This window comes from Campylobacter sp. RM12637 (genome assembly GCF_020137645.1).
GTDB lineage: Bacteria > Campylobacterota > Campylobacteria > Campylobacterales > Campylobacteraceae > Campylobacter_E.
Genome location: NZ_JACGAV010000005.1, coordinates 57,672 through 115,342, shown reverse-complemented (window position 1 = coordinate 115,342; position 57,671 = coordinate 57,672). Strand labels below are relative to the sequence as shown.

54 protein-coding genes, 1 other RNA gene and 1 pseudogene (2 of these 56 cut by a window edge) are annotated in these 57,671 nt (G+C 27.4%); 43 read left to right on the top strand and 13 right to left on the bottom strand.

Going from position 1 to position 57,671, the window contains the following annotated elements:
- The 21 genes and pseudogenes from AVBRAN12637_RS04245 to AVBRAN12637_RS09795 form a co-directional block, all read left to right on the top strand.
- Positions 1–7 carry the 3' end of a GGDEF domain-containing response regulator gene (locus AVBRAN12637_RS04245; protein WP_214117982.1) on the top strand. The gene continues 1,241 nt to the left of window position 1, outside the view, so the window shows 7 of its 1,248 coding nt (coding positions 1,242–1,248); its start codon lies off the left edge, out of view; the stop codon is at positions 5–7.
- A gap of 2 nt (positions 8–9) precedes the next feature.
- Positions 10–765: a TatD family hydrolase gene (locus AVBRAN12637_RS04240; protein ID WP_214119844.1), complete on the top strand. Its 756-nt coding sequence runs from the start codon at positions 10–12 to the stop codon at positions 763–765.
- A complete protein-coding gene (locus AVBRAN12637_RS04235) occupies positions 762–1,844 on the top strand; it encodes a lytic transglycosylase domain-containing protein (RefSeq protein ID WP_214117987.1) in 1,083 nt (360 codons plus the stop codon). Before AVBRAN12637_RS04240 ends, AVBRAN12637_RS04235 begins: the two co-directional genes overlap by 4 nt.
- Positions 1,841–2,596 carry a septal ring lytic transglycosylase RlpA family protein gene (locus AVBRAN12637_RS04230; protein WP_284444073.1) on the top strand — a complete coding sequence of 252 codons (756 nt, stop codon included), beginning with the start codon at positions 1,841–1,843 and terminating at the stop codon, positions 2,594–2,596. The genes AVBRAN12637_RS04235 and AVBRAN12637_RS04230 overlap by 4 nt, the downstream gene beginning before the upstream one ends.
- A gap of 2 nt (positions 2,597–2,598) precedes the next feature.
- On the top strand, positions 2,599–3,075 hold the full coding sequence (locus tag AVBRAN12637_RS04225) for a KdsC family phosphatase (RefSeq protein ID WP_214117989.1): 477 nt from the start codon (positions 2,599–2,601) through the stop codon (positions 3,073–3,075).
- Positions 3,069–3,566 (top strand): LPS export ABC transporter periplasmic protein LptC, encoded by a 498-nt coding sequence (gene lptC / locus AVBRAN12637_RS04220; protein WP_336615371.1) that lies wholly within the window; start codon positions 3,069–3,071, stop codon positions 3,564–3,566. The genes AVBRAN12637_RS04225 and lptC overlap by 7 nt, the downstream gene beginning before the upstream one ends.
- Positions 3,551–4,003: a lipopolysaccharide transport periplasmic protein LptA gene (gene lptA, locus AVBRAN12637_RS04215; protein WP_336615370.1), complete on the top strand. Its 453-nt coding sequence runs from the start codon at positions 3,551–3,553 to the stop codon at positions 4,001–4,003. The genes lptC and lptA overlap by 16 nt, the downstream gene beginning before the upstream one ends.
- Positions 4,000–4,578, top strand: coding sequence for a ribosome biogenesis GTP-binding protein YihA/YsxC (yihA, locus tag AVBRAN12637_RS04210; protein ID WP_336607461.1), 579 nt, complete (start codon positions 4,000–4,002; stop codon positions 4,576–4,578). The genes lptA and yihA overlap by 4 nt, the downstream gene beginning before the upstream one ends.
- Positions 4,579–5,029: 451 nt before the next feature.
- Positions 5,030–6,841 (top strand): penicillin-binding protein 2, encoded by a 1,812-nt coding sequence (mrdA, locus tag AVBRAN12637_RS04205; protein WP_214119847.1) that lies wholly within the window; start codon positions 5,030–5,032, stop codon positions 6,839–6,841.
- A gap of 67 nt (positions 6,842–6,908) precedes the next feature.
- Complete coding sequence (locus tag AVBRAN12637_RS04200) at positions 6,909–7,883, top strand: putative transporter (protein WP_214117998.1); 975 nt, start codon at positions 6,909–6,911, stop codon at positions 7,881–7,883.
- 71 nt (positions 7,884–7,954) lie between these two features.
- The gene (locus tag AVBRAN12637_RS04195; protein WP_239802643.1) at positions 7,955–9,205 is read left to right on the top strand and encodes a coproporphyrinogen III oxidase family protein; all 1,251 of its coding nucleotides are present in this window, start codon (positions 7,955–7,957) and stop codon (positions 9,203–9,205) included.
- Positions 9,205–9,963, top strand: a complete 759-nt coding sequence (locus tag AVBRAN12637_RS04190) for an AMIN domain-containing protein (RefSeq protein WP_336614078.1) — start codon at positions 9,205–9,207, stop codon at positions 9,961–9,963. The genes AVBRAN12637_RS04195 and AVBRAN12637_RS04190 overlap by 1 nt, the downstream gene beginning before the upstream one ends.
- 11 nt (positions 9,964–9,974) lie before the next feature.
- Positions 9,975–11,087 carry an NAD(P)/FAD-dependent oxidoreductase gene (locus AVBRAN12637_RS04185; RefSeq protein WP_214118000.1) on the top strand — a complete coding sequence of 371 codons (1,113 nt, stop codon included), beginning with the start codon at positions 9,975–9,977 and terminating at the stop codon, positions 11,085–11,087.
- 152 nt (positions 11,088–11,239) lie between these two features.
- On the top strand, positions 11,240–12,499 hold the full coding sequence (locus AVBRAN12637_RS04180; protein ID WP_336612513.1) for an aminoacyl-histidine dipeptidase: 1,260 nt from the start codon (positions 11,240–11,242) through the stop codon (positions 12,497–12,499).
- Positions 12,500–12,510: 11 nt separating this feature from the next.
- Positions 12,511–13,899 (top strand): class II fumarate hydratase, encoded by a 1,389-nt coding sequence (gene fumC / locus AVBRAN12637_RS04175; protein WP_267524896.1) that lies wholly within the window; start codon positions 12,511–12,513, stop codon positions 13,897–13,899.
- Positions 13,896–14,906, top strand: a complete 1,011-nt coding sequence (gene tsaD, locus AVBRAN12637_RS04170; protein ID WP_214119851.1) for a tRNA (adenosine(37)-N6)-threonylcarbamoyltransferase complex transferase subunit TsaD — start codon at positions 13,896–13,898, stop codon at positions 14,904–14,906. The genes fumC and tsaD overlap by 4 nt, the downstream gene beginning before the upstream one ends.
- A 4-nt stretch (positions 14,907–14,910) precedes the next feature.
- A complete protein-coding gene (locus tag AVBRAN12637_RS04165) occupies positions 14,911–15,345 on the top strand; it encodes a DUF2147 domain-containing protein (protein ID WP_214118015.1) in 435 nt (144 codons plus the stop codon).
- Entirely contained in the window at positions 15,345–16,076 is a 732-nt protein-coding gene (locus AVBRAN12637_RS04160; protein ID WP_336615369.1) for a 3'(2'),5'-bisphosphate nucleotidase CysQ, read from the top strand. The genes AVBRAN12637_RS04165 and AVBRAN12637_RS04160 overlap by 1 nt, the downstream gene beginning before the upstream one ends.
- 1 nt (position 16,077) lies before the next feature.
- A complete protein-coding gene (locus AVBRAN12637_RS04155) occupies positions 16,078–18,024 on the top strand; it encodes an HD domain-containing phosphohydrolase (protein ID WP_214118019.1) in 1,947 nt (648 codons plus the stop codon).
- Positions 18,025–18,167: 143 nt separating this feature from the next.
- Positions 18,168–18,926 (top strand): annotated as a pseudogene (locus AVBRAN12637_RS09800) (PAS domain-containing protein); the annotation flags it as partial.
- A 24-nt stretch (positions 18,927–18,950) separates the two neighbouring features.
- Positions 18,951–19,460, top strand: coding sequence for a methyl-accepting chemotaxis protein (locus AVBRAN12637_RS09795; protein WP_239803726.1), 510 nt, complete (start codon positions 18,951–18,953; stop codon positions 19,458–19,460).
- Positions 19,461–19,490: 30 nt separating this feature from the next.
- Here AVBRAN12637_RS09795 and AVBRAN12637_RS04145 read toward each other — a convergent pair whose 3' ends face one another.
- Complete coding sequence (locus tag AVBRAN12637_RS04145) at positions 19,491–20,354, bottom strand: LysR family transcriptional regulator (protein WP_336615367.1); 864 nt, start codon at positions 20,352–20,354, stop codon at positions 19,491–19,493.
- 111 nt (positions 20,355–20,465) lie between these two features.
- Between AVBRAN12637_RS04145 and AVBRAN12637_RS04140 the strand changes: the two genes are divergently transcribed.
- From AVBRAN12637_RS04140 to AVBRAN12637_RS04130, 3 genes are read left to right on the top strand one after another with little or no spacing between them, the layout of a single operon-like run.
- Positions 20,466–21,629, top strand: a complete 1,164-nt coding sequence (locus AVBRAN12637_RS04140) for an iron-containing alcohol dehydrogenase (protein WP_336615366.1) — start codon at positions 20,466–20,468, stop codon at positions 21,627–21,629.
- Entirely contained in the window at positions 21,595–22,041 is a 447-nt protein-coding gene (locus tag AVBRAN12637_RS04135) for a cyclophilin-like fold protein (RefSeq protein WP_214119855.1), read from the top strand. Before AVBRAN12637_RS04140 ends, AVBRAN12637_RS04135 begins: the two co-directional genes overlap by 35 nt.
- 2 nt (positions 22,042–22,043) lie before the next feature.
- Entirely contained in the window at positions 22,044–22,583 is a 540-nt protein-coding gene (locus tag AVBRAN12637_RS04130; RefSeq protein ID WP_214118035.1) for a DapH/DapD/GlmU-related protein, read from the top strand.
- Positions 22,584–22,591: 8 nt separating this feature from the next.
- Here the strand turns inward: AVBRAN12637_RS04130 and AVBRAN12637_RS04125 are convergent, their stop codons facing one another.
- Genes AVBRAN12637_RS04125 through tatB form a run of 4 tightly spaced genes read right to left on the bottom strand, consistent with a single transcriptional unit; the run spans position 22,592 to position 25,950 of the window.
- Complete coding sequence (locus AVBRAN12637_RS04125; protein WP_336607451.1) at positions 22,592–23,734, bottom strand: hypothetical protein; 1,143 nt, start codon at positions 23,732–23,734, stop codon at positions 22,592–22,594.
- Positions 23,735–23,743: 9 nt separating this feature from the next.
- Positions 23,744–24,757, bottom strand: coding sequence for a tRNA preQ1(34) S-adenosylmethionine ribosyltransferase-isomerase QueA (gene queA / locus AVBRAN12637_RS04120; protein WP_214118039.1), 1,014 nt, complete (start codon positions 24,755–24,757; stop codon positions 23,744–23,746).
- Positions 24,750–25,514 (bottom strand): twin-arginine translocase subunit TatC, encoded by a 765-nt coding sequence (tatC, locus tag AVBRAN12637_RS04115; RefSeq protein ID WP_214118042.1) that lies wholly within the window; start codon positions 25,512–25,514, stop codon positions 24,750–24,752. Before tatC ends, queA begins: the two co-directional genes overlap by 8 nt.
- Positions 25,507–25,950, bottom strand: a complete 444-nt coding sequence (tatB, locus tag AVBRAN12637_RS04110) for a Sec-independent protein translocase protein TatB (RefSeq protein WP_336614071.1) — start codon at positions 25,948–25,950, stop codon at positions 25,507–25,509. Before tatB ends, tatC begins: the two co-directional genes overlap by 8 nt.
- A gap of 157 nt (positions 25,951–26,107) precedes the next feature.
- Between tatB and AVBRAN12637_RS04105 the strand changes: the two genes are divergently transcribed.
- From AVBRAN12637_RS04105 to AVBRAN12637_RS04085, 5 genes are all read left to right on the top strand, one after another.
- Complete coding sequence (locus tag AVBRAN12637_RS04105; protein ID WP_336615365.1) at positions 26,108–26,863, top strand: hypothetical protein; 756 nt, start codon at positions 26,108–26,110, stop codon at positions 26,861–26,863.
- A gap of 160 nt (positions 26,864–27,023) precedes the next feature.
- On the top strand, positions 27,024–27,959 hold the full coding sequence (locus AVBRAN12637_RS04100) for a hypothetical protein (RefSeq protein ID WP_336615364.1): 936 nt from the start codon (positions 27,024–27,026) through the stop codon (positions 27,957–27,959).
- Between the two features lie 15 nt (positions 27,960–27,974).
- Positions 27,975–28,988, top strand: coding sequence for a Cj0814 family flagellar-dependent secreted protein (locus AVBRAN12637_RS04095; protein WP_336615363.1), 1,014 nt, complete (start codon positions 27,975–27,977; stop codon positions 28,986–28,988).
- 9 nt (positions 28,989–28,997) lie between these two features.
- Positions 28,998–29,615 carry a hypothetical protein gene (locus AVBRAN12637_RS04090; protein ID WP_336615362.1) on the top strand — a complete coding sequence of 206 codons (618 nt, stop codon included), beginning with the start codon at positions 28,998–29,000 and terminating at the stop codon, positions 29,613–29,615.
- Between the two features lie 45 nt (positions 29,616–29,660).
- Positions 29,661–30,311 (top strand): hypothetical protein, encoded by a 651-nt coding sequence (locus AVBRAN12637_RS04085; protein WP_336615361.1) that lies wholly within the window; start codon positions 29,661–29,663, stop codon positions 30,309–30,311.
- Positions 30,312–30,446: 135 nt separating this feature from the next.
- Here the strand turns inward: AVBRAN12637_RS04085 and purU are convergent, their stop codons facing one another.
- Both purU and AVBRAN12637_RS04075 read right to left on the bottom strand, forming a co-directional pair.
- The gene (gene purU, locus AVBRAN12637_RS04080; RefSeq protein WP_214118690.1) at positions 30,447–31,274 is read right to left on the bottom strand and encodes a formyltetrahydrofolate deformylase; all 828 of its coding nucleotides are present in this window, start codon (positions 31,272–31,274) and stop codon (positions 30,447–30,449) included.
- 3 nt (positions 31,275–31,277) lie between these two features.
- Positions 31,278–33,887 carry a valine--tRNA ligase gene (locus AVBRAN12637_RS04075; protein WP_336615360.1) on the bottom strand — a complete coding sequence of 870 codons (2,610 nt, stop codon included), beginning with the start codon at positions 33,885–33,887 and terminating at the stop codon, positions 31,278–31,280.
- 104 nt (positions 33,888–33,991) lie between these two features.
- Between AVBRAN12637_RS04075 and AVBRAN12637_RS04070 the strand changes: the two genes are divergently transcribed.
- Complete coding sequence (locus AVBRAN12637_RS04070) at positions 33,992–35,995, top strand: ATP-dependent helicase (protein WP_239802625.1); 2,004 nt, start codon at positions 33,992–33,994, stop codon at positions 35,993–35,995.
- Between the two features lie 13 nt (positions 35,996–36,008).
- On the opposite strand, the gene AVBRAN12637_RS04065 is transcribed toward AVBRAN12637_RS04070, so the two are convergent.
- Positions 36,009–38,348: a heavy metal translocating P-type ATPase gene (locus AVBRAN12637_RS04065; protein WP_336615359.1), complete on the bottom strand. Its 2,340-nt coding sequence runs from the start codon at positions 38,346–38,348 to the stop codon at positions 36,009–36,011.
- A gap of 87 nt (positions 38,349–38,435) precedes the next feature.
- On the opposite strand from AVBRAN12637_RS04065, the gene rho reads away from it, so the two are divergent.
- From rho to ssrA, 3 genes are all read left to right on the top strand, one after another.
- On the top strand, positions 38,436–39,755 hold the full coding sequence (gene rho / locus AVBRAN12637_RS04060) for a transcription termination factor Rho (protein ID WP_214118675.1): 1,320 nt from the start codon (positions 38,436–38,438) through the stop codon (positions 39,753–39,755).
- A gap of 1 nt (position 39,756) precedes the next feature.
- Positions 39,757–41,499: a DNA polymerase III subunit gamma/tau gene (dnaX, locus tag AVBRAN12637_RS04055; RefSeq protein WP_336615358.1), complete on the top strand. Its 1,743-nt coding sequence runs from the start codon at positions 39,757–39,759 to the stop codon at positions 41,497–41,499.
- A gap of 383 nt (positions 41,500–41,882) precedes the next feature.
- Positions 41,883–42,234: a transfer-messenger RNA gene (gene ssrA, locus AVBRAN12637_RS04050) on the top strand.
- Positions 42,235–42,423: 189 nt separating this feature from the next.
- On the opposite strand, the gene AVBRAN12637_RS04045 is transcribed toward ssrA, so the two are convergent.
- From AVBRAN12637_RS04045 to gap, 5 genes are read right to left on the bottom strand one after another with little or no spacing between them, the layout of a single operon-like run.
- Positions 42,424–42,792 (bottom strand): DUF1353 domain-containing protein, encoded by a 369-nt coding sequence (locus tag AVBRAN12637_RS04045; protein ID WP_336615357.1) that lies wholly within the window; start codon positions 42,790–42,792, stop codon positions 42,424–42,426.
- A 1-nt stretch (position 42,793) separates the two neighbouring features.
- Entirely contained in the window at positions 42,794–43,465 is a 672-nt protein-coding gene (locus AVBRAN12637_RS04040) for an aspartate/glutamate racemase family protein (protein ID WP_336615356.1), read from the bottom strand.
- A 1-nt stretch (position 43,466) separates the two neighbouring features.
- A complete protein-coding gene (locus AVBRAN12637_RS04035) occupies positions 43,467–44,153 on the bottom strand; it encodes a triose-phosphate isomerase (RefSeq protein WP_214117581.1) in 687 nt (228 codons plus the stop codon).
- Complete coding sequence (locus tag AVBRAN12637_RS04030; RefSeq protein ID WP_214117580.1) at positions 44,153–45,346, bottom strand: phosphoglycerate kinase; 1,194 nt, start codon at positions 45,344–45,346, stop codon at positions 44,153–44,155. The genes AVBRAN12637_RS04035 and AVBRAN12637_RS04030 overlap by 1 nt, the downstream gene beginning before the upstream one ends.
- Position 45,347: 1 nt before the next feature.
- On the bottom strand, positions 45,348–46,349 hold the full coding sequence (gene gap, locus AVBRAN12637_RS04025) for a type I glyceraldehyde-3-phosphate dehydrogenase (protein ID WP_214117579.1): 1,002 nt from the start codon (positions 46,347–46,349) through the stop codon (positions 45,348–45,350).
- Positions 46,350–46,407: 58 nt separating this feature from the next.
- Between gap and nadD the strand changes: the two genes are divergently transcribed.
- The 10 genes from nadD to AVBRAN12637_RS03975 form a co-directional block, all read left to right on the top strand.
- Positions 46,408–46,944, top strand: coding sequence for a nicotinate (nicotinamide) nucleotide adenylyltransferase (gene nadD / locus AVBRAN12637_RS04020; RefSeq protein ID WP_336612494.1), 537 nt, complete (start codon positions 46,408–46,410; stop codon positions 46,942–46,944).
- A complete protein-coding gene (gene rsfS, locus AVBRAN12637_RS04015; protein WP_214117577.1) occupies positions 46,944–47,258 on the top strand; it encodes a ribosome silencing factor in 315 nt (104 codons plus the stop codon). The genes nadD and rsfS overlap by 1 nt, the downstream gene beginning before the upstream one ends.
- A gap of 45 nt (positions 47,259–47,303) precedes the next feature.
- On the top strand, positions 47,304–48,014 hold the full coding sequence (gene pyrH, locus AVBRAN12637_RS04010; RefSeq protein WP_250325143.1) for a UMP kinase: 711 nt from the start codon (positions 47,304–47,306) through the stop codon (positions 48,012–48,014).
- Between the two features lie 14 nt (positions 48,015–48,028).
- The gene (locus tag AVBRAN12637_RS04005; protein WP_214117576.1) at positions 48,029–48,241 is read left to right on the top strand and encodes a DNA-directed RNA polymerase subunit omega; all 213 of its coding nucleotides are present in this window, start codon (positions 48,029–48,031) and stop codon (positions 48,239–48,241) included.
- Positions 48,242–48,245: 4 nt separating this feature from the next.
- A complete protein-coding gene (locus AVBRAN12637_RS04000; RefSeq protein ID WP_214117575.1) occupies positions 48,246–50,417 on the top strand; it encodes a RelA/SpoT family protein in 2,172 nt (723 codons plus the stop codon).
- Positions 50,418–50,426: 9 nt separating this feature from the next.
- On the top strand, positions 50,427–51,632 hold the full coding sequence (gene tyrS / locus AVBRAN12637_RS03995) for a tyrosine--tRNA ligase (protein WP_267523029.1): 1,206 nt from the start codon (positions 50,427–50,429) through the stop codon (positions 51,630–51,632).
- Positions 51,633–51,634: 2 nt separating this feature from the next.
- Complete coding sequence (locus AVBRAN12637_RS03990; RefSeq protein ID WP_214117573.1) at positions 51,635–52,735, top strand: nitronate monooxygenase; 1,101 nt, start codon at positions 51,635–51,637, stop codon at positions 52,733–52,735.
- Positions 52,728–54,692, top strand: a complete 1,965-nt coding sequence (locus AVBRAN12637_RS03985; protein ID WP_336615355.1) for an N-acetylmuramoyl-L-alanine amidase family protein — start codon at positions 52,728–52,730, stop codon at positions 54,690–54,692. Before AVBRAN12637_RS03990 ends, AVBRAN12637_RS03985 begins: the two co-directional genes overlap by 8 nt.
- Before the next feature lie 9 nt (positions 54,693–54,701).
- Positions 54,702–56,498 (top strand): bifunctional tRNA (5-methylaminomethyl-2-thiouridine)(34)-methyltransferase MnmD/FAD-dependent 5-carboxymethylaminomethyl-2-thiouridine(34) oxidoreductase MnmC, encoded by a 1,797-nt coding sequence (mnmC, locus tag AVBRAN12637_RS03980; RefSeq protein WP_336612491.1) that lies wholly within the window; start codon positions 54,702–54,704, stop codon positions 56,496–56,498.
- 211 nt (positions 56,499–56,709) lie between these two features.
- Positions 56,710–57,671, top strand: partial view of an ankyrin repeat domain-containing protein gene (locus AVBRAN12637_RS03975; RefSeq protein ID WP_336607148.1) — the 5' portion only. 91 nt of this gene lie beyond the right edge of the window; the window shows 962 of its 1,053 coding nt (coding positions 1–962); it begins with the start codon at positions 56,710–56,712; the stop codon falls past the right edge of the window.

Genomic DNA, 57,671 nt, shown 5'->3' with positions numbered 1-57,671 from the left:
CGAATAATAGTGATAATTGATACTCATACGCATTTAGATGATGAAAGATATGATGATATCTTAGATGAAGTTTTGCTTAATGCTAGCAATGAAGAAGTAAAACTTCATATTATTCCAGGTGCTGATATAAAAACATTACAAAAAGCTCGTGATATTTCACATAAATATGATAATGTATATTTTGCTGCTGGAGTTCATCCTTATGATATACAAGATTTTGATTTAGACTACTTAAAGAGTTTTTTAGAAGATAGTAAATGTGTTGCAATAGGAGAATGTGGTTTAGATTATTATAAAAATCCTAGCGAAGAAGAAAAAAAGCTACAAAAAGAAGTATTCAAAAAACAGATTGAACTATCAATTGAAAGAAAACTACCATTAATAATACATATAAGAGACGCAAATGCTGATTCTTTAGAAATATTAAAGGCTTATAAAGAAGCTTTTGGAGTATTGCATTGTTTTAATGCAAGTCCAATTCTATTGGAATTAAGCGATAGATTTTATTATGGAATTGGAGGAGTACTTACATTTAAAAATGCAAAAAACTTAGTTGAAATCTTACCTAAAATCAAAACAGATAGATTACTTATAGAAACTGATTCACCTTATCTTACCCCGCATCCACACAGGGGGACTTTAAATGAGCCAAAATATTGCAAATTAGTTGCACAAAAAATGGCAGAAATACTAAATAAATCAATTGAGGAGATAGAAGAACTTACAACAAATAACGCAAAAAAATTATTTAAAGGATTAATTTGAAAAAATTTATATTATTAATAGTTACAAGTATTTGTTTATATGCGAATTTTTCAGTAGATAAATACGATAAACAAGAAAAAATCTTAAAAAGTATTGATGTAGATTTAAGATATTTACAAGACCAATCTTTTATGGAAATTTTTTACGATATGAGTGAAAGAGAAGTGCTTTATTTTACAAAAGTATTGAATGAAGCTAATATGAATATTCCAATTATTAAAGCAATTTTAAAAAAAGAAGGTGTTCCTGATGTTTTTTTATATCTTGCTATGGTTGAGAGTAATTTTAAAACAGATGCTAAATCTGGAGTAAAAGCTACAGGTGTTTGGCAATTTATGGAACCTACTGCTAAGAATTTTGGTCTAAAAATTGACAAATTTATTGATGAGAGAAAAGATGTTGTAGCTGCTAGCGTTGCTGCTGCAAAATATTTACATAGGCTAAAAGATGAATTTGGTAAATGGTATTTAGCTATTTTTGCTTACAATTGTGGAAATGGCTGTGTTAGAAAAGCTATTAAAAATGCAGGTAGTGATGAATTAAGTGTATTATTAGATGAAGACCAAAAATATTTGCCTAAAGAAACAAGAAGATTTTTCAAAAAGATTTTAAGCACTAGTTTAATAGCAGAAAATGATATTGCTAAGTATGGTGATATTTATTTATTAAATCAAGTTATGGCACTTAATATAGGTAAAGTTGATGTAAAACCAAAAGAGAGTTTATCGTCAATTGCTAGAAAAGCTGGGATTAGCTTAAGTGAATTTAAAGATTTAAACCCACAATTTAAAGGCGATTTTGCACCACCTTATAATTATTATGCTTATTTACCAATAGAAAAGATAGCAGCTTATAAAGATAACTCAAATCCTATTAAGTATGCTAAAAATAATGTAAAAAATGTAATAAGCTATAGGGTAAAACAAGGTGATACAATATATGCAATAGCTAAGAAAAATGGTGTTTCTACAAATGCTTTAAGAGCTTATAATAATTTAAAAGATGATAGAATTGGAATTAATCAAACCTTATTAATTCCTGTATTAGTATATGATGATAGTAAGGAGGCTAAAAATTGAAAAAATATTTAGTTTTCGCTAGTTTTTTATTTTTATTTGCTGCTTGTTCAACTACAAGTAGCTTAAACCAAAATTATAATTATGGAGTAGCTAAACCAAATACTCCAGCTACAATGAGACCTTATACAATAAATGGTAAGACTTATTATCCAAGTAAGGTTGATATTGGAGATACTGAAACTGGCATTGCTAGTTGGTATGGTCCAGGTTTTCATGGTAAAAAGACTTCAAATGGAGAAACTTTTAATACAAATTCTATGACAGCAGCTCATAAAACTTTACCTATGAATACAATGGTTAGAGTTGATAATTTAGAAAATGGAAAAAGTGTTGTAGTAAGAGTTAATGATAGAGGGCCATTTGTTGCTGGAAGAATTATTGATTTATCAAATCGTGCAGCGCATGAAATAGATATGACTAAAAAAGGCACTGCAAGGGTAAAATTAACTATATTAGGCTTTAATCAAGACAATATTAAACCTCAAATATCTAATACAAATTCTAACATTCAAAATAGTGTAAATAGTATTATGGGTGGAGATTTTATGATACAAATAGGAGCGTTTAAAAGCTCTGCAAATGCTTATAATTTAGCAAAAAGATATGCAAATTATAAAGGTTATACAAGTAAAGTATTAAATTCTAGCGATGGATTTTATAGAGTGTTTTTAAAAGGCTTTAGAAGTGAAGAAGAAGCAAAGGATTTTATAAACTTAGCTAATTTTCTAGGTTCATTTATATTTAGGGAGTAAGAATGATTAAATTAGTTATTTTAGATATTGATGGATGTTTAAGTGATGGTAAAATTATTTATTCTCCTAATGCTGATTTGATTAAAGAATTTAATGTAAAAGATGGAGCTGCTATTTTAAAAGCTAAAGAATTGGGTATAAAATTTGCAATTATTACAGGAAGAAGTTCTGAAGTTGTTTTAAATAGGGCAAGAGATTTAGGCATTGAATATGTATATTGTGGTATTAAAGATAAGCTAAGTTGTGCTAAAACATTACTGAAAGATTTAAATATTACTTTTGATGAAGTTGCTGCAATAGGGGACTATTATAACGATTTAGACCTTTTAAAATCTGTTAAGCTACCTTTTATTCCTAAAGATGGGGCAAAAATTTTTGGAAGAATTTTAAATACAAAAGGTGGATATGGTTGTGTGCATGAAATGCTTGAAATTATTGTAAAAGAAAATAATCAATTAAAGCAGTGGATTAAGTGTTAATAAAAACTTTTAATATTATTTTAGTTTCTATGCTATCTATGCTTTTTTTTATAATAATACAAAAGCCTTATGATATTGATAAGATGAATTATCAACTTGATTTTAAAAGCCTTGAAGCTAATGATATTATTGGTTATGAGCTTAGTAATAAGCTTGAAAAAATAGCTTATGCTAAGCAATATTACAAAATAAATAATCAAGATAATTTGATAGATTTAAGTATAAATGATTTAGAAAAGCATTTAAGTAGTAATAAGGCAACTAAAGAAAATAATATTATAGTATTAAATGGCGATGTTAAATATAAAGATAATCTAATTAAGCTTGAAAGCAATGTATTAAATTATTCAATAAATGAAAAAATCTTAAGCTCTTTGAGTAAAACTAAAGTAACCTATAATAATAGTTTAATTAATGCTAATTCTTTTAGTTATAATTTAAATTCTTCAGATTTATTATTAAAAGAGGTTGATTTATGTATAGAAAAATAGTTATTTTATTATTATCTTTATGTAGTTTATATGCTGAAAAAATTGAGATTAATGCAAAAATTTTTGAAGGTAATAAAGATAGTCAAACTGGGGTATTTAGCAAAGATGTTAGCATAAGGCAAGGTAAAGATTATTTAAATTGTCAAGTATTGACAATAAGAACAAATAAGGATAATAAAATTGCTAGCTATGAAGCACAATATGTAACAAGTTTTTCTATAAGTTTAAATAAAGATAATTTCAAAGGTAAAGCAGATAAGATTGTTTATGATGTAAATAAAAATACTTATGAGCTTATAGGGAATGTTAAAATTACAGAAAATAACAAAGAATTATCAGCAGATTATATTTATATAAACCAAAATGATGGAACATATAAAGTAAAAAGCGATAAAGCTAATAAACCAGTTAAATTAATTTTTGAGATAGCAAAATGAATATAGTAAGTGCAAAATTTTTAATATCTTGTGAAAAATATTTTCAAACACAAGAATATAATTTAGGTGAAATTGCTTTTTTAGGTCGTTCTAATGTAGGTAAAAGCTCTTTAATAAATGCTTTAGCAAATCACAAAGGTCTTGCAAAATCATCTTCAACTCCAGGAAAAACTCAATTAATTAATTTTTTTGAAGTTACATTTGCGGATAAGAACAAATTGATTTTAATAGATTTACCAGGTTTTGGATATGCAAGGGTTTCTAAGGATAAAAAAGCTGCTTGGAACAAGAATTTAAATGAATTTTTACAAAAAAGAAAAGAAATAAAATGCTTTATTCATTTAATAGACTCAAGACACGATGATTTAGATATAGATGAAGGTGTTTATGAATATTTACAAGATTTTATGAATGAAAATCAAGTTTATATAAAGGTTTTTACAAAAATTGATAAATTAAATCAGAGTGAATTTTCAAAGCTAAAATCAAAATATAAAGATGCAATTTATGTATCAAGTGCTAGTAAAAAAGGTATAGATAAATTGCAGGAAAAAATATATGAGTTTATTAAATGAAAGAACGAGTTGGGTTAAGCTATTATATAACAATATTTGTTTTATTTTTTTACCAATTACTATGCTCTATTACATTTTTTTTACCACCTTTACTCGGAGTTTTTTTTGTATTTTTGATTATACATTTTAAAAAAAGTGGTTTTGATAAAACTAGCTTGCTTATTATTTTATATCTATGTCTTATTGAAATAACCCACGGATTAGTGTTATTTAGCACTACAATAGCGTTTTTAATATTTTTTTATTATTTTTATGATAAGTTGATTTACAAGCTTAAAAATAGAGATATTTTGATAATTATTTTTATAATATTTGTATATTTTATAGATATATTTTTAAATTTATTATTTTCTTATTTATTTGAACTAGAAGTGCTTAAATTAAGCAATATTTTTATTTATTATATATGCCTTGAATCTTTATTATCAATTATTTTGTTTAGAGGTATTGTGTGAGATTAAAATTTGTAATTTTTGTAATATTGTCATTTTTTATAATGCTACTTTCTAGGGTATATTGGCTTAGTATTTATAGCAATGATTATTATGAAGAACTAGCACAAAAGAATTCAACCAAAGAAGAATTAATTCCGCCTATTAGAGGGATAATATTAGATAGAAATAATACCCCATTAGCTGTTAATCAGCTCGGATTTTCAATATCTTTAAAACCACATTTAAGTAGTAATTTATTAGATGTAACAACTAATAAAATTCTAAAATGTTTTAGTGATTTAGATATTGATAAAATTATTAAAATATATAAAAGAGAAAATAGCTATTACAATCAAGATGAAATAGAAATTATAGATTTTATAGAGTATGAGAAGATAAATCCTTGTTATTTTGAGCTGAATTTAGATGATAATATATTAATAAAACCAAGTGTTAAAAGACTATATCCATTTAATTCTTTAGCAAGTCATATAATAGGCTATGTGGCAAGGGCAAATGCTGAAGATATGGTAAATAATGATGTCGTAAAAGTTACAAAAAAAATTGGAAAAACAGGCATAGAAAAATATTATGATGATATATTACAAGGCACGCCTGGTAAAAAAGTTACAAAAGTAAATTCTATCAATCAAGAAGTAGAAGAAATTGAGTTTAAAAAACCAATTATGGAAAATGACATAAAACTCACTATTGATATAAGAATGCAGCAATACTTAGATGAATTGTTTAAAAATATTAGTGGTTCAGCAGTTGTTTTAAATATTGAAGATGGCTCAATTGTTGCAGCAGGTTCTTATCCAGAGTATGATTTAAATCCTTTTGTTACTGGAATTTCACAAAACGAATGGGATATGATGATACAAGATTTAGACCACCCATTTACAAATAAGATTATAAATGGTCGTTATCCACCAGGTTCAGTTGTTAAAATGGGCGTAGGCTTATCGTTTTTACAAAGTGGTAAAATAGATACTAATACTACTTTTACTTGTTCTGGTTCTTTTGATTTTGGTGGTAGAAAATTTAGATGCCATAATGTATATGGGCATGGGGTTATGGATTTAAGAACTGCTATTAGGTCAAGTTGTGATGATTATTTTTATAAAGGCAGTTTAAAAGTTGGAATAGCTGATATAAGTGCAAGTTTATATAAGCTTGGATTTGGTAGAAAAACAGATATTGATTTACCACTTGAGAGTGTTGGTATATTACCAAATAAAGTATGGAAAAGTTCAAGATATAACCAGCCTTGGTATCAAGGTGAAACTTTAATTACTAGCATAGGGCAAGGTAATTTCCTAGCAACTCCAATGCAAGTAGCAGTCTATACAGCAAAATTAGCTAGTGGATACGAAATAAAGCCACATTTTGTAGATGAAATAAATAAAGAAAAAGTTGAAATTGTTAAAAAAGATATTTTTACTCAAAGCGAACAACAAGATTTAAAATATATTAGAGCAGCTATGTATGATGTAGCAAATACACCTAAAGGCACAGGATATAAACCTTTATTGGAGAGTAAAATCACATTAGCAGCCAAAACAGGCACAGCGCAAGTTGTAGGGATTTCTCAAAGTGAAAAAAAGCGTATGAAAGAAGAAAATATGGAATATTATACAAGAAGCCACGCTTGGATGAATGCTTATGGACCTTATGAAGAGCCAAAATATGCCGTGGTTGTTTTAGTTGAGCATGGAATGCACGGAGGCGCTACTTCTGGGCCAATTGTTGCAAAAATATTTAATAAATTATTAGAATTAGGCTATATTGATGAGCAATATCAAAAGGGATTTAAAAAACATAAATGATATTTCAAATTCTAAATGTATTAAAGATAAATTATTATGATTAGCCTATTTTTTTGCAAGGATTTATATGTTTAGAGCATTTTATTTATCTAAAAAATGGTTTTTATGGTCTTGGGGCGGGAGTTTGCTTATTTTACTTGCAATTTTTTCTCAAACCTTACTTAATGTACAAATCAACAATTGGTATAAAGATTTTTATAATCTCTTACAAGCAGCACCACAAAATAGCACTTACGAGCAGTTTTTAAGTGGCTTGAGTGATTTTTTATTTATAGCTTTACCTTATATTTTAATAGCTACATTAACAGCGTTTTTTTCTAGGCATTTTGCTTTTGCTTGGAGAGAAGCTATTACATTTGCTTATCTTAAGGCTTGGCGTAAGAATAATGATTATATAGAAGGCTCATCACAGCGTATTCAAGAAGATATATATAGATTTGCAAAAATCGTTGAGAGCTTGGGTGTTGATATTATAAAGGCTTTTATGACCTTGATTGCTTTTTTGCCTATTTTATATACTTTAGGGGCTAATTTAGTTTTGCCTATTTTTAATTTTCAATCAGGTTTAATTATGTGGGCTTTATTAACAAGTGTTGGTGGTCTTATTATATCTTGGTTTGTTGGAATTAAACTTCCTAATCTTGAATATAACAATCAAAAAGCCGAAGCTGCTTTTAGAAAAGAACTAGTTTATGCAGAAAATGACAGAACCAATCACGCATTACCAGAGCAAATGTTTGAGCTTTTTACAGGGCTTAAGTTTAATTATAAAAGATTGTTTTTGCACTATGGATATTTTGATGTTTGGCTATATTTATACGAACAATTTATGGTGATTTTTGCTTATTTGATAGTAGGGCAAAATTTATTCTTAGGAATAATTGCCCTAGGTGTTTTAGTTCAAATCAATAATGCTTTTAGTAGTGTTCGTTCAAGCTTTAGTGTTCTTACTAAAAACTGGACAACTATTACAGAATTAAGAAGTATTCACAAGCGTTTAAAAGAATTTGAAGAGCATATTAATTTTAAAATTAATTCTTAATTTATGTTATTTTGAATTAATTTTATTTGTATAAACTAATGGCATTTTTTAATTTTTAATAAAGGTTATTAATGAATTTTTTACAAAATCAAGCTTTAAAATATACTTGCAATTTTCTTAACAAAGAGCTTAAGTCTAAGTTTAATTTTAAAAATGAAGTTAATTTAGAAAAATCTAAAGATGGTAAAAAGGTAATGTTATATATTCATGTTCCGTTTTGCCATACTTTTTGTCCTTATTGTAGCTTTCACAAATTTGCTTATGATGAAGAATTATGTAAAGAATATTTTAAAACTTTAAGAATTGAATTACAGCAATTTAAGGATTTAGGATACGATTTTAATACACTTTATGTTGGTGGCGGAACTACTTTAATCAATGAAGCAGAACTTATAAAAACACTTAGTTTATGTAAGGATTTATTTAGTATTGAAGAGATTTCTTGTGAGAGTGACCCAAATCATATAAAGCCTGAAGCTTTAAAAGACTTTAAAGGGCTTATTGATAGGCTTAGTTGTGGGGTGCAGAGTTTTGATGATGAAATTTTAAGAAAAGTTAATCGTTTAGAAAAGTTTGGAAATCAAAAAGAATTAGTAAAAAAATTAGAATTAGCTAATGGTATTTTGCCAACTTTTAGTATTGATTTGATTTTTAATTTTCCATCACAAACAAAACAAATGTTAATAAAAGATATTGAATTAGCTAAAAATATTGCTCCATCACAAATTACTTTATATCCACTGATGAAATCTAATCTTACTAAAGAAATAATTGCAGCTAAATTAGGCATAGATAAACAAGATAATGAATATGAATTTTATAAGATAATTTGCGAATACTTTAGTGATTATGAGCAAAATAACTCTTGGAGTTTTTCTAAGGATAGAACTAGTTTTAATGATGAATATGTAAGCACACATCACGAATACATTGGTGCTGGTAGTGGGGCTTTTTCTTTTACAAATAATAAGCTTTTAGTAAATGCTTTTAAATTAGATGATTATAAAGCTAAGGTTTTAGCTGGTAAAAATCAAAAATTAGCTCACATAGATTTTAGTCCTGAAGATAGAATTAATTATATTTTTCTAACAGAGTTTTTTAAGGATAATTTGAATATTAATAATTTTAATTCTAATTATAATTGTGATTTAGAAAAACACTTAGGGCTAAAACTAAAAGCAATGCAGACTATTGGAGCAATTAACATAAATAATGGTATTATTAATAATACTTTTTTTGGTAAATATCTAGCACTTACCTTGATGAAAGAATTTTATATAAATATGGATTTAGTAAGGGCTTATTTTAGAAAGGATTTATAATGAAAAAATATTTATTTTTACTAATAAGCTCAATGCTTTTTGCTAGAGAAAATCCATTTGTGCCTATTGTAAAAATCAATAATCCAAGTCCTATTGAAGAGATAAAGGAATTTAAAAAAACAGCTTTTAGTGTTCCAAGCGATGCTAGAATTTTAAATAAAATGAAACTTATTTATACAAATGTAGATGGGACATTGAAAGAATTTGAATTAGATATTAATGAAGCTCTTGATTGGCATAAAGTTTATATGCTACTTGACGCCCAAGAGCTTACAAACCAAGATAAAGAAGAAGCAAAAACTGAATTAAAAGAAGTTGATAAAATAAAACTTGCATTAAAAAATCAAGAAAATGCTAATGATGACAATTCTAATGTGGAGCAAAATACTACTAAAATTACTGAAGTTAAGAAAGAAGAAAATCAAGAAAATAAAATTAGTAAAACCACAGAATATACACCTTTATCATTAGATATATCAAATAATTTTAAAATAGTTATAGACAAAAGAAATATTTCAATTAAAACAAATAGCGAATTAATTAGGGAATTTAGTTTAAAAAAACCAAATAGAATTGTTATGGATTTTAAAATTAATCCAAGTTTAAAAAATAAATCATTTGAAATAAAAGCTAATTATTTTGATGAAATTTATACTGGAGTTCATAGAAATTTTTATCGTCTTGTAATAAAACTTGATGGTATATATAATTATAATATTGAAAAAAAATCTAAAGAATATTTAATTAAATTACAATAAAAAGGGGTGTTATGAAAAAAATAATTTTTTTAGGTGCTGGATATGCGAACTTATCTTTAATTAAAAGTCTAAGCAAGGAAGATTTAACAAAGGCTGAATTTTTACTAATTAATAATAATTCATATCATTATAAAACTACAGAATTACATAAAATTGCAGCAAATGAGAGTGAAAAAAATATCAAAATTCCTTTAAAAGATATAATTCCTAGTGAAATTGTAATTATTCAAGATAGTGCTATTAAAATTGAAGGAAATAAATTATATTGCAAAAATACTGATTATGATTTTGATGAGATTTATGTAGGTTTAGGTGCTAATAAAAATACTTTTGGTATAGAAGGGCTTGATGAAGCTTATGAAATCGGAACTTATGAAGACGCTTTAAAAACTAAAGAAATTATTTATTCTAATTTAGAAAAATCTGAAAGTATTTATAAAAATATTGTAATTTGTGGAGCTGGTTTTAGTGGTGTTGAATTATGTGCTTCTATAGCTCAAGTTTGCAAAAGCAAAGGAATTGATGCAAAAATTAGCATAGTTGAAGCTATGGATGAGATTTTGCCTATGTATAACAAAGATTTAGCAAAAATAGCAAGAAATTATCTTGAAAAATTAGGCGTAAAAGTTTTAACATCTCATAAAATTATTAAAAAAGTTGGGGATAGATTGTATTTAAACAATGAAGATACTTATATAGATTCAAAAAATATAATCTTTACAGCTGGCGTTAAGGGAAATGAAGTAATTAAAAATAGTGTATTTGAAAATAAAAATAATAGAATATTAGTTAATGAGTTTTTACAAGCGCCAAATTATTCAAATTGCTATATTTTAGGAGATTGTTCTTTAATTATGAATAATGATAGACCATTTGCTCCAACAGCTCAAATAGCTTGCAAGCAAGGTAATTATTTAGCAAGAAGTTTAAGTGCTAGATTAAATAATGAAGAATTTAAAGAAACATTTATTTATAAAGACCAAGGAAGCGTTTGTTCTCTTAGTGAAAAATATGCCGTTGCAAGTATTCAAGGCAAAGATTTTAGTGGATTTTTAGCAAAAGTTCTTAAAAAAATCACAGAATTAAAATGGCAATATAAATTATTTGGATTTAAAGGTCTATAAATTTTTAATTCAAATTCTTTTTAGAATTTGAATTAAATTCTGCAAAAATATTACGAATTTACACACTTTAAAATAAATTACAAAATTACACACAAATCTTACTCTTTATTAAACTTTAAAATCTAATGTTTGCTTAAAAATAAGGAGAAAGAATGGGAGTTTTAGAAAACTTTAAACAAATTGCAGCAATTCCGCATTGTAGTTTTGATGCAGTTAAATTAAAAGATTTTTTAATTAATTATGCAAAATCAAAAGGTTTTGAAGTATTAGTTGATAAGGCTGAAAATATTTTATGCAAAAAGGGAAATCCTAATATATGCTTGCAAAGTCATTATGATATGGTTTGTGTTGGAGATGCACCTAATATAAATATAATAGAAAGTGATGGATTTATTAAAGCAAATAATTCAACCTTAGGTGCTGATAATGGTATAGGAATTGCCATTATGATGGAAGCTATGAATGAGTTTAGCGACCTTGAATGTTTATTTACTGCTAATGAAGAAGTAGGGCTTATAGGTGCAAATAATTTAGAGCTAAAAATTAGTTCAAAACACTTATTAAATCTTGATAGCGAGTGCGTAGATAGAGTAATAATTGGTTGTGCGGCGAGTTTAATGATGAATGTAAATATTAAGCTAAATTATAAAAACCCTAGTAAAAAATATTTATATGAAGCTCATACTAAAGGCTATAAAGGCGGTCATAGTGGGATTGATATTATTAAAAACATTCCTAGTGCTATTAGTGATTTAGCTTTATTTTTATATAAAAACGATGCTGAATTAGTAAGCTTTAGTGGTGGGGAAAGAACTAATAGTATAAGTGTAAATGCTAAGGCTATTTTTTATAGCGACACTGAACTTAAATCTAGTGAAAACATTGAAATAACCAAGCTTGAGAGTAAAGGCGAAAAAGTAATTCAAGAAGATATTTTAAGTCTAATTGCTAGTTATAAACACGGAGTTTGGTCTTATTCAAGGGATTTAAATATAGTAAAAACTAGCGTAAATCTAGCAATCATTAGTCAAAATAATGATGAATTAAAGCTTGAATTATTTGCAAGAAGTGATAATTCAGCAGATTTAGATGAAGTCTTTTATAAAACCAAAGCACATTTTAATAATTACGAAGCAAAACTACTTGCTAAAGATGAGCCTTGGGAGCCTGTGCCAAATGATTTTACTTATGCAGTGCTTAATTCTTTACAAAAATATAATCCAAAAGCTAGTATGAGTAGTATTCACGCAGGGCTTGAGTGCGGAGTGCTAAAAACTAAGCAAAATGAATTATTATGTGCTTCAATAGGTCCAAATATCCTAAGCCCACATAGTATTTATGAAAGATGTGAGATTAGCACAATAGATATTATTAAAAACACAACATTTGATTTAATTAAAAACTACAAATAAAAGGAGATAAAATGAGTTTTCGTATAGAACACGATACAATGGGTGAAGTTAAAGTTCCTGCAGATAAATTGTGGGCAGCACAAACACAAAGAAGTTTAGAGAATTTCAAAATTGGCACAGAAAAAATGCCTGTAGAATTAATCCACGCTTTTGCGCATCTTAAGAAGTCTTTAGCTTTAGTAAATAATGATTTAGGTAAATTAGACAATGTAAAAAAAGATGCAATCGTTAAAGCTTGTGATGAGATTTTAGCTAATAAACATAATGATGAATTCCCACTTGCTATATGGCAAACAGGTTCAGGCACACAAACAAATATGAACCTAAATGAAGTTATAGCAAATCTTGCTACTAAACTTAGCGGAATGGATTTTACTAAAGAAAAAATAGTCCATCCAAACGACCATGTAAATATGAGCCAAAGCTCAAATGACACATTCCCAACTGCAATGCATATAGTTGCAGTTTTAGAAACTGAAAGGACTTTAATTCCTGCATTAGAAATTCTAGAAAAAACACTAGATAAAAAAGCAAAAGAATTTGAAAATATAATTAAAATCGGAAGAACTCACTTGCAAGATGCAACCCCACTTACTTTAGGTCAAGAATTTAGTGGATATGTATATATGTTGCAAAGCTCAAAAAGACATATTTTAAAAGCACTTGAAGATGTAAGAGAGCTAACAATTGGCGGAACAGCTGTTGGAACTGGAATTAATGCTCATCCAGAACTTAGTGAAAAAGTATCAGCAAAATTAAGCGAACTTTTAGGCACTAAATTTATAAGTAGTCCAAACAAATTCCACGGACTTACAAGTCACGATGCTTTAGTATTTTTACACGGAGCATTTAAAGCTCTTGCAGCAAATTTAATGAAAATAGCAAACGATATTAGATGGCTTGCAAGTGGTCCTAGATGTGGTTTAGGAGAGCTTAGTATTCCTGAAAATGAGCCAGGTAGCTCAATTATGCCAGGTAAAGTAAATCCTACTCAAAGTGAAGCTTTAACAATGCTTAGCGTTCAAGTAATGGGAAATGATGCGGCAATTGGTTTTGCAGCTTCTCAAGGTAATTTTGAGCTAAATGTATTTAAGCCTGTGATTATTTATAATTTCTTACAAAGTTTAAGATTATTAGCTGATGGTATGATTAGTTTTAATGATAATTGTGCTATAGGAATTACTCCAAATATTGATAAAATTACTTATAATTTAAATAATTCTTTAATGCTAGTAACTGCATTAAATCCACATATTGGCTATGAAAATGCAGCAAAAGTTGCAAAAAATGCTCACAAAAAAGGAATTAGCCTAAAAGAATCTTGCTTAGAATTAGGCTTAGTTAGTGAAGAAGATTTTGATAAATTTGTAGTTCCTGCAAATATGATTAAGCCAAAATGAGAGAATTACTTTTAGCAATAGAAAGTAGCTGCGATGATTCAAGCATCGCAGTTATTAATGTAAATACTTATGAATGTTTATTTTATGAAAAAATATCTCAAGATGAGCATAATGAATTTGGTGGAGTTGTGCCAGAACTTGCATCAAGGCTACATACTGAAGCTTTACCTAAAATATTAGCTAAAACCAAGCCTTTTTTAAACGAATTAAAGGCAATTGCAGTTACTAATGAGCCAGGATTATCAGTATCTCTTCAAAGTGGAGTTGCAATGGCTAAGGCTTTAAGTGTGGCTTTAAATATACCATTAATTGCGATAAATCATTTAAAAGGTCATATTTGTTCTTTATTTTTAGATAAAGAAATAATGAATGATTTTTTAGTTTTGCTTGTAAGTGGCGGTCATACTATGATACTTGAGATTACTAAAGAATATGATATAAATTTAATAGCAACTACAAGTGATGATAGTTTTGGAGAAAGTTTTGATAAAGTTGCAAAAATGCTAGGACTTGGTTATCCTGGTGGGGTATTTATTGAAGAATTAGCAAAAAATGAAAGCAATAATACTTATGAGTTTTCTTTACCAATCCCAAGTAAAAGTAGGCTTGAGTATTCATTTTCGGGTATTAAAAATCAAGTTAGATTAGCTATTAATGATTGTATAGCAAATAATACTTTAGATACTCAAAAAGCAAATATAGCAGCAGCATTTCAAAGAATTGCTTGTAAGCATATAATTAATAAATTAAACATAGTTTTGCATAATAAAAATTATAAAGCATTAGGCGTAGTTGGTGGTGCAAGTGCTAATTTATTGCTTAGGTCTAAATTAGATGAAATTTGTAAAAAAAACAATATGCAATTATTATTAGCTCCGCTTAAATATTGTTCTGATAATGCTTTAATGATAGCAAGAGCAGGGGTTATTGCATACAAAAATAAAGATTTTGTAAATATAAGTGATGATATAATAAACCCAAAATCAAAAAATTTTAAAAGGCTTTAATTTAATGAAAAAAATATTTTTATGTTTAGGATTATTAGGTAGTTTATTAGCTAAGGATTATGGTAATTATATAAGTATTGATGAAAATGGTAAAAAAACTGCTAGATGGCATATTTATGAAGAAAATAATGAATTATTTGGCAAAGTTGTTAAATTGTTTGAATATGGCGATGATGAACTTTGTAAATCTTGTGAAAAAACTTATGATTATTTTACTTATGCAGAAGATGCTAGAAAGATGAAAATAGTAGGTGCGCCATTGCTTTATAAATTAAAAAAAGATGGTGAAAATTCTTATAAAAGTGGTTATATAATTGACCCAGAAAGTGGTAAATTATATAGAGCAAATGCAACTTTTAAAGATGATAAATTAATTTTAAGAGGATATGTTGGATTTTCTTTAATAGGAAGAAGTCAGACTTGGATTAAGGAAAAATAATGCAAGAGTTATTAACTCTTGCTAAAAGAGCAGCAAGAATTGCTGGAGATGAAATAATTGATATAAAACACCCTTTAATTAATACGAAACCAGATGGAACTTTAGTTAGTTCAGCTGATTTAAAAGCTAATGAAATAATATTTGATATTTTAGGAAATAGTAAAATCAATATATGTTCTGAAGAAAAAATTTTAGATTATGAAAAAAGAAAAAATTCTTTATTTTGGCTAATTGACCCGCTTGATGGCACTAATAATTATTTAAAAAATAGAAAAAATTTTTGTGTTTGCATTAGTCTGATTGAAGATACAAGACCAATTTTAGGTGTAATTTATGATGTTTGTAATAAGAATTTGTATTATTCGGCTAAAAATATGCCAGTTTATAAAAATCAAGAAATTCTAAATAAGGTCAAAAAAGAATCAAATAAAGCTTTAGTATCTTTAAGAAAAGAACAAGAGATAAATAATAGTAAAATTCCATTTAACTACGGATACTCGGCATTAAATATTGGCTCTGCATTAAAGTTTTGTGCTTTATTAGAAGGTGATGCTGATGTATATTTAAGATACGAAAGGCTGAATTCTTGGGATTTAGCAGCAGGAGATTTTTTAATAAATCAAAGTGGTGGATTAATGTTAGGGCTTGATAAACAAAAATTGAATTATAATACGCCCAATTTTTCTTGCAAACCTTTTATAGCGTTTTCAAGTGTATTTAATAAGGATTAATATGAATATTTTTAACACACATAGAATAGTTTTTGAAGGTTCTTCGGTTAGCAAATATTTAAGTGATAATTTAACTTGCATTCAATTTAGTTTAAATGGTGTAATTGATGCGGGATTTTTACCAAAACCAACTGATGATAATTTTATAAAGCATGTTTTTATTTCTCACACTCATTTAGACCATATTTGTGCTATTGCTTTATATGTTGATAATTATTTTTTAAAACTTCAAGATAGTATTTGTATATATGCTAGTAAAGAAAGTATAGATAATCTTAAAGAGCATTTTTTTAACAATAAAATTTGGCCTGATTTTGCAAAGATAAAATTGCCAAATGGTAGTCCTGCTATAGTTTATAAAGAAATTAATGTAGGAGATAAATTATTAATAGATGATATAACAATAGAGCCAGTTAAGAGCTATCATACTGAAGGTAGTTTTGGCTTTATTTTAAGCTATGATAAAGATAGTATATATTTTACTTCAGATACTTATTATCACGATGATATAGTGGAATTAATCAATAAGAGAACTGATATAAGACAAGTAATTGCTGATGTTAGTTTTGATTCAAGTTTAGAAAAATTAGCACAAGATTCAAAACACTTAACTCCAAAATTATTAAAAAAAATACAAGAGCAAGTAAGAGATGATGTGATTTTCCATGTATATCACATTAAATATTGCTTTAAAGATAAAATAGAAGAAGAATTAAGAGAATTTAATATCTTAAAAGATTATGGAATGATTATTAAAAATGGTTCATTTATGCAATTTAATACAAATTATCAAAGTGATATGATAAATGTATTGAAAAGACATAATTTAGACCAAGAACAAAAACTAGAAACCATACTTGAATGCTTTTCTCAAATTTCTAAAAACTCTGATTCTAAAGCCAACCTAAATACCTTAGGCGAAATGGTTAAACAAAACATTCAAGCTGATAGATGTAGTGTATGGTTTATTGATAATGAAAGAAAAGAATATTATACCTTACACGCTGATGGAGTAGGTGAGATTAGAGTTCCTTTTGGTAAAGGAATAGTAGGTCGTGCAATTGAGACAAAAGAAGCTATTTTAGAAAATAATCCAAAAAGCAATCCGTATTTTGATAGCTCAAATGATGAGAGAACAAAATATAGCACTAAATCAATTTTAGCTATGCCTATTTTAAATAGTGAACACGAAGTTATTGGGGTATTCCAAGCTTTAAATAAACTTACAGATATTAATAATAATTTTGATAAAGATGATTTAGATTATCTAAGAATTGCAGCTGATTATTCAGGTAAGATTTATGAAGGAATGAAATTCCAAGAAGATATTTTAAATGCTCAAAAAGATTTAATTTATTCAATAGCTGAAATGGTTGAGAGCAAAAGTGAAGAAACTGGAAATCATGTAAAAAGAGTAGGTAAAATAAGCGAAGCCATAGCAAGACAAATGGGATTAAGTGAAGAAGAAGTAACGCTAATTAGTTATGGTGCTCCAACTCACGATATTGGTAAAATTGGAATTCCTGATGCTATTTTAAATAAACCTGGAAGACTTGATGAAAAAGAATTTAAAACTATGCAAAAACACGCACAAATAGGATATGAAATGTTGCATAGATTTAAAGGCAAAATTATGGAAGCAGCAGCAATCATCGCTCACGAGCATCACGAAAAATATGCAGGTGGCGGTTATCCAATGGGTAAAAAAGGTGATGATATTCATATTTATGCAAGAATTGTTTCTTTAGCTGATGTTTTTGACGCACTTGCAAGTGATAGATGTTATAAAAAAGCTTGGCCACTTGATGAAGTTTGCAAATATATTAGTGATAATTCAGGTTTTCAATTTGACCCTAAAGTGGTTGAAGCATTTTTTGCTTGTAAAGAAGAAATATTTGCAATAAAAGAAAAATATGTTGATAAATATATTGATGATAATTTAATGTGATTGTAATTTGTTGATTTTTTAGATTAATCCAAATTAATTTTTCATTGATTTGGATTAATTATTTGCTTTAATTTAAACTATTAATACTTTTTTAAATAAAATTATTTATAATCGCTCCTTTTTTTAAAATTAGGAGTAATTTAATGTTTTTTAAAAATAATAAAGAAATACAAGACAAGATTATTAAGGAGTTAAAAGATAAAGAAGCTATTTTAAAAGCTATTTATAAAGAAATGGCGATTATAGAATTTGATACTAAAGGAAATATTGTTGATGCAAATGAGCATTTTTTAAAAGCTACAAAATATACACTAGCAGAGATAAAAGGTAAGCATCATAGAATATTTTGTGATAAACATTATGTTAATTCAAGTGATTATTCAATCTTTTGGCAAGAGTTATCAAGAAATATTCCACAAAGTGGTCAGTTTAAAAGATTTGCAAAAGATGGTCAAATAGTTTATTTAGAAGCAAATTATTTACCAATAGTAGATGAGCAAAATCAAGTTTATAAAGTAATTAAGTTTGCTGCTGATATTACAGAACACGAAAATGAATTGTTGGACTTAAAAAACACAATTAATGCGGCAAGTAAGTCTATGGCTTTAATTGAATTCACTCCAAACGGAGAAATACTTGATGCAAATGATAATTTTTTAAATACATTAAATTACAGAAAAAGCGAAATTATAGGCAAACATCATTCTATGTTTTGTGATAGTGAATATGTAAAAAGTAGTGATTATAGAAAATTTTGGGAAGATTTAAGAAGCGGACATTTTCAATCAGGTCAATTTATAAGATATACAAAAGATAATAATCCTGTATATTTAGAAGCAAGTTATAATCCTGTTTATAATGCCGAAGGTAAGGTTTATAAGGTAATTAAATTCGCAAGCGATGTTAGTGAGCAAGTAATAAGAGATTTGAATAAAAATAAAATCGTAAGCGAGTTAGCACAAAAAAATGATGAAAGCACAAATGAAGGTAGTAAAGTTATTGCTAAAACCGTGCAAAATGTCCAAGAAATAGCAGAAATTATGAATGAAAGTAGTGAATTGGTTAATTCGTTAAATACTCAATCAGATGAGATTGTATCTGTTATTCAAACTATTAAAGATATTGCAGAGCAAACTAATTTATTAGCATTAAATGCTGCTATTGAAGCTGCTCGTGCTGGCGAGCATGGTCGTGGTTTTGCTGTGGTTGCTGATGAGGTTAGAAAACTTGCTGAAAGGACTGCAACATCAATTAATGAAATTACTTTAACAATTAATTCTATTAGAAATGTTAGTGCTAATGTTGTTGAGAGTATAAATAAAAGCATAGCTCAAGTAAATGATAGTGTTGTGTTAGCAAATACTGCAAATGAATGTATGAATAAAATCAAACAAAGTTCAGAAGAAGTAGCAAGAGCTATGGAAGAAAATAAATAAATATAATTTGAAATTCTTAGGAATTTCAAATTAGTTTTTTAAATCTTTTTGTAATTCTTTTAAAAAAATTCTCGCAACATCACTTAATTTATCATCAATCCAAATTAACCTTAAATTAGAAGTAATTAATGGGTTTATAGGCTTAAAACATAAATCATCATTAGTGTTAATTAATTTATCAAGAGATAAAGCGTATCCAATATCTTCTTTAACAAAAATTGCAGCATTGTATAATAAATCATAAGTAGCTACTATATTTAGCTTATCTTGATTTTGCCTTAAAACATTTGGCATTTCTTGCGTAAAACCTTGTCTTGATACTATAAGTGGCATTTGAAATAAATCATTTATGCTTATATCTTTTTGCTTAGCGTATTTTGAAGTATTTTTCATAATAATCCCCCAAGTATCACTATGATTTAAATCTAAATAACTAAAATTGCTAATATCAAATTCTTGAACTACAACGGCAAAGTCTATTAAAGAATTTTGTAATTTATTTACCACATTTTCATAGTTTCCACTGAATATATGAAACTTAATATTTTTATTTTGTAGCTTTTTAGCAGTTTTTGCTATTTTGACTATTCCAATTGATTCAGCACAGCCTATATAAACATCTCCACCATTAAAATCTTTTAAATTTTTAAATTCTTGCTCGGTTTTATCAACTAAATCTAAAATATCACAAGCTCTTTTATAAAGCATTTCTCCTTCTTTTGTGAGAATGATTTTATAATTTGTTCTAATGAAAAGTTTTTGCCCTAATTTTGTTTCCAAATCTTTTAATTGTCTTGATAGATTTGGTTGAGTAAGATTTAATTTATTAGCTGCTTTAGTTATATTTTGTAATTTTGCAGATTCTATAAAATATTTTAAAACTCTAATTTCCATAATATTCCTTAGAAATAATTAATTTTTATAATTAATTATATATTATAAGTATTTGATATTTCTTTTAAAAATAAATAAAATTATTTTACTTTTAAAACAAGGAGATTTTTTATGAATAATTTTATTTTTCACAATCCAACTAAGATTTATTTTACTGATGAAGTAGAGCAATCTTTAGAATTTGAATTAAGTAAATATGGTAAAAACATTGTTTTGGTTTATGGTTGCGGCTCGGTGCATAAAAATGGTATTTTTAACCAAATTGTAAAAATACTAGATAAATTAGGCAAAAATGTAGCATATATTGATGGTGTTATGCCAAATCCTACTTTAGAAAAATTAAACTCAGGTGTAAAGATAGCAAGAGAGCATAAAGCTGATTTTTTATTAGCTTTAGGTGGTGGTTCTGTTTGTGATTATACAAAAGCTTTAGCAGTTAGTATAAACTCAAGCGATGATTATTGGGATAGGTATTTTATAAATCAACTTGAGCCAACTTGTGATGTAGTTTCGTTAGGTTGTATTTTAACAATGTGTGGGACAGGCTCTGAAATGAATGGTGGTAGTGTAATTACAAATGAAAAAACTCATCAAAAAATAGGAAAAGTTTTTAATGATAAAAGAGTATTTCCTAAGTTTTCTATATTAAATCCTAAATACACTTTAAGTCTTAGCAAATACCAAATGATAAATGGAATTTATGATGCGTTTAATCATATTTTAGAGCAATATTTTTCAAAAGAAGATGATAATGTGAGCGATTATTTAGCAGAAGGGCTTATGCGTTCAATAATCTCATCAAGCAAAATTGCAAACAAAAATCCTAATGATTATAAGGCTAGAAGTGATATTATGTGGGCAAGTACTCTAGCATTAAATACTATGCTTCATTGTGGTAAAAATGGAGATTGGATGGTTCATATGATAGGTCAGGCTATTGGTGGCTTTACCAATGCAACGCACGGAGCTACTTTAAGTGCTATTAGTTTGGCGTATTATGAATATATAATGCCTTATAATATTGATAAATTTAAAAGGTTTGCTATTAATGTCTGGGATATAAAAGATAATAAAAGCGATGAAGAAATAGCTAAATTAGGACTATTTGCTATGAGAGATTGGATGAGTGAGCTAGATCTTTGTATGAATATAAAAGATTTATTAGTAGATGAAAGCTTGATTGAAGATATTGCTAATAATGTATTCATCTTAAATGGTGGTTATAAGGAGCTTAATAAAGATGAAATTATTCATATACTTAAGAAAAGTTTTTAGCATTTTTATTGGTTTAGGAGCTTTTTGTGTGTTAAATGGATTTAGCAATGATGAAATATATGTTGAAATAAATAATCAAGAATTAAGAATAAAATTAGAAAGCAATTCATCATCAACTGCTCTTTATGAAGTATTACAAAAGTCTGATTTGAATGTTTTAATGAATGATTATGGTGGGTTTGAAAAGGTAGGAAGAATTGATAAAAATCTTCCTACTAATGATAAATATTTTCAAGCTAAAGCACTTGATTTGATTTTATATAATGCTAATAATATAGTAATTTATTATGATAATAATTCTTGGAGTTTTACTAAATTAGGAACAATTTATGGCATTAGTAAAGATGAGTTAAAAAAGCTTTTAGGTAATGGCAAAATTAATGCTAGGTTTTATGTTAAAAATAAGGATTAATTATGATTAAGTATGTAAAAGCAAATTCTATTGAGCATAAACTTATGCTTAAACAAGCTAAAGAAGCTATGAAAATAACTTTTAAAATTAACAATACTTATAATGAACCAGAAGAATTAAATAAATTATTTTCTCAATTAATTGGTAAAGAAGTAGATGAAAGTTTTACTTTATTTCCGCCATTTAATACGGATTGCGGTAAAAATATTTCAGTAGGCAAAAATGTATTTATAAATAGCGGTTGTAAATTTCAAGACCAAGGAGGAATTTATATAGGAAATAATGTTTTAATAGGGCATAATGTAGTATTAGCTACTATAAATCATGATATAAATCCATTTAAACGCTCTGATATGGTATTAAAACCAATAACAATAGAAGATAATGTTTGGATTGGTTCAAATGCCACAATACTTAGCGGAGTAAAAATTAAAAAAGGCTCAATAATAGCAGCTGGTGCGGTGGTTACTAAAGATGTTGAAGAATTTCAAATAGTAGCAGGAGTTCCAGCTAAATTAATTAAAACTATAAAATTAAGCTAATTAATAAATTAGCTTAATAATTTTTCTTGTTGAGTTTTTATGATATTTACAATTGAGCGAATATTATCAATTGTATATGGTAATGGTAGAAAATCTACTTCTTGAATAATTTTTTCAACATTAGGTGTTATTTTATGATTGTTTAATATGAGAATTAATTTAAAGCAATATTCATCTTGTGCTTTTACTAAACGATTTAAATCATATTCATTAAAAGTATTGATTAGATTTGCGTCTAATAAAACAGCTCTATAAGCGCAATTTACCCCATCTTCAATTTTCTCTAAAAGACCATTACTTGATTGGTTTTGAACGCAGTTAATTTCATAGCTTTCAAGATTTGCAGTGATTGTTTTTGATATGTCAATATTGTTATGAACTATTAAAACACTTAATCTATCTTTTGGAGTTACATCTGGTAAATTATTTTCTTTATCATTGATTAGTATTGGGATACTAAGACAGATTGCGTGATTAATTCTTTCATTTGTATCCTTAAAGGCATAACTAGAACCATCAATTTTTTTCATATATCCACTAAATTTATGTAATTGTTCTGAAATAGATAGTTTTTTAGGATTAGTAAAGCTTTTAAATAATTCAGTTTTTTTATCATCAACAACACCACAAACTCCAATATCAACACACAAAAGAGTTCTGTTTTGCATATTATTAATAATCCCAATATCAATAAATATGGTTTCATTTTCTACATTTTGATTAATCAAATCAGCAGCAGCCCAAATAGCATTGATAATATTTGTATAATCTCCATAAAAATACCTATTTGGCATACATTTTTCATTGTTATCGTTTAGATATAGCATATCTTGTCTAACTAAAAATATGTTATTTTTAACACTAGCTTCGTAATTTAGCGTTTTGAAAAAATATAAAAATACTTCTTGTAAATCAAAATATAAAGATGATTTTTCAAAACTTTCACTTTCAAATTCTGCTTCATCGCTAACACTAAACATTTTTACTTTTTTAGTTTTTAATTTCATTTTTAGCTTGTAAATATAAGCTAATAATAAAACTATTAAGCCACCTAAAACTACAAATAAAAGTATTGTATCTTTATCAGAAAAATCTATTTTAGAATCTGCAAATAGATAGGTTGAGATTAAAATTAGTAATAATTTTTTCATATTTTCCTTTCAAATAATAAGCATTGCATCGCCGTATGAGTAAAATTTATATTTATTTTTAATAGCTTCTTCGTAAAGTTTTAAAGTATTTTGCCTACCTATAAAACTAGCTACTAACATAATTAAAGTTGATTTTGGCAAATGAAAATTTGTTAATAAATAATTTTGTCTAATTGGCCTATTAGATGGGTTTAAAAACAAATCACATTCACCACTACTTTTTTTTGTCCTTGCATAATACTCTATTGTTCTTGTAGCAGTTGTGCCAACCCCTAAAATAGGTATATCACTATTAATTAATTTTATTGCTTCATCGCTTAGATTAAAGTATTCGCTATGCATTTTATGTTCTTGTATGTTTTCACATTCTACACTAGCAAAAGTTCCTGCACCAACATGTAAAGTAATATAAGCGCTTTTTTTATCTTTTAGACTATCTAAAACTCTATTCGTAAAATGCAATGACGCAGTAGGTGCTGCAACAGCTCCAATATTTTTAGCAAACACACTTTGATAATTTATCTCATCATCTAAATTATCCATTCTTTTAAGATATGGTGGTAGTGGAATATGTCCGATTTTTTCGCTAATTGTTAAAACTTCATCGGTTTTTAAAACTTCATTGTTTTTGCAAAATTTCACAATTCTGGTGCCATCTGCGTTTAGCTTTAATATTTTTGCGTTTAAATTATCTTGAAAAATTAAAATATCATCTTCTTTAACTTTACCCCTAATTTGCACTAAAAACTCATCATTTGCTAGAATTTTATTTATAAATAATTCACATTTTGCACCACTAATTTTATTGCCATAAAATCTAGCTTTAAATACTTTAGTATCATTAAAAATCAAAGCACATTCAGGCAAAAAATTAGCTAATTCATAAAATACACTATGAGTAATTTTTCCACTATTTTTTTCATACACTAATAGTTTTGCACTATCAGCAGGATTTGCAGGGTATTTTGCTATTAATTCTTCTGGCAAATCATAATCATAAGAACTTAGTAAATTATCAAGCATTTTTATCTTCTAATAATTCTTTTTCATCATCTTCGCTATCTATATCAGGGTCAGCTGGATTTACTACTTTAGCAATATAAATTGAAATAGCATAAAGCCCAATTAAAGGAATTGCCATTAAAAATTGCGAAAATACATCAGGCGGGGTCATAATTGCTGCAAATATAAAAATAACTAATATAGCAACTCTGAAATTTCTAATAAGAGTTTTTTCAGTTACAAGACCAATTTTTGCTAAGAAAAATATAGCAACAGGTAATTCATATCCTAGTCCAAATGCAATTACTAATTTTGTAAAAAAGCTCACATATTCAGAAATTGAAGGCATAGCCTTATATTCTCCGCCGCTAAAATTGATTAAAAAATCAAAAGCAATAGGAACTACTAAATAATAACAAAACGCTGCACCAATCAAAAACATAATAGTAGCGCTAAATACAAAAGGCACTACAAATCTTTTTTCATTTTCATATAAACCTGGTTCAACAAATTTCCAAGCTTGCCACAAAATTATAGGCAATGCTACAAGAAATGCTGCAAATAAAGACACTTGCATAGCAGTGAAGAAATTCTCTTGTGGTTTATAAAATATAATTTCAGAGCCTTCAGGCAATACATTCATAAGTGGAACACAAATAAAATGCAGTATTGGTTTCCAAAATACAAAACATACAAAAAAAGCTAAAATCAAAGCAACTACACTAATAAATAATCTTTTTCTAAGTTCAACTAAATGTGGTTTTAATTCTTCAAACATTTTCGCTCTTTTCTTTTAAAAATTGTTCTCTTTTGCTAAGTTGCTTTTCTTCTGTATTTATATTTTTTTCTTCTGTAGAATTTGAATTTTGATTTGAGTTTTCTGTATTTTTTACACTATCAATAGTGCTATTTAAAGCATTTTGTGCGTCTTTTTCAAAATCACTTAAAGTATTTTTAATCTCATCAAATTCTTCAAAGCTTAGTTTTTTTCTGATACTATCATTTGCTTTTGTGATTTCTTCTTTATATTTTCTAGCTTCATCTTTTAATTCGCTAATATTGATTTCGTTTTCTATACTTGATTTAGCTTCGTTAATTTGTTTTTTAACAGCCTTTAATAATTTTGCGATTTCAACTATAGTGCTAGGTAGTTTTTCAGGTCCTAAAACCAAAACAGCAACTATTAAAATAATAACAATTTCCATAAAACTCATAATAAAACTCTTTTAGATAATTTTTTGCTGAATTTATCTAATTTTTTTTAATCGTTAGTTTAAATTAAGTTTTGCTACTTAATCTTTTTAAAGTTATATTTAGTTATATTTAATTAATATATTTACTAATTATTAAATTATTTTAAAGGGATAAAATATGAAAATTAGTTCAAATAATTATAACTTACCATTACAAAAGCCAAATAATAATCAAGCATTAGTTCAAGGAAGACTTGAAAATAAAGAAAATGCAAAAAGATATGATGATTTTATTAAAATGTTTTACCCCGATACTCACGATAGCTTGGATTTTAATTACCCAACTAATAGCAATGAAGCAAAAATTCAAAGTATGGTTATTTATATGTTACTTGAACATCAAGATGCTTTATATGGCGATATGTATACGAATACAATTTATGAAAGAGCCTTTAGTTCTGAAGCAAATCAAGATGTGCAAAAAGATTTAAAAGATTTTTTAAAGGAGCATTCTGATAGCTTAGGAGATTATAAATGGGATCAAGATGTAATAATAGCAAAGCTATTTAATGCAAGAAATATTAGCGAAGATGAGTTCAAACAAAGGTATCTAGCAAGAATTGATGAGATAAAGCAAGGCAAAGAGCATGAAAGTATCCAAAATAGTGAAAATATTCAAGATAGCAAAAATCCAAAGCCAAGTGATGAAATATCTAGCATAAATGAAAATGATGAAAAAGTTGAAGATAAAAAAGACAAAACCGAAGATAAAAAACCATTCGAAGCCATAGAAGTAAAAGGCACAAGCACTCGTGAAAGTATGGAAGAAATACTTAGCAAAATTAATATTCAAAATATCAAAGATGAAAGAGATTTATTAGCTATTTTAATGGCATATAAAGATAGCGAGAATTTGTATGATAAAAGGGTTTAAAATAAAGGAAAGTTATAAAATTGTTAAAATGAATATAGATTAATATTTTATATAAATAAGAATTAAAGCTAAAAATTTTATAAAAGAGTTTAGATATAAATTAAATATCTATTAATATTTTTTTAAACCTACCGATATAGAAAAATAACGGGGGTTTAAAATGCAAATAACAAATAACAATTATATAAATTATCAAACAAATATTAAAAATCAAATTCCAACCACTCAAACTCCTAAAGATAATATAAAAGAGCAAGTTATGAATTTATTAAAAGATGTTCCACAAGATGAATGTGGAACTTATGAGCCAAATAATACGCAAAGAATACTTTTGGGTGTAAATAAATCTAAGCATCCAGAGCTTCACGCTATGCTTGAAAGCGAGTTTATGGAAGGTATGCTTTTTTATGGAATGAATAAAAAAGAGCGAGAAGATTGGATAGAAACGGGTAAAAAAGTTGGCGCTGAAGAAATGGTAAAAGTGATTAATTCTTTACACCCTGCATTTTTCAACGAAAACGATGACAAAAAGGCTCTTTCTAAGCTAGACGCTTTACAAATAAATACAAAAGCTAATAATATTTATAATCAAGCATTTATTAAAAACGATTTAAAACTTTTAGAGTTTTTAAAGCAAAACGAGATTGTGGGCGTTAGATTTGCTACTAATGATACAAATTTTGGAGATACTAGCGTGCCTGAGTTTTATCTAAGCAGATTTTCTCAAGGCAATATAAAGCTAGGAGATGTTTTTTGTGGGAGCGGTGGCTTTATGGATAGGCTTATGGATTTATTTGCTCTTGATGATTTAGATGAATTTAAAATCGGTTATTTGGCTTTACAAATAGAAGTTGATTTATACAAAGAGCAAAATGGTTATGAAAAACATTTTGGAGAGAAATATTTACAAGAAAATTCCGAAAAAGATGAGAATATAAAAAGAAAACCCATAGAAGTAAAAGGCACAAGTACTCGTGAAAGTATGGAAGAAATACTTAGCAAAATTAATATTCAAAATATTAAAGATGAAAGAGATTTATTAGCTATTTTAATGGCATACAAAGATAGCGAGAATTTATATGATAAAATAGTTTAAAATAAAGGAATAATTATGAAAATAAATTCTTATTCAACATATCAAATAACTAATATAAGCAAAAAAGAAACAAATAACGAGATTAAAAAAGTAGACAATAAAGCAGATGATAAAAAGGTAGGAGTTGTTTTAGGATACGGAATTGATAAAGATGGCTTTTTTACAAGTGATTTTAACAAAGCTGCGGGTATTCCGGATAATTATAAAATCCACAGCGATAGTTTAAAATCTTTAGTAGAACATAATGAAAATGCAATATCACTTTATAAAATTTGTAAATCAATTGATATAGCAAAAAGCGTTGGTAATGCTTATAATGTTGTAAGACAAGTTGTAGGAGATGAATTTTTAAACTCAAACGATAGTTTTTCTAAAGATACTTTGTCAAACACCCCACATTTATATGAAATGAGAAAAAGCACCTTAGAAGTTACTCAAATATTTGATAATGATGACAAATTTAATAATTATTTTAAATCTAAAGAGTTTTCTAATGTTTTTTCAAAGCACAAAGACACATACTCATTATCAACCATTTTTGGTGCAGATGGTAATGTTTTTAATTATTATGAAACACGAGATGATAATATTTACGCTAAATGGCTTAGAAACTCTGCTTCAGTTTGCTGGAATCCACATGAAGAACATTATAAAACTGAAAACAGCGAATACACAAAAGGTGGCTTACTAATTGCAGCTCTTAGTAGTAATTATTTTTTGGTAGAAGGTGAGCGAACTGATTATGCCAAGCAAATAGGAGAGGATAGATTTACTCCTATGGATAGGTTAAATTATGGAGCTTTGCCAAAAGAACTTAGCTCATTAAAATTACAAAATGTAGATGGGTTTGATGGTAAAGAATTTGAAAGTATTATGAAGCGATATCAAAAATTATTATATGAAATGCTAAGTGGTAAAAATCTAAAAGCTCCTAAAGATATAGATAATTACGAAACATTTGAAGAGTTTTTGCAAGTGGCTTTACAATACAGCCAAAAAAATATAAGTTTATTTGATATGAAAGTATAAGGATTTGTTATGATGGTTAATGGAGTAAATAATTTTTCAAATACTTATATGAATAATCAAAGCAAAGTTAATAAACCTTATTATGAAGATGGAAAGGCTAGTTTAGAATATCTAAAACTTGCTCAGCAAAAGCTAGAAAACGATCCAACTTACAATCCTTTTAATGATAGAAATTTAGATAAAAGTGAAATACTTAATCTAGCTTTATTTGGAGCATTAGACCCTGATATTGTAGAACAAAGAAAAATAGAATGGGAAAATACTCCAGACATTGATCCAGAAGAATTGGTAAAAACTCTAAATAAACTTTTTAAAAATTTAGATAAATTAACTTCAGATAGCATAAGTAATGAAGAAAAAAATAAATTAATGAAAAGTATTTTTTCTAATACAGATGAAGATTTAAAAATATCACAATCTAAAGAAGAAATTAAACAAGAAGAAAAAAAAGAACAAACTAAAGAAAAACCTTACGAAGCCATAGAAGTAAAAGGCATAAGCACTCGTGAAAGTATGGAAGAAATACTTAGTAAAATGGATATTCAAAATATCAAAGATGAAAGAGATTTATTAGCTATATTTTTAGCCTATAAAAATGGCGAGAATTTATATGATAAAAGGGTTTAAAATAAAAGAATTTAAAAATCTTAATTTTTATCAAAAGAGTAAAAAATGAAAATTAATTTTAATGATTTAAATCTAAGAAATTGGAATGACGCTTATAAAGATTATCAAAAAGCAAAAACACCACAAGAAGAAAGCAAGTATTTAAAAGAATTAACCGATATTGCTTTATTTAAAGGTCAAGATAATATCCAAGAAAGCAATAATGCAAGTAGCAACAATGTATCAACAAATATTAGTGATATTTCTATATTTTATGTTTATATGCGTGATTTTGGCTATGCTAGACTTCATCCTGAAATGTTTATTTCTAAGCTTTTTCAAAACGATGATGAGGCAAAGGATATTAAGGCATTTTTAAAAAAAAATGCCTTAAACAACGATTATACTGCTAATTATGATTATGAGATTAAAGAACTTTTTGCAAGTGATATTAGCGTGAATGAATTTAAGCAAAAATATTTAAAGCGTATAAACGAGCTTAAGCAAGAAAATCTAAAAGATAATATAGAAGAAACTAGCGAAGAACTTAAAAAAGATGAGTTTAAACCCATAGAAGTAAAAAGTGATAATATTCGTGAAAGTATGGAAGAGATTTTAAACAAATTAAATAAAACTGAAATCAAAAATGAAAGAGATTTATTGGCTATATTTTTAGCCTATAAAAATGGCGAGAATTTATACGATAAAAAAGTTTAGATTAAAAGAATTTAAAATCGTAAAATTAGCATAATTTTAAAACTAATCAAAAATTATTATATGTATTTATAAGCTAAGGAGTTTAATAAAATTAAGGCTTAAAAACTTAAACCCTAATTGTATTTTCAAAATTTTTTAAAATATAATTGTTTTATTACCTGCAATAAATACTTTATCATCAAACACTTTTTCAAGGGCATTTCTTAGCACTAGAGTTTCTATTTTTTTACCTGCTTTTCTTAAATCTTTTGAATTATAAGTGTGATTTACTCTAACTATGTCTTGAAAAATGATAGGTCCTTCATCTAAATTATCCGTTACAAAATGCGCACTTGCTCCTATGATTTTAACCCCACGCTCATAAGCTTGTAGATATGGATTTGCACCGATAAATGCAGGTAAAAAAGAATGATGGATATTGATGATTTTATCTTTAAAAGTATTTACAAAATTTGGGCTTAAAATCCGCATATATTTTGCTAATACTATATAATCAACATTGTATTTTTTAATCTCTTGAATTATATCTTGCTCGTAAAGTTCTTTATCTTTGCTAGTATCAATTAGGCTAAAATCTATATCAAATCTTTTCACAAAATCGCTTAAATCGTGATTTGCCATAACTTTTAAGATATTCGCATTTAGTTCATCTTCATAGTTTGCAAGTAGCAAATCACCTAAACAATGAAGCTCTTTTGAAGCTAGGATTATTATGTTTTTCTTTCTTTTTGGGCTAAATGTGATTTGTGCGTCTGTTAAAATCTGTTTTAAATTATTTATAAAATCATCTTTTACACTCTCACTTGAGCTTAAAATCGCTAGAAAATAAAAAGAATTTGTATCGCTATTTACAAATTCATTATTGCTTTCTATATTAAATCCTGCCTTATAAATCTCATTTGAGATAATAGCCACAAGCCCTTTTTTATCAGGGCAAGTGATTTTTAAGATATATTCATTCATAATTTATCCTATGTTATTTAATTCAGCTTTTATTTCATTTAATTCATTTTCAGCTTTTTGCATAGCAATTTTGTTTTGTTCTACAACTTGTGCTGGTGCGTTAGCTACGAATTTTTCATTGCTTAGCATTTTGTTTAGCTTTTCGTATTCTGCTAGAACTTTTTTATATCTATTTTCTAACTTAGCTTTCATTTCATCAAGTGCTTTGCTATCTACAAAAATAGCGGTTTTTAGGTTCGTGCTAACATTTACGCTAAAGCTTTCTTTAGGATTTTCATCTTGGCTTAATTCTCCTACTTTAGCTAATTTTGCTATTAGTTTTAGATAATATTCATCAAATTTATGTTCGCTTATAATTTGTGCCGGAGCGTTTTTATCAGTAATATTTGCTGTTTTTTTGATACTTCTTAGGCTATTAATCGCTTCTTTACAAAGCTCGTAGTTTTTGATAATTTGCTCTTCAGTGGTTGAAATCTCATTTATTTTAGGATATTTTTCTACCATAATTGAGCCGTTTTCAAAAATACTTGTGCTGCCTAATTTATGATATAAATAATCACTAATAAACGGCATAAATGGACTAAGTAATTTCATAGCGTTTAAAAATACGCTCGCAAGCTCATCTATACTACTCTCATCAGCCTTGCTAAACTCAATTCCATAATCACAAAACTCATCCCATAAAAACTTATAAATATTCATAGCAGCATCATTAAATCTATATTCATCTAAGTTTTTGCGAGTTTCATTTACGCATTTTTGAAATTCTGCGTTCATATAAATACCTAGTGTTGTTTTATAGCTACCTAGTATCTTATAATCCTTACCTTTAAGTAGTAAGAAATTTACCGCATTATAAAGCTTATTTGTGAAGTTACGAACTAAAATCATTCTATCTTCACTCATTCTAATATCTCTTCCTTGAACGGCTAAAAGTGCTAAAGTAAAGCGTAGTATGTCAGCACTATATTTATCAATGCTATCAAGTGGGTCAATTACATTGCCTTTGCTTTTACTCATTTTTTGCCCGTTTTCATCTTTTACAAGTGCGTGAAGATAAATGTCTTTAAATGGGATTTCGCCTAGCTCATTTTCACTTTGAAATAACATTCTGCATACCCAGAAAAAGAGTATATCAAAACCTGTAATTAAAAGTGAGTTTGGATAAAAGTCTTTTATATCACTTTCATTCCATAAAGTGCCTTTACCAAAATCGCCGTTGTTATAACCTAGAGTTGAAAACGCCCAAAGCCCCGAGCTAAACCAAGTATCAAGCACATCTTTATCTTGAGTGATACTATCGCAGCCACATTTTTCACATTTTTCTACCTTGTTTTCGCTTACATGAATATGTTCGCACTCATCACAATAATAAACAGGAATTTGATGTCCCCACCAAAGTTGTCTGCTGATACACCAAGGGCGTAATTCTCTTAGCCAAGCATTAAAGCTATTTATCCAATGAGCTGGATAAAACTTAGCATCACCATTATTTACCTTTTCTATAACTTTTGTTGCGATATCAGTTTTTACAAACCATTGTTTAGAAATATACGGCTCAACGATATTTTTACAACGATAACAATGTCCAACTTGATTTACATAATCTTCAATTTTTTCAATAAAGCCTAATTCGTTTAGTTTATCAACTACTATTTTTCTAGCCTCAAGTCTTTCAAGCCCTTTAAACTCAGCACAATGCTCGTTTAAAATTCCATTTTCATCAAAAATAGTTAAAAACTCTAGATTATGTCTAAGTCCTACTTCATAGTCATTATTATCGTGAGCTGGTGTTACTTTTACAATTCCTGTTCCAAAGCTCATATCAACATGGCTATCAGCTATGATTTTTATTTTACGATTTATAATAGGCAGCGTAACTTCTTTACCAACTAAGTGCTTATATCTTTCATCTTCTGGATTTATCATTACAGCAGTATCGCCAAAATAAGTCTCAGGTCTAGTAGTTGCAACTACTAAATAATCCTTATCATTTAAAAAATATCTTATATGATAAAGTTTGCCTTTATTTTCTTCATATTCAACCTCAATATCACTTAATGCTCCATCTTTAGTACACCAGTTTATCATTCTGTTATTTTGCTCTATTAAGCCTTTATTATAAAGGTCCACAAAAGCTTTTTTAACAGCATTTTGAAGCCCTTCATCCATAGTAAAACGAAGTCTTGAGAATGCTGGAGTAATGCCTAGTGCTTGCATTTGCTTAACTATAGCTCCACCGCTTTGCTCTTTCCATTCCCATACTTTTTCTATGAATTTTTCACGGCCTAATTCTTCTTTTTTAATCCCTTTTGCTAATAGTTGCTTTTCAACTACATTTTGAGTAGCAATGCCTGCGTGATCTAAGCCTGGTTGATAAAGCACCTTAAAGCCATCCATTCTTTTATATCTTGTAATAATGTCTTGCAAGGTAAATGTAAGTGCGTGTCCTATATGTAAAACACCTGTAACATTTGGCGGTGGCATCATAATTGCAAAGTTTTTGCCATTTTCTTGAATGTTTTTATTTCCATCTATTTCAAAATAGCCTTTTTGTTTGCAAAATTCATAATAATCTTTTTCAATTTCTTTTGGATTGTAAAAATCGCTCATAAATAATCCTTAAATTAGTGTTTTTTGCCATTTTATTAATTTTTGCTTATTTTTAGGTTATTTTGCTAGACTTTTTGGCTTTTAATTTAATTTGTGGAGATGTTTTGAATAGATTAAATGATGAACAATTTGCGGCGGTTAATACTAGTTTAGGTAGTAATTTAATAATAGCAAGTGCAGGAACAGGAAAGACAAGCACAATAGTTGCAAGGATAGAAAAATTATTAAATGATGGTGCTAAAGCAAATAGCATTATGCTACTTACATTTACAAACAAAGCCGCTCGTGAAATGATAGCAAGACTTGAAAAAAAACTCGGCTCAAGCAAGATAAAAGGCATTGTAAGTGGGACATTTCACGCAATTAGTCTTGAATATCTTAAAAAGCATAAAAATATTCAGCTTAAGCGAAATAGTGAATTAAGAGCCTTGTTAAAAAGTATTTACGAAAAATATTCTCCTAATAAAGATGATTTGTTTGATTATTCATATTTAGCCGATATTTATTCAAGGTTTAATAATACTAATTTAGTTGATGATTTTCGTGGATATTTAAAGGCTAATTATGAAGAGCAAGGCGATAATATTAATTTTTATTGCAAAGTTTTAAGCGAATACGAAGAGCAAAAAAAAGCTCATAATTATTATGATTTTGATGATTTATTGCTAAATGCTAAGGATTTTTTCACAAATGATTATAAAAATGAGCCTTTTTATGAAGTTTTAGTAGATGAATATCAAGATACAAATAATCTTCAAAGTGCGATTTTAGACGCAATCCCTAAAAAATCTCTTTTTTGTGTAGGAGATTATGACCAAAGCATTTATGCATTTAATGGGGCAAATATAGAAATAATAGGAAGTTTTAAAGACAGATATAAAAATGCTAAAATTTATTCACTCAATAAAAATTATAGAAGCGTTAGTAATATTTTAGAATTTGCAAATAGGGTTATTACAAAAAACGAAAGGCTATATCCAAAAGAGCTAATCGTAACTAGAAAAGAAGCTACAAAACCTATTAAATTACATAGTTTTAATCTAGCCAACGAACAATATGAATTCATTGCCAATGATATTTTAAGCAAACTTGAAGCAAATAATAGAGCTGATATTGCAGTGATTTATCGCAATAATTCAAGTGGTGATTTAATGGAAAGAAGCCTAAAGCAAAAGGGCATTAAAATAGCTAGAAAAGGTGGCAGTAGTTTTTATGAATTAAAAGAAATAAATACTCTTATAAATCTAGCTAATTTAACTAATAAAAATAGTGATATTTTAAGCTTTTTAGGAATTTTATTAGAGAGTAAAGGTGTTGGAAATGCTAAGGTAAATATTATTTATAAAGCATTTTTAGAATTAGGAAATGGCTCTTTATTAGAAGGTATTTTAAGACCTATTAAAAAAGATAATTACGATTTTTTAGCTAAAAGTGATGAAGCTTTTGGTCTGTTTGCAAGCACTCAAAATCAAGCTAAGCAAAGTGAGTTTAGCTTTTTAGCAACAGAGTTTAAAAATAATCCTGTTTTATTGTTAAAAGAATTAAAATTTGACAATGTAACCTTTCTTGAAGAGCTTTATAAATTCTTAAAAGAAAATGAAAATATTGATAATCCTAGCGTTTTATTAAATAATGCTTATTCATCTAAGATTTTTAGCTTGATTATCAATAATCTTGCAGCTAAGCGTTCTTTTAAAGGTGCAAAAATAGTCAATGAGATAAAAGAGCAAAAGCTAGAAAATATTAAAAATAATTGTAAATATATTTTAGACGATGCGAAAAACTATAATACTTTTAAAGAATTTTATGAAAAAACTATTTTAAATATTGATTATGAAAATACTAAAGGAGTTCAGCTTTTAACCGTTCATGCTAGTAAAGGTTTAGAATTTGAAATTGTTTATTTGATTGACTTAGCGCAAGGTAGGTTTCCAAATCTAAAGCTTAGCAAAAGTGCTGGGGGCATTGATGAAGAGCGAAGATTATTTTATGTAGCACTTACAAGAGCAAAAGATGAGCTTATTATGAGCTGGGCTAAAAGGCAAAAAGAAGATGATAAAACAGATGCAATACGCTCAATTTTTATTGATGAAGGTAAGAAAAATTAAAAGAATTTAAATCTTATTTTAAATTCTTTATTTTTTTAGCATAATTTTTAATTCTTATAGAATTAAGTATCACACAAATTGAGCTAAGCGACATAAAAATGCTAGCAATTAATGGATTTATAAGCCCCATAAAAGCTAGTGGAATGCTAATTATATTGTATAAAAAGCTTAATGCTAGGTTTGTTTTTATTAGTCTATAAGTTCTTTTTGCTAATAAATGAGAGTTTTTAATGCCTATTAATTTATTATCAAGCATAATTATATCACTTGAATTAAGGGCTAAATTAGTAGCGTTTTTAAAGCTAATTGATACTAATGCTAATTTTAAAGCTAGTGCGTCATTTATGCCATCACCTACCATTAAGACTTTATTATTTTTACTAAGATTTTGAATTATTTTAAGCTTATCTTCGGGCAAGCATTCACTGTATAAATCATCAATTTGTAGTTCTTTTGCTATTTTTTCGCAAGGCTTTTGCTTATCTCCTGATAGCATTATTACTTTTATATTTTGCTTTTTAAAATAATTTATTAGCTCTAAAGCATCATCATTTAATTGATTAGAAAATACAAAATGCTCTAAAATCTCATCATTTTTAGCAAAAAACATTTCAGTTTCGTTTTTAGAATTTGCTTTAATGTTGTGATTATTTAATAATTTTGCAGAGCCTAGATAGTATTTATCATTTTCAAATTCTGCAATCACTCCTAAGCCGCTTAATTGCGTGAGCTTAAAGTCTTTTAAACTAGGTTTAGTATCTTTTATATATTCATTTAGCGAACTTGCTATGAAGTGATTATTTTTATCTAAAATTGCTTTTAAAATGCTTTTTTCATAATCATTTAGATTTATTTGGCTTAATAATTCTAATTTTGATTTTGTTAAAACCCCAGTTTTATCAAATACAGCTATGTCAATTTTACTAAGATTTTCAATATAATTTGAGTTTTTAAATAATACTTTAAGCTTTAAAGCTTCGTGTAAGCATAAAAGATTTCCAACAGGAGCGCTAAGTGCAAGAGCGCAAGGACAAGCAATAATTAATAAACTAACGCTTCTAATAATTGCTTCTTGAATATCGCTCATATTATATAAAAAGCACAAAAACGCAATGCTAAAAATCGCATAACAAAAATAAACACCAATTTTATCAGTTAGTTTTTCTAGGTTTGATTTTTTAGTTTTATTTAGTAATTTTGCAAGTTTATTAATATAGCTATCTTGAAAAGTGCAATTTGCTATGTAATCAAAACTAGCACATTCAACCACACTAGCGCTTTTTATAAAATCTCCTTGCTTAATATCAACTAATTCGCTCTCACCTGTAATAGCACTTAGATTTAATCTAGCTTGTAAGCTTTTACAAGTGCCATCTATTAAGATTTTATCTCCTAAAAATACTCTAATTACATCATCTTTTTTTATTTTAGTAACGCTTATTTTTTCTATTTTGTCATTTTTAACAATATTTACACTAGCGTTTAATAAATCACTTAAAAAATCAATATTTTCTAAAGCTTGTTTATATGATAATTGTTCTAAAAATCTACCTATAAAAACAAAGCAAATTATCATAGCTACGCTATCAAAATACACATAAGAAAGTCTTGCAAACATAGCATAAATACTATAAATATAAACCAAACTAGCCCCAAAAGTAACTAAACAATCCATATTTAAAATCTTATTTTTTAAAGCAGAAATTGCGCTCTTAAACATAGATGAAGCACTATAAAAAAGCACAGGAGTGCATAAAACAAATTCAGCAAAATTAATAATATCTTGAACGCTTTGCTCCATACTAGAAAAATACCCAGCATATCTTGCGATACTAAGCCACATAATATTCATAACACAAGCAATTGCTACAATTAGTTTTGAATAAAACTCAATATGAGTTCTTTTAGCTTTCATTGTTGTATTTGGATTGTAAGCTAGTGGGATATAGCCTAGAGATATTATTATATTTAATATATCTTTTGCTTTAGTTTTATTAGGATTATATTCTATACTTGCTCTTTTTGTTTGATAATTTATATTAATTTCTAATACACCTTCATTTTTAAGCAGCATTTTTTCAATAAGCCATACACAAGCTGCGCAATGTAAATTATCTATTAAAATTAAAATTTTTTCATAATTATTTTCTTTTTCTATGAAAAAAGAGTTCTCATCATAAGAAATTTGCTCATTAATTTTAGATAAATTTGAAGCATTTTTATAAAAATCTTCTAAATTATTTTCGTTTATGAGATTAAAAACATTTTTACAACCATTACAGCAAAATGCGTTATTGCCTTGAAAAATCATACTATTTTTATCAAAATCTATTTTACAATGAGAGCACTTCAAGATAATTTCCTTTAATTTTATTGACAATTTTATTTTTAATTTATAAAATAATTTTTAATACTTCGTTTTTTACAAATAAGGAAATCAATGGATAAAGATATACAAACAGAACAAAAGCAAGATAAAAAAAATCAAAAAAAGCATATTCCAGTAGATGGATATAAAATAGAAGAATTAAAACTACTAACTCTTGAAAAACTAATAGAAATCGCAAACGAAGCTGGTGTTGAAAATCCGATGGAATTTAGAAGACAAGAGCTTATGTTTGAAATATTAAAAGCTCAAACAAAAAAAGGTGGCTTTATACTCTTTACAGGTATTTTAGAGATTAACCAAGAAGGTTACGGCTTTTTAAGAGCTATGGATGCGAATTTAAGTGATAGTGCAAACGATGCTTATGTTAGTAATTCACAGATTAAAAAATTTGCTTTAAGAGTGGGCGATATCGTAACAGGTCAAGTAAGAGAGCCAAGAGAACAAGAAAAATATTATGCACTTTTGAAAATTGAAGCGATTAATTATTTGCCTTTAGCAGAAGCTAAAAAAAGAGCTTTATTTGATAACTTAACTCCAATTTTTCCAACAGAAAAATTACAACTTGAATACGATCCTTTAAAGCTAACGGGTAGGGTGCTTGATTTATTCACACCTATTGGAAAAGGTCAGCGTGGATTAATAGTAGCACCACCTAGAACAGGAAAAACTGAATTAATGAAAGAATTAGCAACTGCAATTGCTAAAAATCATCCTGAAAGCCAACTAATAGTGCTTTTAATTGATGAGCGACCTGAAGAAGTAACTGATATGCAAAGATGTGTAAAAGGTGAAGTTTTTAGCTCTACATTTGATCAACCTGCATTAAATCATGTGCGTGTGGCTGAACTTGTGATTGAAAAAGCTAAGCGTTTAGTAGAAATGGGTAAAGATGTAATAATCTTACTCGATAGCATCACAAGACTTGCTCGTGCTTATAATACTGCAACTCCTAGTAGTGGTAAGGTTTTAAGTGGTGGTGTTGATGCAAATGCACTTCATAAGCCAAAAAGATTTTTTGGAGCTGCTAGAAATATTGAGCATGGTGGAAGCTTAACAATAGTTGCAACTGCTTTAATTGATACGGGTTCAAGAATGGATGATGTGATTTTTGAAGAATTTAAAGGAACAGGAAATAGTGAAATCGTTCTTGATAGAAATATTTCAGATAGAAGAATATATCCAGCTATAAATATTACAAAGAGTGGAACGAGAAAAGAAGAATTATTGCAAGGGCCAATTAACTTACCTAAGATTTGGGCAATTCGTTCAGCTATGAATTCTATGGAAGATGTAGAAGCGCTTAAATTTTTATATGCAAAAATGCTAAAAACTCAAAATAATGAAGAATTATTGTCAGGATTAAATGAATAATATGCAAAATTTATCACTTAAATATCGTCCAAAAAATTACGATGATTTAGTAGGGCAAAGTGCTGTTAGTAAGAGTTTAAAATATGCACTAGATAGTAAAAACATAGCTAATGCTTATCTTTTTTCTGGTCTTCGCGGGAGTGGAAAGACTAGCTCTGCTAGGATATTAGCAAAAGCACTAAATTGTGAGCGTGGGATTAGCTCAAAACCTTGCGGAATGTGTGCTAGTTGCGTTAGTAATGATGGAATAGATATTTATGAGCTTGATGCGGCTAGTAATCGTGGTATTGATAGTATTCAAGATTTAATAGAAAATACAAAATATGCACCACTTCATTCAAGATTTAAGATTTTTATAATTGATGAAGTGCATATGCTTACTCGTGAAGCCTTTAATGCGCTTTTAAAAACACTTGAAGAACCACCTAGTCATGTTAAATTTATTTTAGCAACAACCGATGTGCATAAATTACCAGCTACTATTTTAAGCAGGGTTTTACATTTTAGATTTAAAAAAATTCCTTTACAAGATATTGTAAGTAGAATGGAATTTATATTAGCAAATGAGCAAATTCCTTATGAAAAAGAAGCTTTAACTCTTATTGCTAGAAGCGGTGGCGGGTCTTTAAGAGATAGTCTTACTTTATTAGAGCAAGGCATAATTTATTCTCAAAGAAAACTTAATAAAGAAAGCATAGCTTTAATGCTAGGTTTAATAGAGCCAAATATTATAAAGCAATTTTTTGCTGATGTTTTAAGCTCAAATGATAATGGTATTTTTAGATTTTTAGAACTTGCTAAATCTTATGAAGCAAGTGTAGTAATTGATGAGATGAGTTCTTTTTTAAAAGATAGTTTTGCTAATAAAAATCCAAATTTTTCTTTAATTTTATACGATAGATTTTTTCATATTTTAGCAAAGGCTAAAAATATGACAAAGATTAGCGATGATGATGAATTTATTTTATACATTTTAGCATTTATGCTAAAAGACGCTACAAAATTAAAAAGTATAGATGAAGATTTAAAAGTAGAAAATATAAATAAAAACGAGCAAGATTACTTAAATTTTGTAACTATGATTGCTAAAAGAGATTATAAATTAGGAGAAATATTTAAAGAATGTGCTTCTTTTGTGAGTTTTGATGGTAGTGAATTTTGTATTAAAATCAACCCTAAAAACGAAGAAGATAAGCAGTATTTTAAACAATATTACACAAGCGTTGTAAAGAATGTATTTGCTAGTATCTTTAATGATGCAAAATTAGTTTTAATTAGCGATTTAACGAAACAAAATGTAAAAAATGAAGCAATAAAAGAAGAAAGTAATTATCCTAAAATAAATAATACTAATTTTGAAAATAATTCAAGTAAGAATTTAAAACAGGAATTTCAAAATAATTACAATACTTATGAAGAAGAGATTAAATATCCTGAGTATCAAAGCGATGATTTTTTAGATTCTAATATGGCTTTTGAAGATGAAGATAATATTTATGAAATACCAGATGATATTTTAGAGCAATACGAACCTGAACTTCAAAATATTTTATTTGAATCATTAGTAAAAATTAAAATAGAAAATGATACTTTAGAATTACATGTAATGCCGCCTTATAATGAGAAAGAAAAGGCTATTTTAAGAGATAATATTAAAAATGTTTTAGCTAAATGTAGTACGTTTTTTAAAACTAAAAATGCAAAAATAATCAACGCAGAGCTAGATAAAAAAAAACTTCATTAGAAACTAAACCTAATGAGTTTAATAAAGAGCAAGATTTTAATATATCTAGGCATTTAGGTGAATTAGAATTATCTAAATTTGTAATAGAGCCAGATTTTCAAAGTAGTATTGATTTAGAAAATAAGGCTAATGAGTTTAATAAAGAGCAAGATTTTAATATATCTAGGCATTTAGGTGAATTAGAATTATCTAAATTTGTAATAGAGCCTGAAAATATTGAAGAAAAAAATATAAATTTAGAAATAGAGCATTTAAAGTTAAGTAAAGAACAATTAGAAATTAGGAAAAAATTAGATTTAATTACGAATGCTTTAGGGCCTTTAAGTGAAAATAGACCTTGAAAAATAATGTTAATTTGATATAATCACGACTTTACTTTTCTTGGGGCTGACTAGGTTTCGACAGGATTAGTAAGGGATTAGCTGCATGCCGTGTTGCTACGTTAAACGCTAAATTAAAATTAAACGCAAACAAAAAAGAATTAGCTCCTGCTTACGCTTACGCTGCGTAAGTTCAGTTGAGCCCTGCGATGCTTAAAGCTTGTAATAGCATTAGCGGGTCATCATTCAAGCTAGTTTAAAGTTTTGGCTAGACTTTAAATAAAATAAAAGCCTTAGTTTTTGCTAAAGTCGTAAGCTGCACTTGGCAAAAATGAAATAAAGCAGCCTACTAAGCATGTAGACGCTGGTTTTGAGCTAGTTTTGGACTGGAGTTCAAATCTCCACAGCTCCACCATTCTTATTTTTTATCATCTTTTTTTTGTTAAAATCAAACAAGTACTTTAAATAATTTAACTTTTTTAATGTTAAAGCTTTAAAAGAATATAAATAGTTTTAGATATCAAATGATTATTGGGTTTAAATGTAAATTATAAAAATATAAAGTATTAAAATGGTTTAATAATGTTTAGTTTAACAAATATTATTACCTATAAAATCCTAAGTATTTTTTATATAAATGATATATTTTACAAGAAAAATAAAATATTTTAATTTTGTAATTTGCCACTTGCAAAGTTCTAAGAGCTTCTTTAAAAATTTCATCAGCTAAAACAGCGTCTTGGTATTGTTTACTTTTTTTAGCTTGAAGACATAAAAAATCATGAATTACTACTGCTGATAAGTATTCTGGAGAATTTGGTGGAAAGAAACTCCAAAATATTCTAGGTATATTTGCTCCATTTGTAACAAATCCCTTTGGTATTATGATGGTTTGATTTTTGCTTTCATATTTATATTCAAAAGCTAATTCAAATTTATTTTTATCTATTGGTTTTACTATAACTCTTGTCATTTTACTCTAAAGACTGCAAAAATATATCTTTTGCATGAATATATGTTGTATCAAAGACTTTTATATTTTTAAAATCATTTTCGTTAATTAATAGTGCAATTTCAGTGCAAGCTAATAAAATTCCTTCAATATTATGTTTATTTATAATATTTATGAAAGTTTCTTTACTATTTTGTTTGATAACATTAAAGCAAAGTTCATTGAAAATAATATCATTAATAGTATTTATATCACTATTATTTGTGGTAATTACATTTATTCCTTTTAACTCTTTTTTATAAAAGTCTTCTTGCATAGTGTATTTAGTGCCTAGTAATAAAATATTTTTTATATTATTATGATTTAATTCTTTAAGGCTTGAATGGGCTATATGAATAAATCTAGCTTTTAAATCTTTTTGCAAATCATTTGCAATTTTATGCATAGTATTTGTACAAAGTGCAATTATGTTTGCTCCAGCCTTTTCTAATCTTTTTGCTTCTTTATTTAATAATTCTCCTGCTTTTTGCCATTCGTTATTATGTTGAAGTTCTTCAATCTCATCAAAATCTACGCTTGATATTAAAATCTTTGCACGAGATAAAGAATTGTGATGAGCTTGGCTAAATTCATTTATTAATTTATAATAAGTTATTGTACTAGCATAGCTCATCCCACCGATTAGGCCTATCATATTAACCTCTTATTGCGGCATTGATTAAGTCTATAAAACCATCTACATTAAGACTAGCTCCACCTACCAAAACTCCATCGCAAAGTCTTTTAATATCAGCGATATTGCTAGAATTTACACTACCACCATATAAAATACTTTGCTTAGTTTTTGAGCGTAAAAAGCTCATAATATTTTCAATATCTTCTAATTTTGCAGCACTTTTACCAATACTATAAATTGGCTCATAAGCTAATATTAATTTATCATATTGTAAATCTATTTTATTTAGTTGTTTGTTTAAAAAATCTATGCTTTTATTTTGTTCGTAAGTAGAGTAATCTTCTCCTATGCAATAAATAATTTTTAAATCATTTTCAGCGCAAAATTCAAATTTTTTTGCCAGAAATTCATCTGTTTCGCCTAAATTTCTTCTTTCACAATGTCCTAAAATAATTGTTTTAATTCCAAATTCTAGCAAATGATCTAGTCCAATTTCTCCAGTAAAAGCTCCACTATGAGTTGGATATATATTTTGGGCAGCTTGAATGAAACTAAATTCACTATCAATAAATGAAGTTGCACTTGGAGCTACAATTACTTCAAGATTAGTAAAATCACTAAATCTTAAATAAGCATTAAGTTTTTTAGCGTATTCAGCAAAACCTTTTCTAGTATGATTACATTTAAAATTTGCGGCAATTATCATTAATATTCTTCCTTTAATATAAGTGGTTTAATAGCAGGTAATTCTTTACCTTCAATTAGTTCTAAACTAGCACCACCGCCAGTAGAGATAAAACTAAAATCATCAGCATCTCCTGCACGATTAATAACATCAGCAGTGTCTCCACCACCAGCAACGCTAGTAGCATAAGAATCGCTTATATAATGGCTCATTTTAAAGCTACCTTTTGAGAATTTATCAAACTCAAATACCCCCATAGGTCCATTCCACCATATAGTTTGAGCGTCACTTAAAATTTCTTTAAATAAAATTGAGCTAGCAGGTCCAATATCAAGCCCCATCCAACCATTTGGTATTTCTTGAACGCTTACTTTCTTTACTACACTATCATTTGAAAAGCTTTGTGCAGCAAGAACATCAACAGGTAAATATAACTTAACGCCTAGTTCTTTTGCAGTTTGCATAATTTGTTTAGCATCTTCAATTAGTTCTTCTTCTACAATTGAATTTCCTATATTTAATCCGTTTGCTTTAAGGAAAGTAAAAGCCATTCCGCCACCAATTATTATCTTATCAACTTTAGGAAGTAGATTGTGTAAAGCTTGTAATTTTCCACTAACTTTACTACCACCAACAACAGCAACAAAAGGTCTAGCAGGAGATTTTAATAAATCTTGTGCGAAATTAAATTCTTTTTGTAATAAAAACCCAGCGCAAATTTCTTTTGCAAATCTAGTAATTGCTTCTACACTTGAATGTGCTCTATGGCAAACTCCAAAAGCATCATTACAATACACATCACACATTGAAGCTAAATTCTTAGCCAAATCTTCATCGTTTTTTGTTTCACCTTTTATAAATCTTAAATTCTCTAGTAGTAAAATTTCACCTTTTTTTAAGTTTTTAGCTTTGTTTTGAGCGTCTTCTCCGATTATATCGTTTGCCATTATAACTTCAGTTCCAAGAAGTTTTGATAATCTTTTTGCAACTGGCTTTAAAGAATATTTATCACTTATTTCTTTTGGTCTACCCAAATGACTTGCAAGAATCACTCTAGCATCATTGTCAAGGCAATATTTAATAGTTGGAATTGCAGATTTTATTCTTCTATCATCACTAATGTTTCCAAATTCATCTTGTGGGACATTAAAATCACATCTAATAAAAACACATTTATTTACTAAATCTACATCTTTTATGGAAATTAAAGGCATATTATTTCTCCTTGCTAATATATTGAGCTAATCTATTTAATTGATATGAATATCCGTATTCATTATCATACCAAGCTAGAACTTTTACAAAATCTTCATCAATTATTTGAGTTAAATCAGGGACAAATATACATCCATAAGTGCTAGTGCAAAAATCACTTGAAACGCAGCAATCGTAATCAATTGCTAGAATTTCATTCATTGTTTTACTTGCTTTTATAAAAGTTTCATTTATTTCATCTTTTGTAGTTTTTTTATCTAACAATAAAGTTAAATCAAGCATTGATACATTTGCTAAGCTAGTTCTAACACTTTGACCATCAACTTTACCTAAAAGGTTAGGTATAACTTTACCTATTGATTTTGCTGCACCTGTGCTTGATGGGACTAGATTTAGTGCTGCTGCGCGACCCCTTCTAATGTCTTTAGGGCATTTTGTATCACATAGTTCTTGAGTTGCTGTATATGCGTGAATTGTATTCATTAAAGCTTTTTTAATACCGAAATTTTCATCTAAAACTTTTGCCATTGGTGCAAGGCAGTTTGTTGTGCAGCTTGCATTTGAAATAATAGCTTCGCCATTATATTTAGTGTGATTTACATCCATTACAAACATAGGTGTATTATCTTTTGGTGGTGCTGACATAATTACTTGTTTAATACCATTATCTAAATATGCTTTAGTTTTTTCTTGTGTTAAAAATGCTCCCGTGCATTCAAAAACTAAACTAGCTCCATATTTAGCAAAATCAATATTTTCAATTTCTCTACTTCTAATTATTTGAATTCTTTTATTTCCTACTATTAAAATATCTTCTCCATCATTGTCAATTTCTTGATTGAAATTCCCATGAACACTATCGTATTTTAGAAGGTATTTAATACTTTTCATATCCCACGAGCAATTTATTGCTACTAAATTCATTTTGTTTTCATTAAGAATTATTCTACTAAGACATCTACCAATCCTACCAAATCCATTAATCGCTACATTTACTCCCATTTTTAACCCTTTATTTAAAAAATTTGAGATAATACTAATAAAAAAAGGTTAAGAGATTTTGAAAATAGCAATTTTTGGTGGTAGTTTTGACCCAGTTCATTTAGGTCATGAAAAAGTAGTAAAAGCAGCTTTAGATACATTAGATATTGATAAATTAATAATATTGCCAACATATATTAGTTTATTTAAAAATAATTTTAATGCTAGTCCAGAACTTAGATTAAAATGGCTAAAGAGTGTATTTGTTGAAAGTGATAAATTATTAATAAGTGATTATGAAATATCTCAAAATGAGCCAGTTCCTAGTTTTAAGAGTGTTATGTATTTTAAAAATTTACTAAATTCTAGCTTAATTTATTTTATAATAGGGGCTGATCATTTAAAAACTTTACATAAATGGCATAATTTTGATGAATTATCTAAAAATGTCATTTTTGTTATAGCTAGTAGGGATAATATTTTTATACCAGATAATTATTTAAGACTTGAAATAAATGAAGATATTTCTTCAAGTTTTATAAGAAATAATTTGATTTTGGAAAAAGTAAATCCTAAAATTAAAGATGAAGTAAAAGAATTTTATAAAGGAAAGTAATGAATAGAAATGAAGATATTATTAAGCTTTTAGATGAAAAAAAAGCAGAGAATGTTGAGTTGATTAATATTAAAGGAAGTGAATATTTTGTAGATGAAGTAATTATTGCAACTATGATTTCTACTAAACAATCTTTTGCAATAATTGAAGATATTAAAGAATTGTTAAAAAAACATAATAGTAAAGTTTATTATGAAGAATGCACTGATGATTGGAGTGTTCTTGATTTAGGAGATTGTTTAATTCATTTAATGAGCCCTGCTTATAGAGATAGATATCAGATTGAAAAATTCTTACTTGAGTTTAAGCGTTAAAAATTTTTTTGTAGTATCGCGTTTATCAATTAAGGAGAAATCATTATGGCTAAAAGAATTTTAATTAAGTTTTCAGGTGAAGCTTTGGCTGGAAAGCAAGGCTTTGGAATAGATACTCATATTTTAAAGTTTATTGCAGGACAAATTAAACAATTAGTAGATGCTGGAACTCAAGTAGGAATTGTTATTGGTGGTGGTAATATTATTCGTGGAGTTAGTGCTGCTAAAGATGGGATAATTAAGCGTGTTAGTGGCGATCATATGGGAATGTTATCTACCGTGATAAACTCGATTGCTATGCAAGAAGCGTTAGAAGGTTGTGGAATTAGTGTAAGAGTTCAGAGTGCTATTCAAATGGAAGCTTTTTGCGAAACTTATATTATGAGAAGAGCGCAAAGACATTTAGAAAAAGGTAGAGTTGTAATTTTTGCAGCAGGAACAGGTAATCCATTTTTTACTACTGATACTGCAGCAGTTTTAAGAGCTATTGAAATTAATGCTGAAATGATTATTAAAGCAACAAAAGTTAATGGTGTATATGATAAAGACCCTATGAAATTTGAAGATGCAAAAAGATATAATGAATTAAGTTACGAACTTGCTATGGGCGATGATATTAAGGTAATGGACGATACAGCAATAGCACTTGCTAAGGATAATAAATTACCAATAGTAGTTTGCAATATGTTTGAAGAAGGTAATATTTTAAAAATTATTAAAGATGATTTTAGCAATTGCTCAATCGTAAAAAATTAATTAAAAGGAATAAAATGAGAACTGAACAAGTAGCAGCAAAAGCATTAGAAAAAGTAGGAAATGATAGATATATTCTATCTTTAATAGTAGCTAAAAGAGCTAGAGAATTAAGTGATGGTGCTGAACCTTTAGTAAAAGTTGAAAAAGGAAAAATGAAATTTACTGATATAGCAATGTTAGAAGTTGCTGAAGAAAAAATTATATTTGATGGTGTAATAAACGAATAAAAAAATGAAAAATATTCTAAGTTTTGAAACATTATTGGAAGACATTAAGCATTGTAATGATTTAAATAAAGCACGGGAATTATTGTATTCACTTTTTTCAAGCACTCCTATGCTTGAAAAAGCTTTAGATTTTTGTATAAAATCACATGAAGGACAATTTAGAAAAAGTGGAGAACCTTATTCTATTCATCCTATTTTAGTTGCGTGTTTTGTAGCTTTCTTTTCAAAAGATGAAAGTATGATTTTAGCAGCACTTTTGCACGATGTTGTAGAAGATACCGAATGCACTCAGGAAGAACTTGTAAAAATGTTCGGACATTCTGTGGGTATTTTAGTTGAAGGTATGACTAAAATAGTTGAGATTAGGGGAGATAATTTAGCTAGTTCAGAATCAAACGAAAAACTTAGAAAATCAGCAATGACTTTTAGAAATATGTTAATGGTTAGCATTGAAGATAGTAGGGTATTGCTTGTTAAATTATGTGATAGATTGCATAATATGCTAACTCTTGATGCGTTAAGAGAAGCAAAACAAAAAAGAATAGCTGAAGAAACTCTAATGGTATATGCACCAATTGCACATAGGTTAGGAATTTCTAGTATTAAAAATTACTTAGAAGATTTGAGCTTTAAATATCTAATGCCAGTAGAATTTAAAGAAATAGCAGATTATTTAAAGGCAAATAATGTGCAATTACAATTAACATTAAATGATTTTATTGAAAAAATAATTAATTTAATGCGTGATAATGGATATATTGAAGATGTAGATTTTAAAATAGAAAAAAGAATAAAACATGTATATTCTATTTTTTTAAAAATGCAAAGAAAAGGCGTTAGTATTGAAGAAGTGCTTGATTTATTGGGGATTAGAATTTTAGTAAAAGATGTTAAAGATTGTTATATAGTTTTGGGGCTTTTACATGTGCATTTTAATCCACTTGCTTCAAGATTTAAAGACTATATTGCCTTACCTAAGCAAAATGGTTACCAAACAATCCATACTACTTTATTTGACGCGCAATCAATAATAGAAGCACAAATTAGAACATATAAAATGCACGAAACTGCAGAACTTGGAATTGCAGCACATTGGAAATATAAAAATGATAAAGAAGACTATAAAGCTGATTGGGTAAATGATATAGCAACCAATAGTTCTTTAGAAGAAAAAGACAATGATTTAGCATTTTATGAATACGCAAAAGATAGTTTATATGTTGAAGATATTGCGGTTTATTCTCCAAAAGGAGAGATTTTTACATTACCTAGAGGTTCGACTGCTCTTGATTTTGCTTTTGAAGTTCATTCACAAATTGGTCTTAAAGCAAGTCACGCTTATATAAACAGAGTAAAATCTCCATTGCTTACAAGTCTTAAAAATGGGGATATTGTAAGAATTGAGATAGATGATAACGCAAAACCAAGATGTTCTTGGCTTGATAGTGTGGTTACTGCTAGAGCTAAAGCTATGATTAAATCACATTGTAAACAAAGAATTTCAAGTATAGACCAAAAAGCTGGGTTAAGAATTTTGCAAACTATTTTTAGCGCTGATGAAGACAAAATAAATACTTGGATTGCAAATGAAAAATTATCAAAAAATGTTAAAAAATGCACTACAGATAATATTACTTTAAGTAAGGTTATAGATAGTCTTAAAAAATATTCAAAAAGAATTTGGCTAGTTAAAAATTATGATTTAAAAAAACAAAGAATAGAAAATCTTGTTGTATATTCAAACTACAAAATAAATAATGTGGATTTTGATTATTGTTGTAACCCAAAAAGAGGTGATGATATAGTTGCTTTTAAACATAATCATTCTGTTACAATTCATAATAAATTATGTGAAAGAGCAAGTAAATTAATGGAAGATTCTAAAGAAGAAATGGTGCTAATTAAATGGTCTAAGCATGCTCCTAAAAATTATAAAATGATTTTTTCTTTAGAGAATAAAAAAGGCACATTATTAGCATTATTAACAGAATTACTAAAACTACAAATCAATGTTAATAGTATTAATATTACAAAAAATGCTGATAGTTTATTGGAGTATTTTGAAATAGTTTTTGAAGTACCTGATAATCAAAATATAGAAATAGCAAAAGAAAAAATCAAAACAAAATGTAAAATCTATGAGTTTATATCATTAAAAGACGCTTATAGTGAATAAAGGATAAAGATGAATTTGAATGAAATTTATAATGATTTAGAACGCGGTGTATCAGAATTTATTGATTTAGAAAAAATTAAGAATTTGATTAAAAATTACTATGAAAAGGGCGAAGTATTTTATGTAAAAGCTGGATTTGACCCAACTGCACCTGATTTACATTTAGGTCATAGTGTTATTTTAAACAAAATGAGATTTTTACAAAATCATGGTGCTATAGTTCAATTCCTAATAGGAGATTTCACTGCTCAAATAGGTGATCCAACAGGCAAAAGTGCTACTAGAAAACAATTAAGCAAGGAAGAAGTTTTAAAAAATGCAAAAACTTATGAAGAGCAAGTTTTTAAAATTTTAGATAAAGAAAAAACTGAATTAAAATTTAATTCAACTTGGCTTAATGCTTTAGGAGCAGTTGGCATAGTTGAACTTACATCAACTTTTAGTGTAGCTAGAATGCTTGAGAGAGATGATTTTACGAAAAGATTTAAAGAACAAAGCCCTATATCAATTAGCGAATTTTTATATCCACTTTTACAAGGTTATGATAGCGTTGCGTTAAAATGTGATATTGAAATGGGTGGAACTGACCAAAAATTTAATTTATTAATGGGTAGAACATTACAAAGAACTTATAATACAGGTAAAGAACAAGGTATTATAATGTTACCACTTTTAGTAGGTCTTGATGGTGTTAATAAAATGAGTAAGAGTTTGGGTAATTATATCGGAGTTAGTGAAGAACCAAATTCTATGTATGCAAAATTACTTAGTATAAGTGATGAATTAATGAAAGAATATTACAATCTTTTAAGCTTTAAAACCACAAAAGAAATTAATGATATTTTTGACAATATTAAAAACAATACTCTACATCCAAAGGTTGCTAAAGAAAATTTAGCTTTAGAAATAGTTGAGAGATTTTGGGGTAAAGATTTAGCAATTAATGCGAAAAATGAGTTTGATAATATTCATAGTAAAAATGAAATTCCAAGTGATATTGCGGAGTTTAATTTTAATGAAGAACAATGGATTGTAAAACTAATGCAAGATACTAATTTAGCAAGTTCAGGCAGTGAAGCAAGAAGAGCTATAAAAGCTAATTCTGTAAGTGTTAATGGAGAAAAAATTAGCGATGAACAACTAAAATTAAGCAATGGTGAATTTATAATTCAAGTTGGAAAAAGAAAATTTGCAAAAGTAATAATAAAAGGATAATAATGAGCTTACCAGAATTAAAAATAAGAAATTTTACATTAAAAGTGCCGGTATTTCAAGGAGGTATGGGACTTGGAATAAGTTGGGATAAATTAGCTGGTAATGTTAGTTTAAATGGAGCTTTAGGTATTATTAGTTCGGTTGGAACTGGGTTTTATGAAAATAGAGCACATATTAACAAAGAACTAAATGGCAAACCTTATGGAAGTGAGAATTTTTATTCTACAAAAGGACTTAATGCTGTAATTACTAATGCTAGAAAAATCTGCAACGACTCACCATTAGGCTGTAATATAATGCACGCGTCAAACGAATATGAAAGAATAGTAAAAGACGCTTGCAATGTCGGTTTTAATGCAATTATTAGTGGTGCAGGATTACCTACAAATTTGCCAGAATTTACTAAAGACTTTCCTGATGTTGCATTAATTCCTATTGTATCATCAGCAAAAGCTCTTAAAATAATTTGTAAAAGATGGACTCAAAGATACGATAGATTGCCTGATGCAGTTGTTCTTGAAGGGCCTTTAAGTGGTGGTCATCAAGGATTTACATACGAGCAATGTATAGACCCAAATTACCAATTAGAAAAATTAATTCCTGAAGTAAGAGCTGAACTTAATGAATGGGGAGATAATATTCCTTTAATTGCAGCTGGTGGAATTTGGAATAAAAATGACATTTTAAATGCTATTAGTTTAGGTGCAAATGGGGTTCAAATGGGAACAAGATTTATAGGAACTTATGAATGTGATGCTGCACTTGAATTTAAACAAGTATTATTAGATGCTAAAAAAGAAGATATAGAATTGCTAAAAAGTCCTGTTGGCTATCCTGCTCGTGGTATTAGAACAAACCTTCAAAAAATGATAGAAGAAGGCACTGCTCCTAAAATTTCTTGTATAGCAAATTGTGTTGCACCATGTGAGCGTGGTAGGGGCGCTAAAAAGGTAGGATATTGTATTGCCGAAAGACTTTATGATGCTTATAGTGGAAAAAAGGAAAGTGGATTATTTTTTACAGGTGCTAATGGATATAGATTAAATAAGTTAATTAGTGTTAAAGAGTTGATTGAAAAATTAGTTAATGGTGAAGATGAATAAAATCTTACTATTATTACTAAGCGTTGTTTTGTTTGCTAGTAGTTTAAATGAAGAATTTGTTAATTTTGATAAGAGTTTTTTATTATCTAGCAAAACAGAACAATTAGCAATTCATCAGAGATTAAAAACTATATATATTAAAAGTATAATTTCTGATGATATTGATACCAAAAAAGAAGTTTTAAAAAGAATTATTTTAAGTTCAAAAACATTAAAACTTGATTCATCTACATATCAAAAAGAATTACAAGATTTAGGCATTAATCCTAATAAGATTTCATTTAATAACATAAATAATACTGATGCAAAAAAGACTAAAGATATAGCTAAAGAGCAAAAATCAATTAATACTCAAAATACCAAAACACAAAATACTAAAACTACAACAAATACTTTAAATTCTAAAAATATAAATAGTCAAAATAAGCCAGAAACAAAACAAGAAGAAGTAAAAAAAACTTATATAACTAAAATTAATAAGGCAAATAACACAATAGAAATATCATTAAAAGGAGAATTTGATAATAATATAAAAAGTATTATCTATAATACAAAAGAATTAAAAAATAAAATATTGGAATTTAATGCTGCTTTAGATATAGGAAAACAAAATTTCATAGATAAAAATTATGAAGTAAGTTTAGTTCAATTCAATCCGGAAAAAGTAAGATTTGTCTTAAGGTCAAAATCTGATTTGAAATTAGATTATAAGATTGATAATAATGTTTTACTCATTACTATAGATGGTAATTTGCAAGAGCAAAATAAGCAAGAAAATACTACTCAAATAAAAAAATCTTTAGTTGAAGATAAAAAAGAATTAGATAATAATACTAAAGTAAATAATAATGCAAAAAACGCTACTACTAACGATAAAAACAAACAAGAAAGTAATATAAATACGAAGCTAGATAGTAATGATAATGCTGCAAATAATATTGCAAATGATAAAAGCAAAAAACCTATAACAATTACAAAAGCCGTTAAAAAAGATAATGGGGTTTTATTGACTTTAAACAACTCTTTATCAAATGATGATATTAAAACTTTTAGCTATAACAACAATCAAATTTTAGAATTTGACGCAGTTTTAAATGGTGGTAGGAAAAATTATGATTTTAAAACATACTCTATTAGTGTTTTACAATTTAATCCTAAAAAGGTAAGAGTGGTTTTATACTCTAAGAATACTAAAAAAATATTTTTTAATATAAATAATAATTCTTTAGAAGTAAGCACTGATGAGATTAGTGAAAAAGTTGAAGTTGGATTTAAAAAATCAAATTTATTAATTACTTTAGACGCAGGTCATGGTGGAAAAGATGTAGGTGCAACTGCTTTTGGCAGATATGAGAAAAACATTACTCTATCAATAGTTCTAAAATTAGAAAAAGCTCTAAAAAGCAAAGGGTATAAAGTATTTTTAACAAGAAAAAAAGATGTTTATATAAATCTAAGAGATAGAACTAAAATGGCAAATGATAAAAAAAGTGATTTATTTATAAGTATTCACGCAAATTCTATCGGGGATAAGACAAAATTTGATAAAATATATGGAATTGAGACATATTTTCTCTCTCCAGCTAGAAGCGAAAGAAGTAAAAACGCAGCTGCAATAGAAAATAAAAGTGATATTGAAGAGATGAATTATTTTTCTAAACAAACTTTTTTGAATTTTTTAAATAGAGAAAAAATTATTTCATCTAATAAGTTAGCTATTGATATACAAGGTGGTATTTTAAATAATATACCTAAGGGATATTTAAAGCGAGATGGTGGCGTAAAAGAAGCTCCTTTTTGGGTTTTAGTTGGTGCTTTAATGCCTGCTGTTTTGATTGAAGTTGGCTATATATCACATCCTATTGAAGGTAAAAATATCGCAGATAGTGCTTATCAGGATTATTTGGTAAATGGTATTGTAAATGGAATTGAGAGTTATTTTGTTAAAAATAAATAAGGAAGTTTTATGAAAAAGGCGAATTGGATTTTAAAAAATGATGAGATTTTTTCTTTAGATTTTGATGATTTTTATTACAACATAAAAGAACCTTTAAAAGAAAGAAATGGAATTTATATAGATAATGCTTTTAGTAACGCATTTAATAAATTAACTATTTTAGAACTTGGTTTTGGATTGGGTTTAAATTTCTTTTTAAGTGCAAAAAGAGCTATTGATTTAGGCATAAAACTCCATTATGTAGCGATTGAAAATTATTACCAAAGTATTGATGATATAAGATATTTTTGTAATAAATTTGGTATAGAGTTAAATAATAATTTTATTAATGATTACCCACCTTGTAAAGATGGAATTTATAGAATAGAATTTGATGGTGTTGTTCTTGACTTAGTATTTCAAGATGTAAATATTGCTTTAAAAGATTTAGATTTTTTAGCTGATGTTGTATATGCTGATGGTTTTTCTCCTAATAAAAATAAAGAAATGTTTTCTAAAGAGACTTTAAAATATGTCAAAAAGCTATTAAAATTAACTGGTAAATTGGTTAGTTATAGTTCAAATTCTGATTTTAAAAAATCTTTAATTGAATTAGGATTTGAAATACACGATATTAATTTGGGAATAAAAAGAGAAAGCACTCTTGCTATATTAAAACATAAAGATTTACAAGATGATATAGAAGGATATTTTCATAAAAATTATTTAGAAGTTAATAATATAGCAATTATTGGTGGTGGTATTGCAGGCGCTACAATAGCTTATGAACTATCAAAGTTAGGTAAAACTATTAGTGTATTTGAGCAAAGCCATACTTTAGCAAACGAAGGAAGTGGAAATAAAATAGGGTTATTAACAGCATTAATTCAAAATCCATCAAGTTTGTTAGGAGAATTTAGTCAGTTTTCGTTTTGGCATAGCTCAAAATTTTATAAAAAATTAGGCTATAACTTAGAAGGGATATTAGAGCACGCATATACTGATGAATTAAGAGAAAGATTTAAACTACAAAAGGATAATCCATTAATTAAATTACATTTTGATTTTGCATATTTAAAAGATGGTGGGACATTAGAACCCTGTAAATTAGTTCCTAAAATTTTTGCAAAATCCAATACTAGGATATTTTTAAATTATAAACTAAATAGTTTTAGAGAATTTTATGATAGAGTTGAGCTTGATTTTGATAATAAGACTATGATTTTTGATGCTGTAATATTTGCTAGTGGTGCATATTCTAAAGAAATCTTTAGTAATTTACCATTATCAGTAGTAAGAGGTCAGGCAACTTGGCTAAAAAATAAAATTAAATATAAGCACCCAATTAGCTCAAAAGCTTATATAACTGGAGCAAAAGATGGGATTATTTTATTAGGTGCTACTTATGATAGAAACTTAATTGCTGAAGCAAGTAGAGAGTATGATGATATTAATATAAATAATTTTAAAGAAATTTTTAAAGCTGATTTTAGTGATTTGGTAATAGGTAATAGGGTTGGTTATAGAAGTTATTCTTCAGATAGATTTCCTATTGTTGGAGCTTATTTCAATGAAGAAAAATATAAAAATCTTTATAAATCTTTACAATTTGATAAACATAAACCGCAAGTAAATTCTCCAAGAAGTAGGATTTTTATAAATACAGCTCATGGTTCAAGGGGTTTATCTAGTGCGATAACATCTGCAAGATTAATTGCTAGTTATTTTAACAACACACCTAGTGGAATGTTTAAAAGATACGAATACGCACTTCATCCTGCTAGATTTTTAATAAGAGATTTAAAAAAAGGCTTGGTTAAAGATTAGGAATTTAAATTCCTAATTTTGCTATCAAAAACTAATAACAATTCAATATTAATTTCTTTAAAAAAGCGTAATTTTTATATTTTAGTATTAAGAATATATATTGATTTAGCACAAACTTAATTATATTTTTTATTTAAAACTAGTGCGAAAAAATACCAAATAATTATTTAAAAATGTTAAAGTTAGGGCTATTAAATTATCAGGATTTGTATTGAAAAAGATTGTATTTTTATTAATTAGTGCTTTTGTTTTTTCAAAGGAATTAAGTGATGAAAAGTTATTTAAATTAGCCGAGACAATTAGCGGAAGAAATGTTGAGTGTAACGGACATGATTATTTTGTAAATTTAAATAATTATATAGATGAGCTAAATAAAGCTTATAATGATAAAAATATTTATCAAAATCCTATAAAAGATTATGATAAATATTATGATTATTTTCAATATTGGGCTTATCAAAGCATTGGCAATAAAAGATTATTTGATGAGTTTAATAATGAAATAAATAATTTTTGTAGCAATAACAAGGAGCATTTTATAAAGCTTTCTTCTAAAAATTATCAAAAATCTTGTGAGAATTTCACTCAAAGGCTAGGAATGAGAGCTTTTGGCTCTATTAATAAATTTATTAAGCTTGATGATATTTATATTGAATTTTTAAAGATAGAAAATCCAGAAGATAGCATTGCATATCTTAACGAAATTAGCCCAAATTATTATCAGTTAGATTTTTTATTAAAAATAGCTTTATTAGCTAAAAAAGATATGAAAATAATAGAGTTTTTAGCTAAAAATAATACAAATATTAATTCAGGTTATGAGAGTGCGATTTTTTATGCACTTGATTATTATGAAGCATTAGAATATTTATTAGAAAACAAAGCTAATGTTAATTATGTAAATGCTCTTGGTAAAAGTGCGATTTTTTATGCAGTTGAAATCAGCGATATTAAAACTATAAAATTACTTATGAAATATGGGGCTAATCTTAATTTACAACAAATTGATAGTGAAGAAGAGCTAAAAACAAATCTTCCTTATTATATTTCTTTTTGCTCTTACATTCATCCTGCAAAGACTTTAGTAATACACGCAGCGTCTTTAGCGAATTTAAATACCTTAAAATTGCTTATAGAAAATAAGGCTGATTATACGATAAGCGATAATTTTGG

What these genes read in the sequence shown, in the direction of transcription:
- AVBRAN12637_RS04165 (WP_214118015.1), top strand. Translation starts at nt 14,911, where the DNA reads ATGAAAAAAATATTTTTATGTTTAGGATTATTAGGTAGTTTATTAGCT.
- lptA (WP_336615370.1), top strand. Translation starts at nt 3,551, where the DNA reads ATGTATAGAAAAATAGTTATTTTATTATTATCTTTATGTAGTTTATAT.
- AVBRAN12637_RS04005 (WP_214117576.1), top strand. Translation starts at nt 48,029, where the DNA reads ATGAGAACTGAACAAGTAGCAGCAAAAGCATTAGAAAAAGTAGGAAAT.
- tatC (WP_214118042.1), bottom strand. Translation starts at nt 25,514, where the DNA reads ATGTTTGAAGAATTAAAACCACATTTAGTTGAACTTAGAAAAAGATTA.
- AVBRAN12637_RS04195 (WP_239802643.1), top strand. Translation starts at nt 7,955, where the DNA reads ATGAATTTTTTACAAAATCAAGCTTTAAAATATACTTGCAATTTTCTT.
- AVBRAN12637_RS04125 (WP_336607451.1), bottom strand. Translation starts at nt 23,734, where the DNA reads ATGAAAAAATTATTACTAATTTTAATCTCAACCTATCTATTTGCAGAT.
- rho (WP_214118675.1), top strand. Translation starts at nt 38,436, where the DNA reads ATGGATAAAGATATACAAACAGAACAAAAGCAAGATAAAAAAAATCAA.
- AVBRAN12637_RS04000 (WP_214117575.1), top strand. Translation starts at nt 48,246, where the DNA reads ATGAAAAATATTCTAAGTTTTGAAACATTATTGGAAGACATTAAGCAT.
- AVBRAN12637_RS04140 (WP_336615366.1), top strand. Translation starts at nt 20,466, where the DNA reads ATGAATAATTTTATTTTTCACAATCCAACTAAGATTTATTTTACTGAT.
- AVBRAN12637_RS04160 (WP_336615369.1), top strand. Translation starts at nt 15,345, where the DNA reads ATGCAAGAGTTATTAACTCTTGCTAAAAGAGCAGCAAGAATTGCTGGA.
- pyrH (WP_250325143.1), top strand. Translation starts at nt 47,304, where the DNA reads ATGGCTAAAAGAATTTTAATTAAGTTTTCAGGTGAAGCTTTGGCTGGA.
- AVBRAN12637_RS04045 (WP_336615357.1), bottom strand. Translation starts at nt 42,792, where the DNA reads ATGACAAGAGTTATAGTAAAACCAATAGATAAAAATAAATTTGAATTA.
- AVBRAN12637_RS04180 (WP_336612513.1), top strand. Translation starts at nt 11,240, where the DNA reads ATGGGAGTTTTAGAAAACTTTAAACAAATTGCAGCAATTCCGCATTGT.
- AVBRAN12637_RS04155 (WP_214118019.1), top strand. Translation starts at nt 16,078, where the DNA reads ATGAATATTTTTAACACACATAGAATAGTTTTTGAAGGTTCTTCGGTT.
- AVBRAN12637_RS04035 (WP_214117581.1), bottom strand. Translation starts at nt 44,153, where the DNA reads ATGATAATTGCCGCAAATTTTAAATGTAATCATACTAGAAAAGGTTTT.
- AVBRAN12637_RS04040 (WP_336615356.1), bottom strand. Translation starts at nt 43,465, where the DNA reads ATGATAGGCCTAATCGGTGGGATGAGCTATGCTAGTACAATAACTTAT.
- AVBRAN12637_RS03990 (WP_214117573.1), top strand. Translation starts at nt 51,635, where the DNA reads ATGAGCTTACCAGAATTAAAAATAAGAAATTTTACATTAAAAGTGCCG.
- queA (WP_214118039.1), bottom strand. Translation starts at nt 24,757, where the DNA reads ATGCTTGATAATTTACTAAGTTCTTATGATTATGATTTGCCAGAAGAA.
- AVBRAN12637_RS04030 (WP_214117580.1), bottom strand. Translation starts at nt 45,346, where the DNA reads ATGCCTTTAATTTCCATAAAAGATGTAGATTTAGTAAATAAATGTGTT.
- AVBRAN12637_RS04130 (WP_214118035.1), top strand. Translation starts at nt 22,044, where the DNA reads ATGATTAAGTATGTAAAAGCAAATTCTATTGAGCATAAACTTATGCTT.
- purU (WP_214118690.1), bottom strand. Translation starts at nt 31,274, where the DNA reads ATGAATGAATATATCTTAAAAATCACTTGCCCTGATAAAAAAGGGCTT.
- tyrS (WP_267523029.1), top strand. Translation starts at nt 50,427, where the DNA reads ATGAATTTGAATGAAATTTATAATGATTTAGAACGCGGTGTATCAGAA.
- AVBRAN12637_RS04135 (WP_214119855.1), top strand. Translation starts at nt 21,595, where the DNA reads ATGAAATTATTCATATACTTAAGAAAAGTTTTTAGCATTTTTATTGGT.
- dnaX (WP_336615358.1), top strand. Translation starts at nt 39,757, where the DNA reads ATGCAAAATTTATCACTTAAATATCGTCCAAAAAATTACGATGATTTA.
- tsaD (WP_214119851.1), top strand. Translation starts at nt 13,896, where the DNA reads ATGAGAGAATTACTTTTAGCAATAGAAAGTAGCTGCGATGATTCAAGC.
- fumC (WP_267524896.1), top strand. Translation starts at nt 12,511, where the DNA reads ATGAGTTTTCGTATAGAACACGATACAATGGGTGAAGTTAAAGTTCCT.
- AVBRAN12637_RS04185 (WP_214118000.1), top strand. Translation starts at nt 9,975, where the DNA reads ATGAAAAAAATAATTTTTTTAGGTGCTGGATATGCGAACTTATCTTTA.
- yihA (WP_336607461.1), top strand. Translation starts at nt 4,000, where the DNA reads ATGAATATAGTAAGTGCAAAATTTTTAATATCTTGTGAAAAATATTTT.
- AVBRAN12637_RS04190 (WP_336614078.1), top strand. Translation starts at nt 9,205, where the DNA reads ATGAAAAAATATTTATTTTTACTAATAAGCTCAATGCTTTTTGCTAGA.
- gap (WP_214117579.1), bottom strand. Translation starts at nt 46,349, where the DNA reads ATGGGAGTAAATGTAGCGATTAATGGATTTGGTAGGATTGGTAGATGT.
- AVBRAN12637_RS03985 (WP_336615355.1), top strand. Translation starts at nt 52,728, where the DNA reads ATGAATAAAATCTTACTATTATTACTAAGCGTTGTTTTGTTTGCTAGT.
- AVBRAN12637_RS04105 (WP_336615365.1), top strand. Translation starts at nt 26,108, where the DNA reads ATGAAAATTAGTTCAAATAATTATAACTTACCATTACAAAAGCCAAAT.
- AVBRAN12637_RS04145 (WP_336615367.1), bottom strand. Translation starts at nt 20,354, where the DNA reads ATGGAAATTAGAGTTTTAAAATATTTTATAGAATCTGCAAAATTACAA.
- AVBRAN12637_RS04225 (WP_214117989.1), top strand. Translation starts at nt 2,599, where the DNA reads ATGATTAAATTAGTTATTTTAGATATTGATGGATGTTTAAGTGATGGT.
- AVBRAN12637_RS04200 (WP_214117998.1), top strand. Translation starts at nt 6,909, where the DNA reads ATGTTTAGAGCATTTTATTTATCTAAAAAATGGTTTTTATGGTCTTGG.
- AVBRAN12637_RS04085 (WP_336615361.1), top strand. Translation starts at nt 29,661, where the DNA reads ATGAAAATTAATTTTAATGATTTAAATCTAAGAAATTGGAATGACGCT.
- tatB (WP_336614071.1), bottom strand. Translation starts at nt 25,950, where the DNA reads ATGAGTTTTATGGAAATTGTTATTATTTTAATAGTTGCTGTTTTGGTT.
- rsfS (WP_214117577.1), top strand. Translation starts at nt 46,944, where the DNA reads ATGAATAGAAATGAAGATATTATTAAGCTTTTAGATGAAAAAAAAGCA.
- AVBRAN12637_RS04090 (WP_336615362.1), top strand. Translation starts at nt 28,998, where the DNA reads ATGATGGTTAATGGAGTAAATAATTTTTCAAATACTTATATGAATAAT.
- mnmC (WP_336612491.1), top strand. Translation starts at nt 54,702, where the DNA reads ATGAAAAAGGCGAATTGGATTTTAAAAAATGATGAGATTTTTTCTTTA.
- AVBRAN12637_RS04100 (WP_336615364.1), top strand. Translation starts at nt 27,024, where the DNA reads ATGCAAATAACAAATAACAATTATATAAATTATCAAACAAATATTAAA.
- AVBRAN12637_RS04075 (WP_336615360.1), bottom strand. Translation starts at nt 33,887, where the DNA reads ATGAGCGATTTTTACAATCCAAAAGAAATTGAAAAAGATTATTATGAA.
- AVBRAN12637_RS04095 (WP_336615363.1), top strand. Translation starts at nt 27,975, where the DNA reads ATGAAAATAAATTCTTATTCAACATATCAAATAACTAATATAAGCAAA.